The sequence below is a fragment of the Mucilaginibacter xinganensis genome (assembly GCF_002257585.1).
Classification (GTDB): Bacteria; Bacteroidota; Bacteroidia; order Sphingobacteriales; family Sphingobacteriaceae; genus Mucilaginibacter; species Mucilaginibacter xinganensis.
This window is the reverse complement of the sequence record NZ_CP022743.1, coordinates 346030-403700: the sequence shown is the minus strand read 5'-3', so window position 1 is coordinate 403700 and position 57671 is coordinate 346030. Positions and strand designations below refer to the sequence as shown.

Below are 57671 nucleotides of genomic sequence, written 5' to 3'. Positions count from 1 at the left end.
TAGTGGTAACCGTACCGGCAGGAAGCGCGGCGGTTGTGGTTATAAAGTAGCCGTTGGTAAGCGGGAGACAAAAGGCCAGGAAAAAAATGGGCGATTTATCACCGCGTATGCTCTCCTGGCCTGCACCTATCTCCTGTTTTTATTTATGTTTACTTCCCATCACGAATGTGATCTCGCCACCGTTCATAATGTCTGAATGGCTTAAAAACATCCCGGGATGCGGCTGTCCGTTAAGGGTTATTTTCTGGATATATACGTTTTTGTCGCTTTGGTTCTTCACGTTTATGGTAAAGGTTTTTCCATCGCCAACCTGTACCACAGCATGCTGAACAGCCGGGCTGCCTATAGCATATTGATCGGTAGCGGGAGCAACCGGGTAAAAGCCAAGCGAACTGAAAATGTACCAGGCACTCATTTGCCCGGTGTCATCGTTACCCCCTAATCCATCAGGCGTTGGCTTATACATACGGGGCAAGATCATCCTGATCTTCTCCTGAGCCTTCCATGGCTTATCGGTCCAGTCATACAAATAAGCAACATGGTGTGATGGCTCATTGCCATGAACATAGTTGCCGATGATGCCATCCTTTGTAATATCCTCAGTTTCGGCAAAATATTTATCGGGCAGGTTATAGCTGAAAAGGCTATCGACATAGGTTATAAAACGTTTGTTGCCGCCCATCATCTTAATTAGTCCTGCCGGGTCATGGGGTACGTACAGGGTATAGTTCCATGCATTACCTTCAATAAAGCCCTGGTTAATAGTTGTAAACGGATCAAAGTTTTTGCGGAAAGTACCGTCGGCCATTTTAGGGTGCATAAACCCGGTTTTAGGGTCATATACATTTTTCCAGTTTTGCGCGCGTTTGTTAAATTCCTCGTAAACATCCATGCGGTTCAGCTTTTTAGCCATCTGCGCAATGCAAAAATCGTCATAAGCATATTCCTGGGTTGATGATACCGAGTTGCCGTTCTTTTCATCCGGAATGTAGCCCAGGTCCATATAGTAACCTATGCCCTCGTAATCACGGTGCCGGGCGGTGGCCACACAGGCATCCAGCGCTTTGTTGGCATCAAAGGGCGCATTGCCTTTAACCACGGCATCAGCAATAACAGATACGCTGTGATAACCGCTCATACACCAGTTTTCGTTGGCCGAGTTGCTCCAGATTGGCAGCATGTGCTCCGGGCTCTGGTCAAAATGGGCCATCATGCTTTGTACCATATCCGAGTTTCTTTTCGGGTCAATGATATTAAACAGTGGGTGCAGGGCGCGGTGGGTATCCCACAAGCTAAATGTAGTATAGTTGGTAAATCCTTCTGCTTTATGAATGTTCTGGTCAAGCCCTTTATACTGGCCATCCACATCCATATAAATAGTAGGGTTGATCATAGCGTGGTACATCGAGGTATAAAAATCTTCCTTTTCATCTTTGCTGCCCTCTATTACAATTTTATGCAACTCAGCTTCCCACTGCGCCTGTCCATCGTTCTTCACTTTGTCAAAGTCCCAGCCCGGAATCTCGGCCTTCATATTGTTCAGCGCGCCGTCAATACTAACCGGCGACAGTGCAAATTTGATCTTGATCTTTTCGCCTTCCTCCGTTTTAAAATCGAAGAACGTTTTTAACTGGCGCCCGGCAAGTTCAGGAAAGTTCTTTACCCTGGCAAATTTGCCCCAAAAGCCCCCGTAAACTTCGCGTTTATCAAACTTCTTATAACCCATCTGGATAAAAGGCTTATTAAAAGTCATGGCGAAATACAGTGTGCGGGTGCGCGCCCAGCCATTGGTTGAGCGGTAGCCCACAACGGTACTGTCATCCACCATGCGCAGGTAGGTCCACACGTTTTTATCAGGATAGTTATAGATCCCGGCCATCAAGTCGAGGATAATATGTGCGTTATCCGATTTAGGGAAAGTATATTGATGGAAGCCAACACGGGTGCTGGTGGTCATTTCGGCAATAATGTTGCTGGCATCCAGCTTTACTTTATAGTAGTTGGCTGCGCTTACCTCATTGGCATGTGAAAAAGCCGAGCGGTAGCCACTGCCCGGTTTATCGGCGGTGCCGGGGTTAAGCTGAACCGGGCCAACTGTAGGCATAATTAAAAAGTCGCCCAAATCGCTGTGGCCGGTGCCGCTAAAGTGGGTATGGCTAAAGCCTACAATGGTTTTATCATCGTACTGGTAACCGGCACAATATTTATAAACATCGGGGTTATATTTGCCGTTAAGCTCATAACTCGGGGTATCGGTTTCGGGGCTCAGCTGCACCATGCCGAAAGGCACGGTGGCACCCGGAAATACGTGGCCCATACGCTGCGTGCCAATTATTGGCTTTACGTATTGCACCAAGTTGCCGGATGGTTTGGGTTGAGCCGCAGCAATGACGGCTGCACAGCTTAAAAAAGCGGTCAGTATTTTCTTCATTTGTTAAGATCAGTTGTTACGCCCAAATATAGTTTTAATGTTTTATTGTTGGATTGCTGTAACGCAGGTTTGACAGAATTTAACTTTTTTACACTAAGATTAACAAAAACAACTCGCCGGTTGTACGATACCGTCAATTGAAAATAAACAAACTAATACCTTTGCAGCTTCAAAGCATACCGCAGAGCAGATGAACGCGCACATACAAAAACTACAACTGGCCATTGAGCCGCTACGGCAGCAGATTATTAACCATAAAGTTTACGGCTTAATAACCAGCATTGACGACCTGGGGGTTTTTATGAACCACCACATTTATGCTGTTTGGGATTTTATGTCGCTGCTGAAAGCGTTGCAGCAAAACCTAACCTGCACCACGGTGCCCTGGTTCCCGGCTGGTTCGGCAAACACCCGGTACCTGATCAACGAGATTGTTACAGGCGAAGAATCAGACGTTGATGGTGAGGGCATCCGCAAAAGCCATTTTGAGATGTATCTTGATGCCATGCAGCAGTGCGGTGCTGAACCTGCCGGCTTTCTTAATTTTATGCAGGCCGTTAAAAATACAGGCAGCGTAACTGCAGCCTTTGATGTAATTGGTGCCCCGGCAACCGTGCACAGCTTTGTTGAGCATACTTTTGATGTAATAAACAGCGGCAAAGCATACCTGCAGGCTGCCGTTTTTACTTTCGGAAGAGAGGATCTGATCCCCAATATGTTCCTTTCTATTGTTAACGACCTGAACAGTAAATTCCCGGGACAAGTATCGCAGTTTAAATATTATTTGGACCGCCATATTGAAGTGGACGGCGACCACCACAGCAACCTCGCGCTGGAAATGACCGCCGAACTGTGCGGAGATGATACCGGTAAATGGGCTGAGATCACCTCGGCGGCTGTCATCGCACTGCAAAAACGGATCGGCCTTTGGGATGGCGTTTACGCGGAAATTATGAGCAGCCGGGTAATTGAGCAGGCCTGATGCCTGTAACCATTTAGTTATCAATCGGGCTTTCGGAAACATTTTGGCATTCCCGGCGTTTGTATCGCATAATATTTAGTTTAGTTTTGAATAAATATTTTGTGCAGATGCAGCTACCTGATCTTAAAAAAATACATATTAATCCAAAATATATCCGCATTGCCGCCATTGTGCTTGCTTCACTTTTTGTATTGCTGGGCATAGGTGGCTACGTTGCCTACTCCAAGCGCGAAGTACTGCTGCAAAAGGCTATAGCCAAAGCAAAAGATAAAGCCCGCAGTAAGTACAATTTAGACCTGCAGATAGGCTCGGCACACTTTACCGGACTTAGCACCGTGGCATTCAGCGATATTACCGTTGTGCCCGAGCATCGCGACAGCCTGTTAAGCATCAAACAGTTCCAGGTAAGTGTTAAACTGTTCCCGCTCATTTTCGGCAACGTTAAGCTGGCTGATGTGGAAATGGAACAGGCGCATTTAAACCTTACCGATATTAAGCATGTGCGCAATTTCGACTTCCTTTTTAAGAAGAAGCGCGATAGCACTATAAAGACCCGGGTTGACCTTGCAGAACTGTCAAGCAACCTGATTAACCAGGTGCTGTACAAGATCCCCGACAACCTTAAGGTGAACAACTTTTTGGTATCGTTTAAAAGCGACAGCAACAGCTTTACCGCGCTGGCACAAACCGCGCTTATAAAAGACGGGCACCTTACCTCAACCATCAATATCAACAACGGGTTGGCGTTATGGCACTTTGACGGCCGGATGCACCCCTCTGATAAAGACATTGATATAAAACTTTATGCCGATGGCAAAAAGGTGGAGATCCCCTTTGTTGAAAAACGATACCACCTTAAAGCGAGCTTTGATACCGCCAGCGTACGCCTTAGCAAAGTGGAGCACAGCAGCGGCGAAACCCGTATTTTTGGCTATTGGGGGGTGCGAAACCTGCTTATTAACCATCCCGGCCTGTCAAGCAATGACATTGTGATCCCCGACGGCGGCATTGATGCCAACCTGTTTGTGGGCCAAAACTATCTGTCGCTGGATAGCTCGTCAACCATCCACCTCAAAAAGATCACAGCGCATCCTTACCTTAAATACACCCTTAACCCGGTAAAAATTTATGAGCTGAAACTGAATACCGGCTGGCAAAATGCGCAGGACATTTTTGATTCGTTCCCTACCGGGATGTTTGAGTCGCTGGAGGGTATCCAGGTAACGGGCAAGCTGAATTACAACCTGAATATCTTTTTAAATACCGCCCATCCTGATGATGTGCAGTTTGATTCGCGGCTGGATAAGCAGGCCTTTAACATTGTAAAATACGGTAAGACCGACTTAAGCCGGCTAAACAAGGTGTTTGTTTACACCCCCTACGAAAAAGGCAAGCCGATGGGGCCGCACATTATCGGGCCCGAAAATTCGTACTATACCCCGCTCGACCAGATCTCGCCCAACCTGCGCAACGCGGTTATGACCGCCGAGGACCCGTCCTTTTATACTAACCATGGTTTTGTGGAAGAATCGATCCGTAAATCACTGGCGACAGACTTTAAGGATAAGAAGTTTAAACGCGGCGGCAGCACCATATCCATGCAGCTGGTGAAGAACACTTTTTTAAGCCGCGAAAAAACCCTTGCCCGCAAAATTGAAGAGATCCTGATTGTATGGATGATTGAGAACAACCGCATCATGAGCAAAAACCGCATGCTGGAGGTTTATTTTAATATTATTGAATGGGGCCGCAATGTTTATGGCATTGGCGAGGCATCCAGGTATTACTTTGGAAAATCACCATCGGAGTTAACCGTAGGAGAGAGCATTTATTTAGCCAGCATTGTTCCGCACCCTAAAACAGGCTTGTATTCCTTTATGCCCGATGGCTCGCTCAGGCCCGGCCTGGCAGGCTACTTTAACCTGATAGGCAACCTGATGGCAGGACATGGCAAACTGCAGCGCGACAGCAGCAATTACGGCTTTTACGACGTGAGGCTTAAAGAAAGCCTGCGCCGCGAAGTTGCACCCGTTAGCACCACAGTAGCCGACAGCCTGATGAAGCAAAACGACGATGACGAAGCAGCACCGGTTGTACTGGTGGAGCCCGAGGTAAAGAAACCCTCGTTTTTACAGCGCCTGTTTGGCAAAAAGGATACCACCACCAAAAAAGAAGAAGCAAAGCAGCAGGATGCAAAGGCAAAGCTGAAAGCGGACATTGAAAAGCTGAAAGAAGAAGAAAAACGGAAGGAAGACCTGATAGATACCGCCGGGAAAACCCGGAAAGAGATCCGCCAGGAAAAGAAACGGCTCCGGAACGAAGAAAAAGAGGCAGAGAAAGCCCTGAAGGCGCTGGTGAAAGACTAGCGCCCTTATTAGCTACACCCCCGAAGACGATTTCCGGATAAACAGCTTTGATTTAAGCACATGCACCTTTTTGGTAATAGGCTGACCCTTGCTTTCCAATTCATCAAACAGCAGGGTAGCGGCTTTAATGCCCATTTCGTAGGCCGGCTGGGTAATGGTTGAAAGTGGCGGACAAAGCAGCGGGGCAATCCCCAGGCTGGAGAAACTGATCACTTTCAGGTCGCGGGGGATGTTGAGGTTTATATCGTTACACACATAGTAGGTAGCAAAGGCCAAACGCTCCACCGAACTGAAGATCCCGTCGGGCTTGATGTCTTCCAGCACCTTCTTAATAATCACAAAGTTTTCCTTTTCATCGTTACTGCAATCAATCACCAGCTCATCCACAAATGAGATGTTGTGCTTTTGCAGCGCATCAACATACCCCTGCATCCGCACCTTACCAATAGAGATGCTTTTGTTTACCACCAGGTAGGCTATCTTTTTGCAGCCCGTTTCAATCAGGTGTTCGGTAGCGGCAAAGCTGCTGTCATAGTCATTGGTGGTAACTTTGGCGGCATCAATATCTTCATAAACACGGTCAAAAAACACTACGGGGATATTCTTTTGTTCCAGCTTGCGCAGGTAGTTGTGGTCGTTAGCCTCGCCGGAAACCGACATGATAATGCCATCCACCTTGCCGTTGTTCAGGTAGCTTACAAAAGACACCTCTTTTTCAAAAACATCGTCCGTGCGGTACAGCAGGATGTAGAAACCCTTTTTACGGGCCACTTCCTCAATGCCGTTAATGGCCTGCGAAAAAAATTCGTTGGTAATTTCGGGGATAATCACGGCCAGTGTGCGGCTCTTTTTATCGCGCAGGTTACTGGCGTAATGGTTGGGCAAAAAGTTATGCTCGCGGGCATACGCCAGGATCTTCTCCTTTGTGTCCTTATTAATATCAGAATTGCCGTTAAATGCCCTGGAAATAGTAGAGGTTGATATGTTAAGCTCCTTTGCCAGTATCTTGATATTAATATTATCCATTTTATTCCTGAGTTGTTTTCTTTTGCCTTTCAAATGTAATAAAAGCAATCAATTGCGCTATAAAAAGCAATTTAATATTTGACTGTAAAATACGTCATTGTTTTGTTAAATCCTTAAAAACAGGCACTTAAAAACACAAAGAGGCATATATGGCATACCCTTTGCATAATTGCTAATAACTGCATAGTAACGCAGCATGGTTATGGCAAAGAAGATCTTAATAGTTGATAATAATATGTTAATGATAGAGGTGATGACCTATATCCTTATCAATAGCGGCTACGAGGTGTTTGCAGCATGCAGCGGCAGCGAAATATTTGAGCAGATTAAAGCGGAACACCCCGATTTGATTATCCTGGATGCGCGGTTGCCCGACATAACCGGCCCCGAGATCTGCCAGCTTATTAAACTGAACAAAACCACCGCCATGCTGCCCGTTATTATGTGCTCAGGCGATGAAGCCGCTAACGCCGGTCTGCACAAACAGGGGGCTCCCGACGACTTACTGATCAAACCCTTTGACATTAAGAGCCTGCTGCAAAAGGTAGCATACCAGCTGGCCGCCTGACCTGATTCCTTCAGTAACAAATAGCTGGTTTGTGTGAAGAGATAATAATGTGTTTCTGCTTAAGCTTTATCCAACATTGCATGGTGGCTACCTAAACGCGGACCACAAGGGTGGACCCTTGCGGGAGCGGGGGTGTCACCCTGAGCCTGTCGAAGGGCGACGTGCACAGTGGCCTGTCCGTGTGCTAAGCATGGTGCAGCGGCCTTTGCCCGCGTAGTGGTTCGACAAGCTCACCATGACAGGGCCCCTCTTGTAATTTACCCTTCATAATTTCGCGAAATTTTATAACTCAGGATGACAAAGGGTTAATTTATCATATTTTGATTCTTCCGAACACCAACAATGGCGCATTACCGGATATTGGTGAAACATACTGATTAACAACTATTTACGCAATTTTAATCCTGCATAAATAGTTAATATGCTGATTATCATGATTTTTTACAGCATTCCGGGTGTTCCGCGTGTAAAATGGAACGCTTTACGGGCATGAGGAGCGCTTAATCCCGGTTTTCGCAAGATTTATTAAATAATAATTAGTGAAACACGCTGATTATCAGGCCATTCAATTATGCAAAATTGTTAAATAGTTAATAATCAACGTGTTTCACTTTGTTCCACCCGTTCCGTTGTGCAAAGTGGAACGCTTTGCCGGATGCCGAAGGAAGACAAAAGAGGCCCTTTACCTGCTCAGCCCGCGCGCCGAGCCGAGGCCAATCATATAGTTTACCGCTGCAATTAAATTACCTGATTTGGTTACCACGTTATCAAAGTTTTTGCCATAGGTAAATGATATGTTCTGGTTTTTGGCCAGCTTGTAGTTCAGTGAGAAATCGTACTTATCTGTGCGTGACGGGGTTGCTATCATATTGCTTTTCAGGGTAGCGTCACTGTAAAAAGGCAGCCGGGTAATGTATTCGGCAGACAGGGTTAGCTTGTCCGTAAAGTCTTTATACACGCGCAGACCCAGGTCAAGGTCGCCAATGTCAATGTCCTTTACCACCAGGTTCAGGTCGTTACGGTAAAAGCGGTTAAAGTTAGCGGCATAACGTACCAAAAACATGGCGTTGTTGCCGTTTTGCCATTCGTACCCAAAGGTAAGCCAGGTAGCAAATTTCGAGAGGTAGCTGCGGTTAAACGAGCTGTCGGGGAAATCTATAACCGTACCCGCCGCCCAGTCCATGGTAAACCCGTACCGCCTGAAAGCGGTTTGTGAAGAAAGCTGGGCCAGTTTAGCCAGCCATACCTTGTTTTTTGAAGTGGTAGTATCCTGTGCCAACACTCTTACCTTTACATCCAGCGCATCATTCATGGCCTGCACCGCTTTTAATATCGCCGCAGCCTTATCCGGGTCGGTAGTTTTATATTGCACGTATAGCTTTAATAAGGGGTCAATAGCCGCCTGGTTAGCCGCAGTGAGGCTATCCCTGATGTGTCCGTAAAACGTACCGTACTCCGCCAGGTATTTACTGGCCTCTTTATCCCATTTGGTAAACTCGTAACCAACTTTTCCCCGCAGGATGGAAAACTTAACAGAAATACCAATCTGCCTGAATTCAGCAGAATCCTTCACTGACCTTGCGGTGGTTGATCCCAGCGAAAAAACCAATGTTTGCTTAATGTTATTGCCGATGTTCTTGTTGTCAATAAACTGCTCAAACGTGCTTTTGCCGCCAAAAACCCAAAAGGGTGACATTTCCAGTGCATAGCTTTTAGGAACTGTTGAAAGGCCATTACTGGCGTTACCTACCGAAAAGGCAAAATCTGTAGGGTTTTTGGGGCGTTCAATGTCATTAGGCGAAATCCCAAGCAAATTAAACGCCGGTGATGATGGCGCCCGAAGCTGATCGAAATTTACCACGGTATCTTTTTGTTGAGCAAATAGCCGACTGCTCCCTGCAATCAGCAGGATGCAGAAAAATAAAGTTTTAATTTTCATTGCGGTAGGTTTAAACCATAAAATAGGTCATAAAATGCGGCACCGCGCTAATACCCGGTGGAAATTGCAACTTGTCGGCGTCAATTTGCTGTGGCCCTGCGCCATCTAATGTAAAATCTACTTCCGTATTATTTGAAGGTGTTACTTTTAACGAAGTGGTAGTAACTGTTACCGTATTGCCCTTAAGGCCGTTGTTGGTTCCAACAATGTGGCTGGCAAAATTATTGTCGATGGTAGCCACCACTAAGTGGTTTACCATAATTACCGTATTTATACGGTGGCCCTGTACTTCCTGTACAGAGAGCATAACCGGGTTGGTTGTGCCGTCGGTGGTAATAATTTGTGTAGGCATCAGGTACTAATTTTGTAAAAGGTTTGGTATCAATAACTAAAGTTACTAAAAACCAATCTATTTCAAAATATTCCTGAAAATATTAACCGGTTCGGTATTGCATAAAAAAGCCCCCGGGGTTACCGGGAGCTTTCAAAAAATTCTTAAACGCTATTGCTTACAGGTATTTTGTAATATCAGCAGATAATGGTGTAGTTGCCGAGCGGAAGCGGTGGATCAGTTTACCATTTTCGTCGATCAGGAATTTCTCGAAGTTCCATTTGATCTCGCCTGTAAAATCGGGGTTTGGCGCCTCTGTTAAGTATTTAAACAAAGGGTCGATGTCATCGCCTTTTACGCTAACTTTTTCGCTAAGCGGGAAGGTAACTCCGTAGTTTTTTTCGCAGAATGATTTGATCTCAGTATTTGCACCGGGCTCCTGCTGGCCAAAGTTATTGGCCGGAAAACCTACCACAACCAGCTTATCTTTGTACTGATCGGCCAGTTTCTGTAATTCTTTGTACTGTGGGGTAAAGCCGCATTTTGAAGCGGTATTAACTACCAGCACCTTTTTACCTTTGTATTTGGCCAGGGAAAAAGCCTCGCCATCAATAGTTTTCAGTTTAAAATCATAAACTGATTTTGCAGCCGGCAAAAATGTTAGGGCTAAAATTAGAGCAAGTATTTTCATGGTATTAAAAAATTGGTTTTAGTGTATTTTAATATACTGTTATTTCTATTGGTGAGTTGCCTTAAAGGCTCTTTTGTATTTCTGAATGGCGGGACACCTATTAACGGTAGCAAAACATCTTGCTTGCTTAAGCCTCCGCACCAAATCACAAAAAGTAAATTTAGCTAATAAAGCTGCGCTTATTCAAATAGAAATCCTCTTTTAATGTCATTTTTTTCTTTTCGGGGATGGATTTGTCGGTATAACCCAGCAGGTGCAGGGCGCCGTGTATAATAACGCGGTGCAGCTCGTCGGCTTCGGAATGGCTGTATTTTACTGCGTTTTCGCGGATGCGGTCAATAGAAATAAAAATATCGCCAACTATGGTGCCGGCGATCTCCGAGTTATCAAAAGTTATAATATCGGTGTAAGTGTCATGGTCAAGATACTGCTGGTTAATCTGCAGCAGGTAACTGTCTGAACAAAACACGTAGGTAAGTTCCTTTAATTTGTATCCTTCGGCGTGAATGGTTTCGGTAATCCAGCCGCGCACGGCTGTTTTGTTTTTTAATTTATAAGTGATGTCTTCTTCAAAAAACTGTATTGCCGGCATTATATCTTAAAGTGAAGTTCAACCTCGTTACCGCTGGTGTTAAATATGCATTGGTCTGCCAGGTGTTTAATAATAAACACGCCGCGCCCGGTAAGGCTCTCCAAGTTTTCGGGAGCAGTAGGGTCAGGCAGCTGGCTGTAATTAAAGCCCTGTCCCTGGTCAGTAACCGTCCAGATAATGCGTTTGCCTTCTACGTCGGCATTCACAATTACTTTTTTACTTTCATCAAGCTTATTGCCGTGCACAATCGCATTGTTGGCCGCCTCGCTAAGACATGTCATCATGTTAGCAAAGGTATCTTCACTTATTTTGTGTTTATCGGCAATTTCTTCTATCAAATTTTCCAGCAGCGTTATGCTTTCCATTTTTGAAGGAAGCTGTAAAGTGTACAGTTCGTTTGCTTGAACATTTGATTGGTCCATGTCATTTAGCGTTGAGTAGATCAAAGTATGATTTTATTTTTAATTTATAATAAAAATTAAGTTCAGGCGGAACGGTCCGTACCTGTTCTATTTGTTTTTCTTTGGTTTGCTGGTATTCCTGCAATGCTTTTATATATCCCGGAGGAACATCTTTACCCGCTTTGCTTTCGCGTTGCTGATCCTGTTCCCGCTCCTGTTCAGCCTTTTCAGCCTCCAGTAACCTGGTTTGAATTTGCTGCTGCCTTTTAATGGCATCCTCCGTAATTCTCCTGTTTACGAGATCGCGCTCCGTTTGTTCCATTTCTTTCGAAATTTTATCCAAATTTCCCAAACCGCCCGTGCCGCCCTTATTATCCTCGCGGTTTATCTGCTGTAACGCCTCTCTTATCTCCTGTTGCTGACGCGCTAATTTAGCTAATTGTTCGCTTATTTTCCCATTGCTGCCCCCTGAACTTTTTCCCTGGTTCCCCTGCTGCTGCATCTGCTCCCGGGCTTTTTGCATGTTTTGGTTCAGCTGCTGCTGCATCTTAGCCAGTTGCGATACCGATTGCTTTTTTCCCTTGCCTTTACCGCTGCCGCCTTTTTTCTTCATGTTCTGCAGCTGGTCAAGCGCCTCGCTTAATAAAAGCGCCAGGTTATTCATGCTGGTCATGGCATATTGCTGGTTGCGCAGGGCTTCGGGAGTGCGCCGGTCGCCCAGGTTTTCGAGCGCGCCATCAATATGGGTATTAATGCTCTCCACCTCTGTGTTCACTGTGCTCTGAATCTGCGGCACCTTCCTGCTCAGTGCATACAAGCTGTCTTCGGCCGTTTTCAGGTTATCCTTTATACTTTTCTGACTTTGCGCCAGTTGGATATAATTAGGATCAGATGGATTGGTGTTCTTTAACGTCTGCATCACTTTTTCCTGCGCGAATGAACTATTAACGAGATTTTTTAATAATTCGCGTAATTGTTGCGCATTAATTGCATTTTCACTTTCTTCTCCCTCCGATTCTTTCTGCTGCATCTTATCTGCCAGCTGCTTCATTTCTTTTGCCGCCTGTTTTTGTGATTGTGCTGCCTTTTTCGAATCGTTCTTTTTAAGCGCATCGCTGCTTTTCTCCATTTGCTGCTCAATGCTTTGCTCTTCCTTCTGCGGGTCGTCAAACGGTTGCTTGTGCTCCGCCTGCTCATTGGTTTTTTTCAGGTCGCCTAATGCTTTTTTAATGTCCTGAAAATTGTTATTCAATTTTTGTTGCTCTTTCTGTAATCCCTCCTGATCTGCATTAGGTTGTTTTGCCTGTTCCGACAGTTTGTCCTGTTCTCCCGATAATTTATTCAACTCATCAACCTGCTGATTCAGTTTTTGTTCAAATTCCAATTTTTTATATAGCTCCAGCATCCTGTCCAGTTCTCTCTTCAGCGATTTGTTGTCGCCCTGCATCTTTTGCAGCTCGTCGCGGGCACCTTCCTTTTGTTCCTGCTCCATCATTTCCTGCAGGCGCTGCAGCATCTCCTGCATTTTAGGGTCAAGCACGCTGTTCAGCAGCTGCTCCATCTGCTTTTGCTTGTCAGCAAGGTCTTTGTCCTGCTTCTGGTTTTCCTGCCGGTTATACAAGTTCTTTTTATTATCGGCCTGCACTTCCTTCACCAGGTCTTCCAGGTCCTTCCGTTTTTGCAGCAGGTCCTGGATCTGTTTTTTCTCATCAAACGAAAGCGTGTTTCTATTTAGCAGCAGCTGGTTGAGTTTCTGCGCATCCTTTTCAATTTGCCCGGCCAGCTTAATAGCCGATTCCATTTTTTGTTTAACCACCTGTGTCCCGGCATTCAGCTGCTCGTTCAGTTCCTTTGCATCAGGCACATTCAGCGTCCGCTCTGCCGACCGCACTTTCTTTGGCCCGGTTACTGCGTCGTTATCTGCAACTTCAAAGTAATAAGTCACCTGGTCGCCGGGTTTTATGCCGGGATCTTTTAGGTTCCAGTAATAAAAAAAGTCTGCCTGTGATGCGCCAAGATCTGCCTTAACCTGTTTGGTGTAACTTTTTAACCCCGCCTTATCCCCGGGTGCCCCCACCGAATAATGAAAAGTAAGTTCTGAAAAGCCATGATCATCCTGGATGCGCCCGTTAAAATAAAGCGTTTTCGTGCTCACCGAGTCCTGCTTCTCCTCCACCAGTATGGAAGGCATTTCATCAGCAATTATATTAACGCGGTAACTTGCAGAATCGATGCGGTTAACTTCTTTATTGACGGGTATTATTTTATAGCTGCTGTTTTTTACAATCCGCTCCCTATACTCAAAAACATCGGGATTGGCGGGTGTTAGCCTGCCGCCTGCTCCATTCATGTTAAATACCAGTGCCGAAGCATTTTGGGTATGCAGTGTCCAGGTAACTATGGTGCCTGCCGGTATGGTAAGGTCGCCCGCATTTTTTAACGTTTCATTTTTTTTATGCAGATAGGCCGGGTAATTCAATGCCACGTCAAAATGCAGCAGTGCCGGACGCAGGTTTACTTTTATTTCGTATGGTGCCGAGGTAAAGCCGTTTGCCGTGAGCCTGAAGCTGGTATTTTGCTGTAAATTGGTAAACAGGTAATGAAATTTGCTGATGTTTTCCTTATCCAGCTTAAAGGAAGTTCCGGCGGTTTCCACGTACACATCAGCGGGCAGCTTATCGCCATCCAGTTTAAGGTCAAGCTGTAAATCCTCACCCTGTACCACCGAAAGGCTTTTGTTTTGCAGCACAAAGTTAAACGGGGCCACGGGCACAAAATATTCGTTATGCCGGATGAGTCTTTTGGTGCTTTCCGTTAATACAGATGGTGCTGCAAAAGCGATGACGCAGATTAACCCTGCGGGAAAAAGCACCCATTTAAGGTATTTGCTGTTCTCCTTCAGGTTTATTGCCGACGGAAAGCTAACGGGTTTTAGGGTTTCTATCTTTTGATTGATGCTCGCTTCAATAAGCGCGCGGTGTTGCACATCTTCGCCGGCTTGCTTTTTTAACTGCAGGGTATTCAGCAACTTGTCGTGCACATCGTTAAAATGCTTGCCGATGATTGCGGCGGCTTCGTCATGCGTTAATGATTTACCTACCTTTAGCCAGGCCAGCAGCGACGGCACAATCAGCCAGGCGATAAGCCCAACATTAAGCACTATAAAAAGGTAAAAAAGCAGTGTGCGAAAAAGAATATTAAAGTTGCCAAAATATTCGCTAAGGGTAATCACTACGTAGGCCGAGAACAAACCCGCACCCAAAAAAATGATCCCCCGTAGTAAATTATTGAAATAGTACTTCCTGATAAAGATGTTGATCTTTTCAATTAAAAGCTCATAATTATCGGTAGTGTTCATATTTCTATGCTATCTGCAAGGCTATTTAACGCAAAAAACCTAAAATATCATACACGGGGAAATTAGGAAAAAAATCCGTGATTTAACCCTTCCATTTTTCACCGCGTTTTAGTAGCTCCCTGCATCATGTCGCTTTGCAAAGGGTTTCACAAATAAAAGATCAACTAAAATGCCAAGAGCAATCCCCGATGCGTAGCAAAGTAAATCGCTCCACAAAAAAGTTTCTCCCAAAACCAGCCGACCAAAAAGGGTGTGGCGCAAATTATCTATCCAGGGGGCCTTATACAACTGGCTAAACTCTATCGCGAAGCAAAACAGCAGGCTTACAACAATAGCGAAGTTTAATGTTTTATGGGTAAACAGCATCCGCAGGATAAAATAAACCATAGTGGCCCACAATATGTCTCCGATAAACACAGGAACTACTTTAAACTCCCGGGATAGCAGCCCGGAGATAATAGCTATGCTAATGAGTATAATATAAAGCAGTTTCCCTTTCATCATGCTAATTTTAGCAAAATATATCACAACAAAAAAGGCACCCATACCTGAGTGCCTTTTAAAATTTTATTTCAACCTCCCTTTAGGAGTAAGGTATTATACTGTTTCAGCTTCTAAAGCCATTTGCTCATCAACCAGGATCCGTCCGCAATGTTCGCAAACGATGATCTTTTTACGCTGGCGGATATCGCTTTGGCGCTGAGGCGGAATCTGGTTAAAGCATCCTGAGCATGAGTCGCGCTGAATGGTTACCACTGCAAGGCCATTCTTTGCATTCTGGCGCAGGCGGTTGTAAGCAATTAATAAACGCTCTTCAATGTTTACAGTAGCTTTATCAGCAAGAGCAGTAAGCTCATTTTCCTCTTTCTGCGTTTCTGCAGTAATGGTGCCTAACTCATCCTTTTTGGCTTCAAGATCGCTCTTGCGTGCCTCAAGGTCAGAAAGTGCTTTTTCGTAGATAGCGGTTTTTGAGGCTATTTCAAACCCATATTCCCTTATCTTTTTTTCACTTACCTGTATGTCTAAACCCTGGATCTCAATTTCTTTCGAAATTGCCTCATACTCGCGGTTGTTTTTAACCTCGTTAAGCTGGGTTTCGTATTTTTTGATATTAGCCTGTGCTTCCTTTATCAGGTTTTTGCGGGTAACTATATCATCTTCCAAATCATCCAGCTCAGCTTTTATCTTTTGTATACGGGTTTCAAGACCAGCAACATCATCTTCAAGGTCAGCAACCTCCATAGGTAATTCACCTCTTACCTGGCGAATTTTATCAATTTTGGTGTGGATGGTTTGTAGTTCGTATAAAGCTTTAAGCTTTTGTTCTACGGTTTGTTCCATTAAATAAAATATTTGACGGGGTTTGTATTTACTTCTGTTAAACGGACGGCAAAGTTAGTAAATTTTTTTGTAATAATTTCATACAATAATTGCTGCGTAAATTGCTCACTTTCAAAATGTCCGATGTCTGCAATCAGCAGCTTTCCTTCGGCATCAAAAAACTCGTGATATTTGTAATCCGCGGTTATAAAAACATCGGCCCCGGCGGCTATGGCATGCTTTAACAAAAAGCCGCCGGCACCCCCGCAAACCGCTACCTTTTTAACGTGCCTGCCGGTGTACGCAGTATGCCTTATTACATGGCAATGCATTTTTTCTTTTATGTGGTACAGGAACGCCTCTTCGTCCGCTGCAGTTTCCAGATCCCCAATCATTCCAGACCCAACCTGTTGGCTTTGGTTGGTTAAATTATACAGATCGTATGCTACTTCTTCATAAGGATGTGCCAGCACCAGCGCCATCAGGACCTTGCTTTCCAATATGGCCGGGTACACCATTTCCATGCGCACTTCACTTTCCAGGTGGCGTTTGCCCGCTTCGCCTACGTAAGGGTTTGCGTGTTCGTTGGCTTTAAAGGTACCATCGCCACCAGCATTAAAGCTTACTTCGCTATAGTTACCAATGTTACCTGCTCCGGCGTTGAACAGGGCATTGCGTACGTCATCTGCATGGCTGTGCGGAACGTAGGTAACCAGTTTTTTAATTATATTGTGTTTAGGGGCCAGGATGCGGCAATTTTTTAGTCCCAGAGTCTGGCAGATCTTGGCGTTAACCCCTTCCATCATGTTATCCAGGTTGGTATGAATAGCATAAATGGCAATATTGTTACGGATGGCTTTTTCAACCACACGCTCTACATAGGTTTTCCCGTTAAATTTTTTCAGTCCGCGGAAAACGATAGGGTGGTGCGACACGATCAGCTGGCAATTGGTAGCAATGGCTTCGTCAACTATTGCCTCCGTACAATCTAACGAGATCAGCGCCTGGTAGATGTCCGCATCCGGGTTGCCAACTATCAGGCCTGAATTATCATACTCCTCCTGGTAGGCCAGTGGGGCCAGGCTTTCGAGGTAAGTGCTAAGCTGGGATAATTTCATATTTGGTACTAATTTCATCAATTGATTCGAATTTCACGAATTGAACTGACGAACGCACAAAAAAAGATCAAAACGGCAGGTAATATTTTCTTTGGCTTTCCCGGGAAGCTAAACTCCCCGCCAATGCTTACGGCCGTTTTAATCTTTAATAAAACCGTCCTTTTTTATTGCTAACTCCTCATTTTCGCCATCTGGTAGCTTTCATAAGCCATTTTCCTGTTAAAATCATTTGCCAGCGTTTTGTTGTTAATCAGGTCAACTATGGTGCCTATCAAACAAAAGCCACCGGTAAACAGGTATAAAAGGCCCATGCCTATCTGCCCCACAACAAACCGCTGCACTCCGGCAACTACTACAAACCCCAAAAGTGTAAATAGCAGCAAATCCTGCGGATTTTTCCTTTTGCTGGTGTAAATCATATAAAAATACTTTTTCTGCTCTTCGTTAAGGTCTGCAGTGCCTTGTTGTAAGAAACCCATTTCTTCGGGAGTTATTCCCGGGAATGCCAAATGGGGGTTTTGATACATGTCCATCGTCGTAATTTTTAGGTGCTCGTTTTTAAATGTGATATAAAACTAAGGTAGAATTAAAATTTTGCCTACACAAAGTTGGCTAATTGAATAAACGCATCGGTGGACGTGGTAAATATGGCGGTGAATACAGTAGTATTTGGTAGCATATATTTTGTCGATTGCCGCGGGTTTTCACCAGCTTTAAAAGGTGATTATTTCTTTTTTTTTGGTTTTTATTCTCACCAGGAATTAAATATCAGCAATTTTTATTGTTTTAATATTAATATAATAATTAATAAACAATATTAATTGCTTAAATATTTATTTTTAGATAATTATTAACCAACAGATTAATTAAAATCTATGAAAATTTTTAACAAATTAAAGTATCCTGTACTGGCTGTGGCTTTTGCCGGATTGTTTTTAGCAAGCTGTAAAAAAGACAACGGTTATTCAGGAACCAGCCAGGCAGCTATTGAAAAGGGAAACATCAAATCCGCATTTAGTGCTGTTGTGGTTTCCGAAGATTTTGAGGTAGGTGCAACCAGCCCAAAAACAGCTTATGACGTTTCGCCCACAGGTTCCTCAAGTGGTGATAATGTTACCCTGCATGGCAATTCATGGAACATGTACGACGCGCTTATAGGCAATTTAAGCGGCGACCTTAAAAATGGTTCGTGGGCCGGCCGCATCCGCAATACCGGAAAAATAACCATGCTGTTTGATGTTGCTACCGGCATCAGTACCGTAACCATTAAGCACGGTACTTACGGCACCGACGGCAGCAGTACCTGGGGCCTGTGGTACTCCACCAATGGCGGCAGCAGCTGGACCCAAACCGGAGGCAGCATAACTTCCAGCACAACCCTGCAAACGCAAAGCTTTACCATCAATGTTTCAGGCAACGCCCGCCTGGAGATCCGCAAACTAACCGGCGGCACCAACAGGGTAGATATTGACGACATTACCATAAATGACAATACTACCGGCGGTGGTGGTGGCGGCGGAACTGTGCTCACCGGCAAAAAATTCCTTTTCGATGCAACTAAATATGAAAATGCAGGCAGTGCTGATTGGCAAATTGATGCCGATGGCACCGAAAATGTTCCCCTTTACACCGGTGGCACTACCGTTGAAACAAAAGCACAACGCATCCCAACCCCTTCATATACCGGCATTACTGCGTCAACTCCTGAAACTTACTGGAAAGGTGCAGCATCTGCATGGGCCGTTTCCCTGGTTAAAGATGGCGAACTTGTTGAAAGCCTGCCCGTTGGTACAGCTATTACTTACGGCAATACAAGCAATCCGCAGGATTTAAGTAATTACGATGTATATGTAGTTATCGAGCCCAATCGTTTATTTACCGCGGCCGAAAAAACTGCTATTATGAATTTTGTTGCTAACGGTGGCGGCTTAATGATGGTTGCCGACCATACCGCAGCTACCACAGCCGGTACCGATGCCAATGGTTATAACCCATCAGACCGTGACGGCGATGGTTATGATTCGCCAAGGGTTTGGAACGATCTGATGACCAACAACGGGATCAACAACAATAAGCCATTCGGTTTTAATGTTGATTATGTTGATATCAGCGACCAGCCTACCACCAATGTTTATACCGGAACTAATGCCAATGCACAAAAAGTACTAAATGGTGCTGCTGGGACAGCTTCAAAGCTGGCTTTCTATAATGGTACCACCGCTACTTTATACCCTGCTCAAAATTCAACTGTACAGGGCCTATTTTGGCGCACCACCAGTACCAATGGCGGTACAACCGGTGTTATGGCTTTACTGGCTACCTACGGCACAGGTCGTGTTGTGTTTATCGGTGATAGTTCTGATGCTGATGACGGTACTGGTGATACCGGAGACAGCTTGTTTAACGGCTGGTCTGGTGATGCGCCCTCAGGCTATACATCACACCCGGCTTTCCATTTAAATGCTTCCCTGTGGCTGGCTAAAGCCCAATAACTACAGTAATACCAGGTCCGTTACAGCAGCCAGGTTATCTAGAAAATAACCTGGCTGCTTTTTTTAATGCGTTAGTTAACGGTAATCTATGTTGATAAGTATCTTTACCTATAGTTGTTATTATTAAAACCCAGCGCAACCTGTCATCATAATATCCGCCGAAGGCGGGAAAATTTTTTTTATTTTTAGGGTTGATATTTACAATCCTAACCTTGCCGAAATTTCCAGCATTCTTTCAATAGGTTTTACAGCTTTTGCAATAATATCCTGTGGTACGGTAACTTCCGGATATCCGTTTTTAAGGCATAAATACAATTTTTCCAGGGTATTCCGTTTCATGTGCGGGCAGTCGTTACAGGCGCAGTTATTGTTTGGCGGCGCCGGGATAAATGTTTTATCCGGGTTTTCCTTCTGCATCTGGTGTAAAATACCGGCTTCAGTAGCTACTATAAATTCGCTTCCGGGGTTCTTTGAGGCATATTTTAAAATCCCTGTTGTTGAGCCAATATAATCAGCCATTTGCAATATAACATCCTCGCATTCAGGATGTGCAAGCAGCTTAGCTCCGGGGTACCTTTCTTTCAAACGGATTATTTTCTCTCTCGAAAAGATCTCATGTACCATACATGCGCCGTTCCATAAAACTAAATCCCTGCCTGTCTTTTTGGCTACATAAGCCCCCAGGTTTTTATCCGGACCGAAAATGATCTTTTGATCTTTCGGCAGGCTTTCCACAATTTGCACCGCGTTGCTCGAGGTACAAACAATATCGCTCATCGCTTTCAACTCGGCAGTGCAGTTTACGTAAGTAATCACCAGGTGATCAGGATACTTTTCCTTAAACTTTTTAAACAAATGCGGAGGGCAGCTGTCGGCAAGTGAGCAGCCGGCCTTTACGTCGGGCAGTAAAACTTTTTTTGTTGGTGAAAGGATCTTTGCTGTTTCGGCCATAAAATGAACCCCGGCAAAAACAATAACATCGGCATCCGTTTTTGCAGCTTGTTGCGATAATCCCAAACTATCGCCAATATAATCGGCAATATCCTGGATATCGGGTTCCTGGTAATAATGGGCAAGGATAACAGCATTTTTTTCCTTTTTTAACTTTTCAATTTCATCGAAAAGATCAAGGGACGGGTCTATCTCTTCGTCCACAAAACCTTTCACATTTATTTCTTCGAAGGTATCCATTTCAACAATTCAATTAATAACAATTACTTTTTATATATAAATAAAACTATTGTTATTGGTGTGTTAGTTATGTTTAAAACTACTTTAAAAAAGGGTAATAAAAGTTTTTTTTAATAATTTATTAACAATTAATGTACTCTTTTAAAGATCTATTTATTTGATTTTTAGATTTCTATGACAATCAAATTAAAATGTCAAAAGTTATATGTTAATACTTTATTGCTTTGTAAAATGTTAGCTTTGGCACTTACAAGGCTCATAAGTCAGTTAAAATTTGTTTTAATTTATGGCAAAAGTAAGGGTTATCCACTAATCAATTACTTATTAGGTTTTTGCTTACACAAAATTAACATCTTTTACCCCGCTTATTAACATCGTATATAATTTTACACCTAGCATATATAAAACATGACCAGAACTGTTGATTTCCTGGTAGTAGGATCAGGCATTGCAGGATTAAGTTTTGCCCTTAAGGCAGCCAAACACGGTAAGGTTCTGATAGTTACCAAATCAAACGAAGACGAATCAAACACGAAGTATGCCCAGGGCGGTGTTGCAGTGGTTGTTGATAAAAAGGAAGATTCGTTCGAAAAACATATAGAAGACACGCTAATAGCCGGAGATGGCCTTTGTGACCGGGAGGTAGTTGAAGCGGTAGTAACTGAAGGTCCTGACAGGATCAATGAAATTATTGGTTACGGAGCCAACTTTGATAAAACAAAGGAAGGAATGTATGACCTCGCTAAAGAAGGCGGGCATTCAGAGTTCCGGGTAATGCATTATAAGGATATAACCGGTTATGAAATTGAAAGGTCATTACTGGAGCAGATCCATAATGAACCTAATATTGAAATTTTAACCCATTATTTTGCGGTTGATCTGATCACTCAACACCATTTGGGTGTTTTTGTGGATAAGTCCACTACCGATATTAAGTGTTACGGGATTTATGCATTCAATAACCAAACAAAGAATGTTGAAAAGATCCTGTCAAAAATAACCGTTATGGCTTCTGGCGGTGCCGGTCATATTTATTCTATAACTACTAATCCTACTATTGCTACCGGTGATGGTGTTGCAATGGTTTATCGTGCTAAAGGAAAGGTAAGGAATATGGAGTTTATCCAGTTTCACCCTACAGCTTTATATAATCCGGGTGAATATCCGTCATTTCTTATTTCTGAGGCTGTACGTGGCATGGGTGGCGTTTTAAAACGCACCAACGGCGAGGAATTTATGCAGGAATATGATGAGCGTAAATCTTTAGCTCCGAGGGATATTGTTGCCAGGGCCATTGATGCGGAAATTAAAAAGTCTGGTGAGGATTTTGTTTATTTAGATATTCGCCACCGAAGTAAAAAAGATATTCTGGCACATTTTCCAAATATCTACGCCAAGTGTTTAGAGATTGGAATAGACATGACCAAGGATATGATCCCGGTGGCGCCTGCCTGTCATTATATGTGCGGTGGCGTAATGGTTGATCATGTGGGAAGATCTTCGCTGATGCGTCTTTATGCCTGCGGCGAATGCTCATCTACCGGTTTGCATGGTGCTAACCGGTTAGCATCTAATTCATTGCTGGAAGCACTGGTTTTTGCGCACCGGATTTATGAAGATGCGATCAGCCAGATAAATGATGTAACTATCCCTGAAAATATCCCGGATTGGGATGAGAAAGGTGTGCAGCTCTCTAACGAAGATATCCTGGTTACCCATAATGTTCGCGAAATGCAAAAGCTGATGAACGATTATGTTGGTATTGTACGTTCTGATTTCAGGCTTGACCGGGCCATGCGCCGGTTAGGTTTACTGCACGAAGAAACAGAAGATTTTTATAAAAAGACAAAACTGTCTGTAAAACTTTGTGAACTACGGAACCTGATCCAGGTTTCGTACCTGGTAGTAAAATCAGCTATGGTGCGTAAAGAGAGCAGGGGCTTACATTATACTACTGACTACCCTAAACATGCAGAGAAGTTGCATGATACGGTGTTTTAATTTTTAACTGGTATGGTATTTTTTGATTTATTTAGAAAAACTGAGAAAGAAGAAGAAAAATCATATTTAACTACTGATGAAGGTGTTGAAATGATAGAATCGACTGGAGATAACTTTGAATTTCTGATAAAGGGTGATATTGACATACCAAATGAAAAGTTTGATAAAATAATGGTTCCGATATCGTTAATATGTCGCAAGGTTGAAAAAGATAACTGGATTTACTACCAAATAGGTAATGATGAATTTAGCTATTCGTTTGAACCTCCTGGAATTCAGATGACCTTTAATAAAGAAATTACTTTTAATAAAGCTAAGCAAATAGCGGATGAAGTGTTGAATAATATTAGATCAACAGGACAAGAGGCAGAGTTGGTTATATTAAGCAGCGGTAATATTTATAAGTTCTAAATAATATAAGAGCGGAAAACGGGATTCGAACCCGCGGCCTTCAGTTTGGGAAACTGATGCTCTACCAGCTGAGCTATTTCCGCATGTTAACAAAAACATAACACATCAAACATAAATAAAATTTGTTATCAAATAAACAGCAATTACCAATTCACTAACTCAGTAATTTAAATAGTAAGATCCATGCCAGTAATACTGCCAGTAAATAATATAAGTCCGTCGTGGGGTAAAGATTGTTTTATAGCTCCAAATGCAACCATTGTCGGCGATGTAGAAATGGGGGATAATTGCTCGGTTTGGTTTAATGCCGTGATCAGGGGCGACGTGCACTACATAAAAATTGGGAACAATACCAATATCCAGGATGGTGCTGTTATTCATGCCACTTACCAATATGCCCCTACAAATATTGGTAATAATGTATCTATCGGCCATAACGCACTTGTACATGGCTGCTCGCTTAAAGACCATGTTTTAATTGGCATGGGCGCTATAGTGATGGATCATTGTATTGTTGAAGAATATGTAATTATAGCTGCGGGCTCCGTTGTGCTTGAGAAAACAATTTGCGAATCAGGATTTATATATGCGGGCACCCCGGCAAAAAAGATCAAACCCATTACACATGAGCAGCGCGAATTGCTGGACCGGCTGCCAAATAACTATATCATGTACTCCGGCTGGTTTAAAGTTTAGGATATCAGATAACCCTGTTAACTAATAAAATGTACTTTGCAGTATTTAGTTAACAGGGTTCAGTACCATTTTATTAAGGTGTTATTTGTTCCTTAGGCACATTTACCGGCGTAACCTGTTCCCAGTTGGCGCGCAATGTTATGGGCGTATCGTCCACCCAGATATTTTCAGGCTGAATTTTCTTTTTAACATTTCCGCTGTCCCATTTGCCATTATTGTTGGTATCGTAAATCACCCTTACATAATATTTGCCGGTAAGGTAATTTTTGTAGGCTAGCGACGTATTTTTACGGATAGGACGGCTGTCCAGTAAATCCTTCTGTTCATTCAATAATTCAACCACGTATGATTTTCCGGTGTCGGGAAACGTTACGGCCAGTGTTAAAAGGCTGTAATTTTCGGCTTTATCAATGGTGAACTTTTTGGGGACCTTTTTATTTTTATCGCCATAAATATCTGTTACAGCTCCGTTTTCCAGGGTAAGGGTATAATTATGCCCCTGTTTCCAGCGGTATTTTAAAACCAAGTATTTGGCGTTTGCACTATCCTTTTGAATGGTAAAGTTGCTCACTTCGGCTGAATCATCTTTTAAAGTGATGGATGATGGCTCAAAGTTTTCAATCGGGTATTGTCCCTTTATAATAAGGTCTGTCCCGGGCTTTAAACGGCCATCACCTGTAACGTTATAAGTAAATCCAAAAAACCTTGTAAACGGCTCTTTTCGGCCTTTATGCCTGGCAATGGTATCCATTGGTTTATTGTTATCAAATATGGCTACCCTGATAGAATCAAAATCCATGTTTTTGATATACAGTAAAGCCGTATCGCGTGTTTTACTGATATCTACAGTTTTATATTTATCAAAGTCTGGCGGATAGATAATTTTGAGGGAAGGGTTGTCCAGCTTTTTATTGAACAGAAAAGTCATTTTTCCATCGCCGTCAAAACTGTTGATCACCCGGAATTTGGTCGGCGTTTGTTTAAACAGGTTCAGTTGAATGTCTGAACTGTCTTTGGTAAGATGAATTACTTTTTTGCTGAAAGCAATAAGCTCATTATCGTTATCGTATATTTTGTTAGGGCTTGTTTCTTTCAAAGCGTAGATACGATAATCATCCGGGTGCAGGTTGTTCAAAGTAAATCTGCCGGCACTATCAGTAGTAGCATATATTGTTGGTTTCTTTTTTCCAAAAAGCAGGGAATCCTGTTTAAGGGTAAAAAGCATAACCGTTGCGTCTTTTTCTTTCAGCTGGGTTTGGGTATTAGTTACGCTACCCGAAAGGCTCAAAGAATCGATATGTTCACCGGTGGAAAAAACGTAAGTGAAATTTTTTAAAATGTTCGACTCATTTACGTCGGCAATAGCTTTACCGAAATTTATTACATAAGTGGTGTTTTTTTCAAGTGTGTCTTTGAGTGTTATTTCAATGCTCTTTTGTTTCACTTTGTATTCCGGCAATTTTGTCGGGGTAGGGCTTATGCTTATTTCACTATAAATATTATTTAGTTTAAAATACTCGTCAAAATCCAGCTTAATAGTTTTGGCATTAAAATGCCGGGTCATATTTGCTGGGGTAGCCTTCAACAATTTTGGCGGATCATGATCACGCGGGCCACCCTGGGGTAACTGGCGACTGGCGCAGCCTAAATTGAGTAAAATGACACCAAAAATGATTGAAAGCGATCCAAAAAAAGTGGCCTTTTTATTTAACATTGTTTTTAAACGCTATAAACGATTTTTATATTTTTATGATACAGGATATTAAAAATTAAAAATAGTGGCTCTAATGTAAAATTATTATAAATAATTGATTATTAGCTATTTATAAGTCTATCTTGATATGTGAACCATTAAAACTGATATATCTGATGGTGTTACGCCCGAAATTCGTGAAGCCTGGCCTAAAGTACGTGGTTTTATCTTCATTAATTTTTCGCGTGCTTCTTTTGAAAGTGAAACAAGTGTTTGATAATTAAATTCGGGATTGATTTCTTTGTCCTCCATTTTTTTCATCTTGTCAACTATTTCCAATTCCTTCTCAAAATAACTCTCATATTTAATTTTTATTTCAGCCTGCTCAATTGTTTCTTTATCATATTTATTCAGGAGGCCGTCTAAAGTTTCATCGGCTTTTCGCAAGTCGTTAAATCCAACCTGTGGGCGGCTCAGTAAATTAAATAATTTAGTATTCTGGTTTAGTGCGCTTGTGCCCAACTCATCCAGCAAATTATTTACCTCGCCCGGATTGATAGATTTTGTTCGGGTGTAAGCAACAATATCGTCCGAGTTTTTAACCTTGTTGTTTACTTTCTGCAGGCGCTCATCATTTACCAAACCGAGTTCATGTGCAATAGGGGTAAGCCTGATGTCGGCATTGTCCTGGCGAAGTAATAACCGGTGTTCAGCCCTGGAAGTAAACATCCGGTAAGGTTCTTCAGTGCCTTTGGTAACAAGATCATCAATCAAAACGCCAATATATGATTCTGATCTTTTCATGATCAGTTCATGTTTGTCGTTTATTTTTTGATGCGCGTTAATGCCGGCGATGAAACCCTGCGATGCCGCTTCTTCATACCCGGTTGTGCCATTAATCTGTCCTGCAAAATATAGGTTGCTGATCAATTTTGTTTCCAGGGTAAGCCCAAGCTGGGTAGGCGGGAAGTAGTCATATTCTATAGCATAACCCGGTCTGAACATTTTCGCTTTTTCAAATCCGGGGATCTGGATCAATGCCTTGTACTGAATATCTTCAGGCAACGAGGTTGAGAAACCGTTTACATAAATCTCTACAGTGTTCCATCCTTCCGGTTCAACAAATATTTGGTGGCGGTCGCGTTCGGCAAACCGGTTTATTTTATCTTCTATTGAAGGGCAATACCGTGGACCCAGTCCTTTGATCCGACCGGTAAACATGGGTGATTTTTCGAAACCTTCTTTCAGGGTTTCATGAACATTTTTATTGGTGTAAGTGATCCAGCAGCAGCGCTGTTCTGTCGCCATCTGCACGTCGGTAAATGAAAACCTGCCGCGCTCTTCGTCGCCCCATTGTTCTTCCATCAGGCTGTAATTTAAACTACGGCCGTCCACCCGGGGTGGGGTACCGGTCTTCATCCTGCCCGATTCAAAACCCAACTCTACCAATTGTTCTGTTAGTCCAGTCGCTGCTTTTTCTGCAGTTCGGCCGCCGCCAAATCGTTTCTCACCTATGTGGATCAAACCATTCAAAAAGGTACCGTTGGTTAATACAACTGCATCTGCTTCTATTTCTATACCAAGCGACGTTTTTACGCCTGCAATGGTGTTGTTTTTTACCAGTAAAGAGGTAACTGTATCCTGCCAGAAATCCACATTTGGAATTCGTTCCAGTGTTAAACGCCATTCTTCAGCAAAACGCATCCGGTCGCTTTGGGCTCTCGGGCTCCACATTGCAGGGCCTTTTGAGCGGTTAAGCATCCTGAATTGGATAGATGTTTTATCAGTAATTATCCCTGAGTAACCACCCATTGCATCTATCTCCCGTACTATTTGTCCTTTGGCTACACCACCCATAGCAGGGTTACAGCTCATCTGTGCTATTACTCCCATATTCATGGTGACTAACAAAACGGATGAACCGAGGTTGGCCGCTGCTGCCGCTGCTTCACAGCCTGCGTGCCCAGCACCAACTACTATTACATTATACTTTTTAAACATGATATTTTATGTTCCACGTGGAACTTTATCTTAATCTTATCCGGATGTTTCACGTGAAACATCCGGCACTATTGCTGAAATATTGTTTTATATACAGTACTTGCTTCTTTATCCGCGAACTTTATATTGTGCTTCTGGTTGTTTCGTTGTTAACCTTTACGCTATTTAAATTGTTCTTCCAGCTTCGGGTATTTAGTGTTTATATAATATAGTTCAATACAAAATTACTTCTTCCCGCCTGATGTTCCACGTGGAACATTGAATAATGATAATAAAGCTACAAATCCCCAAACGCCTTCCAATACAACAAAGGGATAAAAATGGATGAGGTAAGAAGAAAAGCAGCAGATGCCCGCGCCTATAAAATTTAATAGTCCATATACTTTGCTGTCAGCAGGTAGCTTTTTATATAAATTCAATAAAAAAGCTATCAACAGAATAATAACGCCGACAGAAGCCAGTATATCTGAGGTCTTCATATTAAGCTTCCTTTAACTCGGTTAATTCAATCCATCGCATACTTTTTTCATCCAGCTTATTGTTCAAAGCGGCTACCTGGTCAAGAATCTCGTTTAATTTAACGGGCGAGATACCAATTACATTAAGTTCGTTGTTTTTTTCTGCCAATTGTTTTTCAATAACAGCTATTTCCCCTTCAAGTGTGTCCAATTCCTTTTGCTCTTTAAAGCTTAACTTGTTCTTTTTTACTTCAACAGGCTTCGATGCTTCCACAGCAGGAGCTCGTTTGCTTTGTTGCTTAGCTTCTTCCAGTTCAACTCTGTAGGCGGAGTAGTTGCCGTTGTAAATTCTTACATCGCCGCCCGCTTCCATTATAAAAAGCTGATCGGTTAACTTATCCAGCAAATACCTGTCGTGCGATACCATCATCAATACGCCTGAATAGTTGGTTAAAAACTCTTCCAGCACATTTAGAGTATCAATATCAAGGTCGTTTGTTGGCTCATCCAGGATCAGGAAGTTTGGATTCTTCATCAGGATACTCATCAGTTGCAGGCGTTTCTTTTCGCCGCCGCTTAGTTTAGAGATAAACCCATATTGCTTGGCAGGAGGGAAGAGGAATAAAGTAAGTAACGCTGAGGCCGAAATTAGTTTACCATCAGCCATGGTGATAAATTCTGCCACATTCTTTACAATATCAATAACCCGCTCATCATCTTTAAATGTGATGCCCGCCTGGTGAAAGTAACCAATTACAGTAGTTTCCCCTTTATCTATCGTTCCTTTATCCGGCTGCAATGCGCCGGTTATTAAATTCAGCAGGGTTGATTTGCCACTACCGTTTTTGCCGGCTAGCCCAATCCTGTCGCCTTTTTTAAATACGTAGCTAAAGTCTTTGATAAAGGTTTGGTCCCTGAATGATTTATAAAGATGGTTCATCTCCATAATTTTATTTCCCTGCCGTGCTGTTTTAACACTCAGTTCAACCTTCTGCTTGGCGCCGCCGTTTTTGGTTTTTTCTTCCAGGTCATAAAAAGCATCTATGCGCGCCTTTGATTTGGTGCCCCGGGCCTGTGGCTGCCTGCGCATCCATTCCAACTCCTTACGCAATAAATTACTGTTTTTCTGAAACGATGCTTCATCGGCACTTTCGCGTTCCGCTTTCTTTTCAAGGTAATAGCCGTAGTTGCCTACGTATGGTATGATCTTACCTTTGTCTATCTCTAAAATCTCGTTACAAACGTTATCCAGGAAATACCTGTCGTGGGTAACCATCAAAATAGTTTTTGAACCATCGGTAAGCAGTTTCTCCAGCCACTCAATGGTATCAATATCTAGGTGGTTGGTTGGCTCGTCAAGGATATAAATATCCGGATCTTCAATCAAAAGCTTGGCAAGGGCCAAACGTTTCTTTTGCCCTCCGGAAAGCGTATTTATTTTTTGATTCAGGTGGTGGATGTCCAGGCGGCCCAAAATGGTTTTTATCTTATATTCATATTCCCAGGCATCAACATTGCTCATCTCCTCCATTACATTTTCAATGGCTTTGGCATTTTCAGGGTCGTTTTCCAGCAGTTCCTCGTACTTGCGGATCAGCTGTTGCTGGATATCGTCAGCATGGAAAATATAATCGCTTATGGTAACCGCCCCCTTAAAGCCCGGGTCCTGTTCCAGGTAGCCCATGTTTAAGTCGCGCATTTGTGCCACTTTACCTTCTGTAGGTTTTAGGCTTCCGGCCAGTAACTTCAGCAAGGTTGATTTGCCGGCTCCATTAATACCCACAAGCGCAACCCGGCGACCACGGTTAATGCCAATGGCTACGTTTCTGAAAAGCCAGTGGTCATGAAAAGAATGGCCGAGGTTTTCGGCAGAGATGTAATTGCTCACTATAGTTCTTTTATTTTATCAGAAGCATAAATAAATGTTCCTGCTTTGTTTTTTAATGATTGTTTGTACATGACAATTGCCACAGTTTTGGCCGCAATGCTCCTGTATTTTTTTAGGTTACCAATAAGGAACAGGTCTATCACCTTCATTATTGGTGTTAAAAACCGCTCTAATGGACGGTCCTCTGTTCTTTCACCGGTTAACATAGCTGGCCGGTAGATGTATAAACCCGGTAACCCGGTGTTTATTATATCCGCTTCTGTTTCCCCCTTTAACCGCATGTAAAAATTACCCGATTTAACCTCCGCACCCATAGCCGAAACCAGGTGATATTGCCCGATCCCGTTTGCCAATGCAATTTGTGCCAGCTGCAAAGGGTAATCATGATCAACCTTGCGGTAATCTGCCAGGTTAGGCGTTTTCTTTTTGGTTGAGCCCAGGCAGCAAAAAAAAGCCTCCCCGGTAATTTCTGCCTGATAATCACTTATCTTATCAAAATCAACAATAAGCTGTTTTAACTTACCATGTTTTAAAGGCAATTCACGCCTTACCAAAACCAAAACTTCATCGTAGCCCGGATTTGTCAATAAAATATGTAACAGCTCATTCCCAACTAATCCACTTGCACCTGCTATTATCGCTTTTTTAAGCATTTGGCTTCCAATTTTTTGCAAAAATACGAATAATAAAATAGCACACTATTTTCTGTGTTTAAACATGTAATATATAAAGGCGCTTTTTAGTACTACAAGCGCCATTTCTATTTTCCTATAGATTCAAAAACAAATACACTGCATATCTGTTATTGTAAAAGCTCAAATAGTAAACCGAAGCTCAATCCGTTGCCTGTTGCAGATATCTGCGCAATATTCCAGCCGGCCCCCGAATTACAACAAGGTAAATTTATTTGATGGATACAAAACAAATTTGTAACACCATTGCTTTATTATGAAAAAAATATAAATATCTATGGCAGAAGAAGTTATAATACCCGGCTGGAAAAAGTGGTTCGAAGACATTGGCGACCAGGTGGGGTTTTTCTTTAAATTTTTCAAAAACATTTTTGTAGGTGGTTTTGAATGGTCGGAGTTTGTGCGCCAATGCTATGAAATCGGCTACCGTTCCATGATGTTGGTTGGCATTACTTCGTTTATAATGGGGGTGGTGCTTATACTTCAACTGCGGCCAACATTAGTTGCGTTCGGTGCAGCCAGCATGTTGCCCAAAACACTGTCAGTTTCTTTTGTCAGGGAAATTGGCCCTGTTATTATCGCTATTATTTGTGCAGGCAAAATAGCGTCAAGCATCGGCGCCGAACTGGGTAGCATGAAGGTAACCGAGCAACTAGACGCAATGGAAGTGTCCGGGGCTAACCCAACCCAGTACCTTGTAGTTACCCGCATACTGGCAACCACTATAATGGTGCCTATCCTGTCAGTTATAGGAGATGCTATCGGTCTGTTCGGCGGCTTCCTGGCCCTCAACATTCGTGACAGTATCAGTTTCCAGCTGTATTTCACCAAAGTAATAGCTTCACTTGATTTTAGCGATTTTTTACCGGCATTTATCAAAACCATTTTCTTTGGCTTCGCCATCGGTTTTGTGGGCTGTTATAAAGGTTTTCACTCCAACAAAGGTACCGAAAGCGTAGGCATAGCAGCTAACTCGGCTGTGGTGACTGCCTCATTGTGGATCTTTGTTATTGATGCCATTGCGGTTCAAATTACCAGTTTATTGTTTTATAAGTAGGATGGCGATGGAAGCAGAAAAAACAAAAAAAGAACAGAAGCAGCCTTCAGAAAAAAAACAGGAAGTGGTGATTGCTATAAAAGGGCTTAAAAAGTCTTTTGGAGAAAAGCATGTGTTGAAGAATATAAACCTGGAGGTGCACCGTGGCGAAAACGTAGTGATCCTTGGTCGTTCAGGTACAGGGAAATCCGTAACTATTCAATGTATTGTAGGGATGTTGAAGCCCGATGGCGGTTCAGTAAAAGTATTTGGCGACGAGGTGGCTGATATGAGCGAAAAAGAGCTTAAGGCACTGCGGATAAAGATCGGTTTCCTGTTCCAGAGCGGCGCACTTTATGATTCAATGACCGTACGCGAGAACCTGGAGTTCCCGCTAACCCGGGTGTTAAAAATTAAGGACCGCGACGAAATTGACAGGCGCGTAGAAGAAGCGCTGGATAGCGTGGGCTTGCTGGAAGCTATTGATAAAATGCCTTCGGATCTTTCAGGCGGCATGCGTAAACGTGCAGGCCTTGCACGTACAATCATCGTGGAGCCCCAGATCATCCTTTACGATGAGCCAACAACCGGGCTTGACCCGATAACTTCGCGCGAGATCAGCGACCTGATCTTATCTATACAGAAGAAGCAAAAAACCTCATCAATCATCATTACCCATGATATGGAATGCGCACGTATCGCGTCCGACAGGGTTGTTATTATGGACGATGGCGAATATATAGCAGAAGGCACGTTTGACGAACTTCATAAATCAAAAGAAAAAATAGTGGGATCATACTTTAAAGACATATCATGAAAGCAACTTCATCACAGAAAATAAAAATTGGCGTTTTTACCTTTATCGGCATTGCGGTGTTAGTACTGGTTATATTTTTCATTGGCAATCAAAAAAACATGTTCAGCTCAACCTTCCGTATTCATGGAACATTTAAAAATGTGAACGGGCTGCAGGTGGGCAACAATGTTCGTTTTGCGGGTATAAATGTGGGCGTGGTTGAGGCCATAACCATAGTTACCGACAGCGCCGTACGCGTTGACCTTACTTTAAACAACGAGGTTAAAAAATTTATAAAAACCGACTCTAAATTAAGTATCGGCAGCGATGGCCTGATGGGCGACAAATTGGTAGTAATTGCACCGGGGGGTATCACGAGCACACAGTCCATACAGGATGGTGGGCAGCTGGCATCGGTGAATCCGTTTGATGTGGATAAGATGATAGGAAAGCTCACCAAAGTTGCAGATAATGCTGCATCGCTTACCGAAGGCTTATCGGCCATTGTAGCCAAGGTTAACAGTGGTAAGGGCAGCATTGGCAGGTTATTGAATAACGACAAGCTTTCGCGCGATTTGGAAGGAACCGTGCGCCAGGCAAAAACCACCATGCAAAATGTGCATAAAACCACCAGTACTTTAAATGAGGACCTTACAGCGGCTCAGCATAACTTTTTGTTGAAAGGGTTCTTTAAAAACAAAAAGAAAAAGGCACAGCAGGACTCTATTAAAAAAGCCCAGGCAGCACAGGATAAAAAGAATAATCAGTAAAAGCAGGTCATCTTATATGATAAACGGGCCGGCATCTGATGATAGGGTGCCGGCCCGTTTTGCGTTATAACAGGCGCGATAGCTTCAAGCATGGCTGGGACCTGAGCAAGCCTTACGCAGGCGTGAAACTTACGCTATGGCTTTAAAACGATTTTGCCAAACTGCGATGAATGCTCCATTTTTGATATAGCTTCAGCTGCATCAGCTAATGGAAAAACCGCATCAATAACTGGAACTATTTGATGTTCATTAACGAAAGCGACCATCGCTTTAAAATCATCGGGGCTGCCCATCATGGTGCCGATCACCTGCAATTGGCACCAAAAGATTTTTCGGCCATTTAAAGCCGGGATATTGCCCGCAGTTCCGCCAAAAATCACTATCCTGCCGCCGGGATTGCAAAGATCAGGCAATTTGGCGAAACCATCGCCAAGAGCACTGTCTATTATTACGTCAAACCCGCCGGCAAGGTGCAAGAGCTGTTCGGCCCAATCCTGCGATTTATAATTTACAGCGGCTGCCGCACCCAGCTTTTTGGCCCGCTCCATTTTTTCGCCCGAGCCGGTGGTTGCGAATACCTGGCAACCAGCCGCCAATGCAAATTGAAGGGCAAATAGCCCCGTACCACTGCCAACCCCTGTTATTAATACCTTGTCGCCTTTTTTTATTTTGCCTTTTGTAAATAATGCCCTAAAAACGGTTAACCCGGCCAGCGGAACGGCAGCGGCTTGTTCCCATGATAAATGCGCGGGCCTGGTATGAAGTTGCTGCACCTCCACTTTAACATATTCCGCAAAGGTACCATCAGCAGGCAAGCCTAATATTTTAAAATCGTCCGACTGGAAATTTTGATCATCGCCCCAGCCGGAACCTGGGTTAATGATCACTTCAGTACCTATTAAATGCCGGTCGGTGTCGCCGCCCACAGCCTCCACAATACCGGCACCGTCTGAACCTAATATAGTTGGGTATTTAATGCCGGCATATTTGCCAATGGTTATCCAGTAGTCGCGGCGGTTTAAGGCGGCTGCTTTTATTTTTACCAGGGCTTCCCCTGGCGCAAGGCCAGGGTTGTCAACCTCTTTTAAAACAAGCGGCTTATCTGCCGCTTCAAGAACTATCGCTTTCATGGTAATGACTGTTTATTTAATTAAGGTAAGATGAAAATCAGTGCTTCTCAACAACCAAGTACCAACGAAGGCAATGGCCTGTTAATCAGCTATAAGCGTAAAAAAAACGGCAGAAACCATCAGGTCCCTGCCGCTAAATTATTAATTTCGTGAGAGTTAGGGAACTATACCGCTCTTGCGTATAATTCAGCAACGTGGTTCCAATTGATCACGTTCCAGATAGCTGCCAAATAATCAGGGCGGCGATTTTGATATTTTAAATAATAAGCATGTTCCCAAACATCAATACCTAAAATAGGCGTGCCTTTTACTTCAGCAATATCCATTAAAGGGTTATCCTGGTTTGGTGTTGATGTAACGGCTAATTTTTTATCAGCGGTAACAATCAACCATGCCCAGCCAGAACCAAAACGGGTTGCACCGGCTTCCTGCACTTTTGTTTTGAAATCGGCAAATGAACCGAAAGTGCTGGTAATTGCTGCTGCTAAAGCTCCTGTTGGCTCACCGCCGCCGCTTGGCGAAAGCAATGTCCAGAACAAGCTGTGGTTATAGTGGCCACCGCCATTGTTGCGTACCGCAGGCGGGAACTTCGAAATGCTTTTAATAATATCATCAATGCTGCCATCGGCTTCAGGTTTGCCTTCCAACGCTTTGTTTAAGTTGGTAACATAAGCCTGGTGATGTTTCCCATGGTGAATTTCCATAGTTAATTTATCAATGTGCGGTTCAAGGGCATCGGTAGCGTAAGATAACGCCGGTAGTGTAAAAGCCATAATGATTAGTTTAATGTTTAATGATAGTATGTAACAAATATAAAGCGTTAATAGTGATAATTGTTCTTATAAATGTCATTTGTTTTATAGTCCATGGACCATGGTCCATAGTCCATAGTAGTAAAGTAGCGAATAAAGCCACCCCCAGATCACCATGGTCTATGGACCATAGACTATGGGCTTACTTCCCCCTCTTCGTCCTAAAAAAATCCTTCACCAGTTCAGCACACTCGTTTTCGCGAATACCGCCGGTGATGATAGTTTTTGGGTGTGTTACCTTTTGGTTTAAACGGCCAAAACCAAGTTTTACATCGTATGCACCAAATACTATCCGGCTAAGCTGAAACCAGTAGCAGGCTCCGGCGCACATTACACAGGGCTCCATGGTAACATACAGCGTACAGTCTCTTAAATATTTACCGCCCATGGAGTTGGCCGCTGCCGTAAGCGCCTGCATTTCAGCATGCGCCGATACATCGTTCAACCGTTCAGTAAGGTTATGCCCCCTGCCAATAATGCGCCCGTTCCAAACCACCACTGCACCAATAGGGATTTCGTCTTCAGCAAGTGCTTCTTTGGCTTCTTTCAGCGCCTCGTTCATAAAAAAATCGTCGGGCGATATGGTTGGCTCATCGCCAAAACTAATGTATCTCATTATATAAGTTTGCTGCCGTTGGGTACAGGTTTATCTACTGCTGCCAAAACAATGTCGCCATTTTCATCGGCAAAGCCGGTAACCAAAAACTCCGACATAAAATTTGCGATCTGTTTTTTAGGAAAGTTTATAACGCCAATAATTTGCCTTCCGGGCAATTCATCTTTGGTATAATGTTTTGTGATTTGTGCGCTCGACCATTTGATGCCATGCGGGCCAAAGTCGGCTTTTATTTTGTAAGCTGGTTTGCGGGCCTCCGGAAAATCAGCTACTTCCACAATCGTTCCGGCATGCAGTTCTACTTTTTCAAAATCTTGCCAGGTAATCGTTTCCATGCTACAAAGGTATAAACATGGCACAAATGCGCCATTCATACAGCAATTTTTATTTGTCTATCCGCTATATTTTGCACGGCAGTTTTGCGTTTTTAGACATCAAATCCTTTTTTTATATTCGGGGGTATAAATACCGGGTTGAATTAATGATATAAAATTGAGTCCTTTCCATTAAACAATGATAAAAAAATCAGCGCTTATTTTATTCCTTTGCCTGATTGTGGCAAGCAGCGTAGTTAAAGCAAAGGGCAGGCTTAACCCAATCAATAACGCCGCTCTGGTAAGGGCTACGGATACGGTTCCCAATGCCGACGTAATGGAGGTGGTTCGGCTAGCTATTTATGCAGCCAATGATTTCAACATCCAGGCAGTGGCAAATTTATATACCCCCAATGCGGTAGTAGCTGATGACGAGCCTCCGTATTCATGGAACGGGCCAACCGCCGGCATTCAGTGGATAAACGCGGTTGAAAAGGCTGTTAAAGATTATCACATCAGCAAATTCAAAGGAACGATCGAGTCGGTAAAAGTATATCAACAAACTTCAGAAAACGTATATGTGGTTGTGCCTGTAAATTATAGCGGTAACCTGCCAGACCACGCCCATTTTTCGGCACGCGGAGCATTTACGTTTGTGTTAAGGCAGATAAATGATAAATGGCTGATAAAAAGCCAGGTTTGGATGCCTGAAAAAGGGATAGAGTATTAAGAGTTGCCTGTAATTGAAGCGGCTTTGGCAGCAGAAAAACGGGCAACAAAAAAGGCGTATAAACAATGTTTATGCGCCTTTTCTATAGCTGGCATCCAAATGCCGTTGTATTAGTTTGAATCAGTTGAAGCTAAAAAACCAACAGCATGGTTGTGCGGGTTTCTGGTAGTGAAGGGAGATTTATCAGTAAAGATCCCCATCAGGAATAAAAGGCCACCTAATAACAATTCAGGCCAGAAAGCTTTTGACGAAAAGGTATATAACCATGGCGATACCATTAATACAAAGCCCATTAGCACATCAAGTACAAAATGGATGGTTAAAGGGAATTGCTTAATAAACCCAGTTTCGCTTCTGCTAAAAATAGCCATTATCAGCTGCAGCCATCCTATGTACATTGGTAAAAACAACGCGGCGCTCGAAATGTCAACCAGGTTAAATAGCCATGGAGCGGCAATAAGGGTAAGCGCAAGGATATAGTTTAAAACTCCGTATACTTTTGTTGAAATAAAGGGCTTCATATTTTTATATTAAACTTTTGTATGTTATTTACTAATAAATACCTGTGCTATGGTATTTGTTTTCAAAGGTATAAATTTTGAATTTATCTAAAACCTCTTTCTTTATAATTATTCAATCAGGGGGTGTTTTTTTACTTTAATTGCAGCGCGGTTAACCTTTTGAAACGATTTTTGAACCAACAAGCGCAAATATCCCCGCAATTATGGCCGACAAGATGCCAAGTGCCAAACCGGCCAGGGCCATTGCTATACGCGGATGGGTTGAAAAAGAGGCAGGCATATCATTCACCAGGGTATCCATTTGTGGATGGCCAGCTGTGTATTTTTGAAAAAACAGGAAATGCACCGCCGTAATCCATACGCAGTTTACAAGTCCGGTAACAAAGCCATGTAAAAAGTATTTATTTGGGCAGGCCCTTGCAATAACCCATGCGGAAAAAACAAATATCACCAGCCAAAATGCCGGTTCAACATTTTGCGGGATTAAGGACACGGTACCAAAGGCCATTATCAATCCAAAAATTGATAGTTGAAAGATGAGTTTCCAGTTCATGTGTGAAAGGATTTTTAGATAAATGTAAATATTAATCTAAATAAAACGCATAAAAAATGGCGAACACATCAACTGTGCCCGCCACCAGGGTTATAGTTGATTTACGTTAATGCTTTGCTTCAGGCTCTTTTTTAAGCGGAAGGCTGGGCTGCGGCTTTTTCATGGTCAGTAAAACAACACCGTTTTTGCCTCTACTCCCGTAGATGGATGTTGCGCTTACATCTTTAAACACAGCTATTGATTCTATAGCGTTTGGGTCGATAAGGGAAATATCCGAAGCTTCCTTCCCGTCAATTAAATACAAAGGCCTGCCGGCTGCACTTACATTAAATTTAAATGCTTTTTTGCCTGTATCCGTTTTTGATACGATCGAGGTTATTGATGAAAGCGGCACCTTTTGGTTCACGGCACCGTTAGCATCGGTAACAGTCAGTTCCTGGGTTGATTTTGGGCTGTCATCGTCAACTAAAGTAAATGAGATCGGTACCGAATAAGCCACCCTTACCGGTCGGCCATTTTGCACCCCGGGTGTCCATCTAGGCGAAGCGGCCATTACACGCAAAGCTTCTTTATCTAATTCGTCAGCAATGCCACGGGTAACATGGGCGTTGGAGATGGATCCGTCTCCTTCAACTATAAAGCTTATGATCACTCGCCCCTGTACGCCTTTTTCGCGCATATTTGCCGGATACTTTATGTTTTTAGCCAGGTATCGGCTAAAAGCCTCTACGCCGCCCGGAAATTGTGGTACCACTTCAACCGAAGTAAAAACCCTGTCCTCAACAACCGGCGGGTTGTCCTGTGCAGCAGCAGTATTGTTGGGTTCCGGCGCATTTAATTCAATGGTTTGTGGTGGATAAACTTCTGCCGGCTTTTTATTTTCAGCAATGCTGCTTCCCGGTTTCCCAGCGGTGTCGCCGGTTACCATTGTCGTACTGTCGAGTATAATAGATGGCTGCATAGCTGTTGCGGGGGTTAGTAATACCTGCTCTACCTTTTTATTTACAAAGCCAACCGTTTTGCTGTTATTTACCGTCGCCGACGAAAGTACCAGCATCAAAATAAACAACGGTGCCGATAACCCATATTTAATAAGTGCAATCCGGTTGGATTTGCTCTTTTGCAGCATTATTATCCGCAGTTTTAACAGGCTGTGATTATAAAAAGGGTTTACCAGCTGGTGTGGCGTGTTAAATGTTTGGCTCAGCAGTAGTAATGCATAATCGCTTTTATTGGTACCTGCATTCAGGGCTTGCCTGTCGGCTATATATTCATGAATGTGTTTTATAGAGAACCTGTAAAGATAAACCACCGGGTTAAACCAGTTAATAATCATCACGGCTTCAATAAGTAACACATCTGCCGAGTGCCATTGCCGGGCGTGTACACGTTCATGCGCCGCTATTATTCTATTGTCTGCCTGGTGGTCAGCAAGTTTAATTTTATTGAAAAAAGAATAAGCGACGGCAGAGTTCGGCTGGTTAATTAGTTTTTTAAGCACTATCATTTGCCAGATAAAACGGACAACTAAAAAAGAGATCCCGGCAATATAAATGGCCGCCAACACCTGTCCCATCGTTATCTCACTATGCTGGATAGGCTTAAACCGGTACACAATTAGCGGGCTGTTATAAATAGTCAGCTGTACTTCTTTTGTAATAAAGAGATTCTGGACCCAGTTAGACTGGATCATGGGGATAATGAATGACAATAAGGATGATGCTACCAGGTAAACCCGGTTAAGCTGGAAAAAGGTTTCTTTGCGCAGCAGCAAAGCATAGAAACCATAAAACAGCAGCAGGTAAATATTTACCAGCAATAAATAATGCCACCCGGTCATAATTATTTCTCTTTAAGTTTTTCAATCAGTTTCATTATCTCATCGGCTTCTTTAAGGTCGATCTTCTCTTTTTTTACAAAGTATGAGAACATGCGCTTTACCGAATTATCGAAATATCCGTTCATTAATTTGTCGGTAGCAAAATTCTGATATTGTTCTTTGCTTATTACCGGGTGGTATTCGTGGCTTTTGCCAAACGCCGTATGCCCAACAAAACCCTTTGCTTCCAGTATCCTGATTATGGTTGACACCGTGTTATACGCCGGTTTTGGTTCCGGAAGCACATCAATCACATCTTTAACAAATCCTTTTTTTAACTGCCACAGCACCTGCATAATCTGCTCCTCGGCACGTGTTAATTCTTTAATTTCCATACACTAATAACAATGTTTAATACTTAAAATAGGTAGCCTGTATAGGGCTGCCCGGGTTTCAGCAATTATTTTTAATTAATTTAGGTCGTGAGTTTAATGTGGCTTTACTGTGCTTTTTCAGCATTCAGCAGCGCAGGCTGAAAACAATAATGCTGTTAATAATATTACCTTCATAATTTAATGATTATTAAAGTTATAACTAAAATAATAGTTTTGCAATTTTTTTATTTTTTATTTTCAAATCAACAAAAACATACAACCATATAAATGAATATAACTTTTCATGGTGCCGCACGTAATGTAACAGGCAGCAAACATTTGATCCGGTTAAACAGCGGAACAGCAATTTTATTGGATTGTGGCATGTTCCAGGGAATGGGGGAGCAGACCGAAGACCTAAACGAGCATTTTGGCTTTAATCCGAAGGGGGTTGATTACCTCATATTATCGCATGCGCATATTGATCATTGCGGCTTAATCCCCCGGCTGGTTGCTGAAGGCTTTAACGGGCCTGTCTTTTGTACAGCAGCAACCATGGACCTGGCGAAAATCCTGTTGATGGATTCGGCAAAAATACAGGAACAGGATACCGAGTACAGTAATAAGCACCGCAAAAGAAACGGGCTGCCGCTGCTGCAGCCACTTTACAGCGAAGAACAGGCGATGGAATCATTGCGGTTGTTTAAAATTGTTGATTACAATGAAACGTATGAAATAACGCCGCAGGTTAAACTTAAATTTACGGATGCCGGCCACCTGATAGGCAGCGCGGCAGTAAATCTGTCCATTTTGGAGGAAGGTAAACTTACACAGCTAACGTTTAGCGGCGACGTGGGGCGGTATGGTGATATGCTGTTAAAAACGCCGCAACCTTTTCCGCAAGCCGACTATATTATCCTGGAATCAACCTATGGCGACTCATTACATAAAGATGTTGGAGCTATTGAAGACGCGCTGCTTGAAGTGGTTAAGCAAACCTGCCTTATTAAGAAAGGTAAGTTGATTATCCCTGCATTTAGCGTGGGGCGTACGCAGGAGTTGTTATATGCTTTAAATGCACTTGAGCTTAAGGGAATATTACCCGATCTGCGTTATTATGTTGACAGCCCGCTTTCGGAAAAGGCCACCCGTGTTTTAATGGATCATCCGGAGGTTTACAATAAAGAGGTTACCGCTGTTTTGAAAATTGACCCTAACCCTTTTGGATTTAAAGGGCTTCGCTTTATCCAGTCAACCGAAGAATCAAAGGCATTGAACGATGACCCCACACCATGCGTAATAATTTCATCATCTGGCATGGCTGAAGCCGGCCGGGTAAAACATCATATTAAAAACAATATTAACGGGCCCGAAAACACCATTTTAATGGTGGGATATTGTGAGCCTAACTCGCTCGGTGGCCACCTTTTGCGCGGCGATAGCGAAGTGTTTATTTTTGGTGAAAAATACCAGGTAAGGGCCGAAGTACAGGCCATTAAATCAATGAGCGCACATGGCGATTATGAAGACCTGCTGCATTTCATCAGTTGCCAGGACCCCAAAATAGTAAAGAAAATATTCCTGGTACACGGAGAATATGATGTACAGCAGCATTTCAGGCAACGGATTTTAGATAAAGGGTTTGGAGACGTAGAGATTCCATACCAGCATCAAAAAATAGAGATTTAAAACAAACCCTCGGAAAAAATAACGAATGATGAAGTAACAGCTCCTTTATCATTCGTTATTGTACTTTAATTAGTTTCTTGTGGGCTGAGGTTTTGGCAGCTCTTTGCGCGGAATCATATCATCTCGCTGCGAGGTGTTGTAAACAAATGAGGCAACAATTGTGGCCGCCTGTTTTAAATCGTCCTCGCTCAGCTTGTCATAGGTATCCTGGTTGCTGTGGTGTGTACGCGAACCATAGTCAAGCGGATCCTGGATAAACTGGAAGCCGGGTACTCCTACCGCATCAAATGATACATGATCAGTACTGCCTGTATTACTGATGGTAACAGTGGCCGCACCCAGGTCTTTGAATGGCTGCAGCCAGGCTTTAAATATCGGGCCGGCCAAAGAATCGCCCTGCAAATAAATGCCGCGCAATTTACCGCTGCCGTTGTCAAGGTTATAGTAAGCAGAAACTTTGGATTGTTCCGGTTTCAGCTCCATTGTTTTTGGGTCGCCAAAATGATTAAATACATAACCGCGCGAACCAAATAACCCCTGCTCTTCCGAACTCCACAAAGCTATTCTGATGGTACGGCGCGGGTGAAAGTTAACCGCTTTTAAAATGCGCATTACTTCAAGCATTACCGCACTGCCGGCGGCATTATCGGTAGCGCCGGTAGCTGCATGCCACGAATCAAGGTGTCCCCCTATCATTACCACCTGTTCTTTCAGCTTTTTATCAGTCCCTGTAATTTCACCCACCACGTTATACCCCTGCAGGTCATCAGTAAAGAACTGGGTTTTTATATCGGCTTCAATACTTACTTTTTCACCCGCTTTCACCAGGCGCAAAATGCGCTGGAAGTCTTCCCCGCTGGTTTCCAGCTCAGGCGAAACGGCTTTAGCGGTATCTGCATAGGATGCACCGTTAGTTGTGAATACCGTTCCGTCGCTGCCGCGCGCCTGGGTTAAAACAAGGCCAACACTTTCTCCCTGTAAAAATGTATTGATTGCAGCACGCAAGGCACGCGCTTTTTGCATGGCTGTAAATTGCGGTGAGTTAGGGCCACCCCTGCGCTGTGCGCCCGGCGCCTGCGGCTTTGCTTTGGCCATTTCATCCAGTTGCTCATCAGTATAACGGATGCCATCAGCCTTAAATGTTCTTTCAACACCGGGCTTGGTGTCAAATATTATTACTTTCCCTTTTAGCGTGCCTTTATATTTATCAAGATCAGTAAGCGTATCCGCTTTAACCAAAATCACATCGCCTTTTATTGGTCCGTTAGTGCCAGGGGTCCACGCTTTAGGGATGGCAATAAGCGCATGGTAATAAGGCGCGGTCATAGCCACATAGTTTTTCTGAACTTCCCAGCCTTTGCCGAATTTACCCCAGGCCTCGCGTTTGGCGTTAACCATGCCCCAGGTTTTAAGCTCATTTACCGCCCAGTCCTGTGCGCGTTTTAAACCCGGAGAACCAGATAATCGCGGACCTGAAGCATCTGTTAAATGATAGGCAATATCCATCACTTTTGAATGGTTAAGGCCCTCTTCGCGAATTTTTTGAACCATCGCCGGATCCGGCGTGTCCTGGGCAAATGCAGAGCCCGCTGCTGCCAAAAGCAGGCAGGAGTAAAGTAATTTTATTTTCATTCGATCAGTTTTTTGAAGTATTACAGTTTGGGGGCTGGCTGTAATAATTTCACAGTTAATAATGTTGTCAGTTGCTAACAAACTTATTTATTAAAAACTGCAAAACTTAAAAAGGGCTTTAACAAAGTTGTTACAAGGGGTAATTAATTTGGAGTATATTTGGGTTATGAGCGAGTATCGTTTAGACAGGACCGCGTTTAAAGCACAAACCGCAGAAGAAGCCGTTAGGAGACAGGCTGAATATTACCGGTCGTTAACATGGCAGGAAAGATTACGTATAGCTAATTATTTGAACAGTGTAGCCTACAATTATCCGGAAAATAACCCTCCCAGGCTTGACCGGACTGTTTTTAGGGCAAGGGGACGGGATTGATATGGGGAATATTTTTAACGACGATTTTAGAGACTTTATCCGCTCACTAAATAAATGTGAGGTAAAATATATTCTCGTCGGCGGTTATTCAGTTATTCTACACGGATATACAAGAACGACTGGTGATATGGATATCTGGGTGGAACGAACCGTCGAAAACTATGAAAAGTTAAAAGCGGCATTTTATGATTTTGGTATGCCAATGTTTGATATGACAGAAGATTCCTTTTTGAATCACCCGATATGGGATGTTTTCACATTTGGAAATCCTCCATCCTCTATTGATATCATGGTACGCGTAAAGGGTATGGCATTTGAAGCGTGTTATTCAAAGGCTATTTATTTCGAAGAAGACAGTCTGCCAATAAAAACAATTTTTTTACAGGATCTGATAAATGCAAAAAGGGCATCGGGCCGAGCTAAAGATATAAACGATCTTGAAAATTTAGGCGGGGCATAACATGTTCAAACCATCTCTACTGGTCATGACTTTGTTCAACACGGAGAAATTTCACAAGAGCATTGATATGACTTTCAACGATCTTAAAAGCAAAGATCCCTATTACGACCCTGCATTTCCGAAAAACCGGGCTAAGCCGGAAAAGACCAATTAGATGATATTATTTTAAATTATCATTGCAAATGTCCACCATCTTTCATAGATTTTCAGCTAATCAGGTGTCACGATACAGCAATGCTCGATTCTGCTTTTTGACGGCTTTGGCTGGGGAAATGATGAGGTTCGATAAAGCAATTAGCGGTGTCTGCATTAATTAATGAGCAGCTTATACCCACGCCCGTGCACGTTGATGATCTCTACAGAGGGGTCGTCACGCAGGTATTTTCTTATTTTGCTTAAAAAAACGTCCATACTACGGCCATTAAAGTAATTATCATCATGCCAAATGTTAAGCAATGCTTCTTCACGGGTAAGGACCTCGTTTTTGCGGATACAGAGCAAGCGCAGCAATTCAGCTTCTTTGGTAGATAGTTTTTGTTGGGTATCACCAATGGTAACCAGTTGTGCCGTGTAATCAAAGGTGTAGCGGCCCAGCTTAAAGGTGGTTTGCTTTTCCTCCTCGTGCTTTTCCGAATTGCTGGTGCGTTTTAGCAGGGCGTTTATGCGGAGCAGTAACTCCTCGATACGGAAGGGCTTGGTAATGTAGTCATCACCGCCAAGGTTAAAGGCCTGGGTCTTATCCTCTATCATACCTTTTGCTGTGGCAAAAATTATAGGTACATGGGCGTTGATCTTCCTGATGTCCTTTCCCAGGGTAAATCCATCTTTTTTGGGCATCATCACATCAAGGATCAGCAGATCAAAGGTGTGTTTGGTAAATGTCCGTAAACCTTCTTCTCCATCCTTACATAAAACAACATCAAACTTTCCCTTCAGCTGCAGGTAATCCTGTAACAGTAAGCCTAAATTCGGATCATCCTCAACCAATAGTATTTTTTTCATGATGCTTTTCTGGTTCGGAAGGCCGGAAGACCCGAAATTCCGAATGCGTGTATTTTAAGGTTATCAGTAGTATTTTATAAGTATTAGTGTATTCTATTTGAGCTTTTCTGATGCTGAAGTCTAAATTCCGGTTCATGGATCATGTTACGCCAGGTGAAATTTCAGTTCGAACTCCGATCCTTTTTCTTTTTCAGAGCGTACGCTTATTATCCCGTTAAGGCGTTTCACAACCGTATTTACATAGCTTAAGCCCAGCCCGAAGCCCTTAACATCGTGCAGGTTGCCGGTAGGAATCCGGTAAAACTGTTCAAATATTTTTGTTTGCTGATCGCGGCTCATCCCAACGCCTTTATCTGCCACCTTAATAATTACCTGCCCGTTTTTGTTTAAGGTAGTTATAGTTATATCAGGCTTTTCAACGCTGTATTTAATGGCGTTATCAATAAGGTTATAAATAACGTTCGAAAAATGTAGCTCATCAGCGCTGATTATCGCATTTTCGGCATCCAGCTGCATCGCGATAACAGCGTTGTTTTTTTGGAGTTTAAGCGCCATGCTATCAACAACTACAGCTATCATTTCGTTTACATCAATAGGCTTTTTATCCAGCTTAAAGTCGTTTTTTTCAATTCGTGCGATATTTAGTACCCGTTCAATATGACTGCCCAGGCGCTCGTTCTCCTCGTAAATAATATTTGCAAGCCGGGCAACCCGACTTCTATCCTGCGCAATTTCATTGTCTTTCAGTGCTTCGCTGGCAATCATTATGGTTGATACCGGTGTTTTAAACTCATGGGTCATGTTGTTAATGAAATCGGTTTTCATTTCGGCCACCTTTTTTTGTTTAAGGATGGAGAATATGGTGTATCCGAAACAAAATATCAGCACCAGCAGCAACCCGCCTGTAGTAGCTAATGAAGCCATCATCTTGTTTAATAGCAACATACTTCTTTGCGGGAAAGCAAGCCTGATAATACCAGGATCGTTGATCACGTCCTTACTGAATATGGGCGTCTGATAAATGTTCATACCCGTAAATTCAGGTTTAGCGCCGGAAACATCATTGGCTTTTGAAAAAATTACCGAGTCCTTATTTGCCAGGGAAACCTCATAGCTGATTGGTAAATTAATTCCTTTATTTCTTAATTCAAACCTAAGCAGGGTATCAATCCAATATGGGTCAAGGCGTAGTTTTAAAGGTTCGCCATATTTTCCATATTCTTCTGCCAGGTTAGCAATTACTGCTGTTTTGCCATTGCTCTGGGGAGTGTTTTGCAAAGAATCATTTTCAAGTAGTTTTCTTACTTCGTTCAGTTGTCTTTCTTTAAACTTCCTGTCCTGCACCCGGGCCCATTCGGCATTAATATGTGGCACCGAAATTACCTGCTTACCAAACTGGGGGTCGCTGTATAAATATTTTACCGTATCATATTTATGCAGCTTTCGTTTTAATGACGTGTGCGGAATCTTTACCAACTCCGGGGTAATTCGCTGATGAGTGATACCAAGTTCATCAGTAAATTCTTCGAAACGGAATTGCAAATCAAATTTGCCACCCTGTGTTAGCCGGTCAAATTCATCATCCATTTTTTTATTAAGGATAAGCCTGCGCAGGCTGTCGCGCAATATGGCCAGCTTTTTTTGACGGTATGAAAGCTTCTTTTTTGAAAGACTTTTTGTTATGTTATTATCAAGATTGCCGTTATTATCAAGGGTGTTGCTTTTCCATACAGTATTTACTTTATTCCGCATCCGGGTCTTTGCGTTTAAAAAGTTTAAGGCATCGTGCCGAGTTACTTTGGCTACAACATTGTTAAGTGCCTCATTAACAGAACGGTCAAAAAGTTCGCTCTGTAATTGGTACGACTGGCTCAAAAAGTACAATTGCATAGTTATTACGCCCAAAAGCGCAAACCCCATTAACCCGATAATAAGTGCAATACTTCTTTTTCTCATCGTAAAAAACAAAAATATTTTAAATAAGGGCAGCTATTTTGTTTTTAACAATATTTAACAATTTATAACCTGTGTTTAACAACTTGAAATATAGTTGTTTGTTAAATTTGATGGGTAAAATTAGCCAGCCCAAGGTAACTTTTATGTGCGCAAACAATAACAAAAACCCCATTAAAGTTACTTAACTTTAAACAAACATACCCCATTATGAAAAAGCATTTAGTTAAACCCGGATTTGAATTTATTTTTTCGTTTGCACTGGTCATGATACTGGGCGTACCGCCGGTATTACTTGCGCAAATTAAAATAAAAAAGGATATCGACATCAGGATCCAAAATGGAGATACTACGGTGAACGGTAAAAACATTAAGGAGCTTTCAGCCGAAGAAAAGCAGGATGCCTTAGCCGATATTAATAACCTGCGCAGCGGTAAAGCAGGCAGCGCAGATTTGAGGCGGGTTGAGATAGTAAAAAGGAAAAGGGCCGGAAACGGAAATGAAGACCAGGTGATAACTGAAAAATTTATTGTTAACGATAGCGTGGGAAACGTTATGAATACCCGCCCCGGTAAAATGAAACGGATGAACCGTGAAATGACGTTTAATTATCATGGTAATGATGGTGAAGGCGACAGGATGGAAATGAGGGAGAGAAGATTTAACGGGCCAATGGCACCGCGCTTCAACCGCAAAAACAGCCAGAGCTTTGAATATGTAAATATTGATAACGATGGCGTTAGCACTCGTGTTAGTTTTCATGTTTCTGAAGCATCAGACGATGACCTGAAAAGAATGCCCTATGTAGAAGGGCCGAAATTTGAAATTAAGGATCTTAACCTGGTTCCTCAATTTACGAGTGGAAAAGTTTTGCTAATGTTCAGCCTGTTGTCAAAAGCCCCGGCAGAAGTTAAATTGAGTGACAGTGAAGGTAAGTTCCTGTGGAGCGAAAAGGCAGTTAATGGCACATTCAGTAAAAGCTTTGCCTTGGGGCTTAACGGGATTTACTACCTGCAGATCAAGCAGGGTAAAAGCATCTCTTTAAAAAGAATAATGAAAGAGGAATAGTTGAGCGTTGATAAGAATAGTTTGCGGCGAAGGATTTATTTAGAAAGAGCCATTTCGATAAGGGGATGGCTCTTTCTAAATATACGCCGATAGGGTTTTTATAAAAAGCAATTAAACTTTTGCGTAACCTAAATATCTATGTTTTCAAAACGACGGTAAATTGTTTTACTGTTTTGCCTATTACCTAATGTGTTATTAAATGAAAAAACTAAGCCTTTTTATTTTAGGAATTTACCTGTCATTGTCAGCCTTGGGGCAGTCGGCCCGGGAGGTAAAGTTACCCAGGGTTGACCAAAGGGTAGAATTGTTGAGCATTGTATTCAGGTTAGCCGGAAACCCTGAGTATAATACAACAGACAACGTTAATTACGTAAAGCAGATCCATCAGCATTTTGATCAATTTACGGACCATCCGCTCATCAAATTCGCTAAATCATTACGGGATAGCAGCGGGATAGGTTACGACGCTGTGATGAGTATGGCCGTTCATCTTAAACAGCCACCTTCGCTGGATGCAATAGGAGCCTTTTCCGTCGGATTACCGGATAAGCGATGGAATGTTGCTACATCCGAAAAGTTTGTTTCCCTTTTAAAACAGTTTTATAAAGATGCCGGGTGTAAAGCTTTTTTCAAGGCACAAGCCTCAGCGTATGCCACCGCCGAAGATCGGTTCCTGGAGCTGTTTAAAAATTTGGACGTGAACTGGTATTACAAATTTTTCGGGAAATCGCCTGATGAATCTTTCAACATAATCATTGGGCTTGGGAACGGCGGAAGCAATTACGGACCACATTTGAATTTACCCGGACAACAAAAAAAGGTTTACGCTATCATCGGTTCAGGCACATTTGACAGCACTGGGGCACCAGTTTATGGGATTGCATCGTATCTGCCGACGCTTATCCACGAGTTCAACCACTCGTTTATTAACTACCTGGGCGATGATTATGAGCAGCAACTGCGCGGGCCCGGTGAAATTATTTATAAAAAAGAGGCAGCTAAAATGGGGCGGCAGGCTTATGGCGAATGGAAAACCATGATGAACGAAGCATTGGTAAGGGCTGCTGTGATCAGGTACCTTTATGCCCATGAAACCGATACATTGATAGCTGACAAGGAGTTAAAGCAGCAGTTGGCCAGGGGGTTTGTTTGGATGCGGCCATTAGTAAACTTATTGGGGCAATATGAAAAGCAAAGAGCCTCCTACCCAAGCCTTGAAAGTTTTATGCCTCAAATAGTTAAATTTTATGCGGGGGTAGCACAAAATATAAATACTTATGACGACGATTACCTGCGGCATTGTGCACAGCTGCTATCGGTTGAGCCATTTAAAAAAGGAGATTCCTCTGTAAACGCAGGGATTACCGAAATAACCTTCAATTTTGATAAAAGACTGGATGGCGTGCGATATTTTTTTGGCCCGGGTAAAAAGGGGGCGGGGCATTACCCCAAGCCTTTAGGGTTCCGCTTTGCTAATGATAACAAAAGCATAGTTATGAAAGTGGCGCTACAACCCAATACTGAATACCAGGTGAGCATTGCCGGGAGTATGATGCGTACAGACGATGGCTATGCAGTTCAAAATACTATGGTGGAGTTTAAAACAGGCGAGGCTCATTAACCTAAAAAGAGAAAGCCATTTGCTACATGTGCAAATGGCTTTCTCTTTAATTCGTTTTACTGACGTTTTTCTTAAAAAGGAAGGTCATCCTCATCAGGAGTTGAGCTGATGTCGGCCGGTGGCGCGTATTCTGGTGTTGATGCAGCACCTGCTCCGGCTAAAAGATTTATTTTCCAAAGCTGCATCGAGTTGAAATAGCTTTTTTTACCTGTTTTATCTGTCCACGGGCGACCTTTTAAATTGAAGAATACTTCAACATCATCACCCGCCTTAACATTATCCAATAAATTGCAGCGATCCTGTATCGCTTCAAACTTTAAATATTCCGGATACTGAGGATTCTCAATATATTCAAGTATCAATTCTCTCTTTTTAAGCGAATCAGTAACCTGTACGGTTGGAGCAACTTCGTGCACTTTACCCTTAATTTCCATAGTTTCAAAAATTAAAAATGTAAAGTTAATAGATAAGAAGTAAAATCGGGCGTATTTAATTCATAAATTCGCAAAATATCATGCAAGTTTTCCACACTGAAAATAAAATAATAATAACCTGTAATAAAAGGCTCTCCGCTTACCTGCAGCAGGAGGTTGAGGACCTGGGGTTTAAACCAACGCGCGTTTTTCAAACCGGCGTTGAGCTTTTGGGTACCGTTACCGACTGTATTGCGCTTAATTTAAATTTGCGTTGTGCCAGCCAGGTGCTCTATTTAATTAAGAGCTTTAATGCCGAAGACCCCAAACAGCTTTATGATGAGCTGGTACAAATTGAATGGGAAAAACTAATAGATTTTTCAGGCTACTTTTCAGTAACCTCCAACGTAAATAACGAGCACATACTTACCCCGCTTTTTGCTAACGTAAAGGTTAAGGATGCCATTGCCGACCGGATAAAATCAATAAAAGGCTTAAGGCCAAACTCGGGTGCCGAGTCGAATAAAACAGTGGTGCACCTGTACTGGCAGGATAATGAGGCTGACATATTTTTAGATACTTCCGGCGAAACGCTGGCCAAACATAGCTACCGCAAAATTCCCGGAAAAGCGCCTATGCTGGAAGCCCTGGCTACCTCAACTATTATGGCGACGCATTGGGACAGGAAAAGTACATTTATTAACCCCATGTGCGGATCAGGAACACTTGCCATTGAGGCCGCACTGCTGGCCACTGATAAATGCCCCGGCCTGTTCCGCATGAACTATGGCTTTATGCACATAATGGGTTACGACGAAACGGTGTTTTTTACCGAGCGCAGGAAACTGAAGGATAAAGCAAAAAAGGAAACCGGCTTCAGGATCATCGCTACTGACATCTCTGAAGATGCGGTTGACATCGCACAAAAAAATGCAAAAACAGCAGGGGTAGATCATTTAATTGATTTTAGTGTTTGTGACTTTGCGGATACGCCTATCCCGGAAGATCCGGGCATTATAATGTTTAACCCTGAATATGGAGAACGCCTTGGTGTGCATACCAAGCTGGAGGCTACCTATAAGCGCATGGGTGATTTTATGAAAAAGGACTGCCTTGGTTACCGCGGGTACGTTTTTACCGGTAACCCTGATTTGGCTAAGGTTATCGGCCTGCGGGCATCGCGCAAAATTGAGTTTTATAATGGTAAGCTTGACTGCCGCCTACTAGAGTATGAGCTTTATACCGGCAGCAAAAGAGAACCCAAGGAAGTATAATTAAAATACTAAAGCGGGATATGGTAAAACAAGAATTGCTGTTCTGCGTATTAGTTACTACGATGAAAAAATTTACATTAGCAATAATAGCATTATTTATATCTGTTGGTTGTTTTGCACAGGATATTCCATTCCCTTTCCAGGGCGGCAAAGACGCCATGACGGGTTTTTTTAAAGACAGCCTGGTGGTTTCGCAAGACATCATTCAAAAAAAGGCCACAGGAGCGGTTATCTTTAAATTCAGCGCTGACGCGAAGGGTAACATCCAGAAGACGATAGTTTATTATGCCGACGATGCTGTGTTGGTTACGCCGGTAATTGAGGCCCTTAAAAAATCAAACCACAAATGGGTGATCCCGAATCATGAAAAACTGCATGATTTTATTATCCCGTTTTATATCCGTTATAACTTACCCGAAACCCCGGATGCAGCACTGAAAAAGGCCGCATTTGATAACTATCGTAACAAACGGCCTATTTTACCAGGCAACCAGATCCCTTTGGACCTGGCTACGCTGCTGCCGGCAATCACCATCAATTATGATGTTGCGCCGTAAGAAATAATATCGAATCTTAATTAACCACCGGCGGCGTGACCAGGGTCGGCAGGTTATAGCTGCGCTGGTTGCGTAAAAAGCGGCGCAGGTTGGCGCGGATCATGGCCACAAACTCATACTCATTTGCTGTTTTTGTGGTGTAGTATCCCGGCCGGTATCTAAACATAAATGCGGTAAGCTTCTCGTCTTTTAACCCGGTTATTTTACCCACGTAAGTGCGGTTAAAGCGGTAGTCTATGCTATTTTGTTCATAGTCGCGTTCTATTGTGCCCCTTAGTTTTTCTGCGTTCCTTCCGCTTCGGCTGAGCGCATTCCAAAGCGCGTCAATACTTAACCCGGCTCCCCCACTGGACGGGCTGGTAAGGAAATCGTTGTAGGCCAGCGAGCCATAAATTTGCGGATAATCGCGTTTCATCAGTTCAAGGCGCTGTTCAGGGCTAATAGCCGAGTCACGAACGGTAACTTCTTTTAACTGGATGGCCGACCTTTTCATATAAACCGCGAGTTCTGCCCCGCTCCTGATTTTTACCGTATCCGGAAAATACTCAAGCCTGGAAAAAACCAGTGTGTCGCCGGGTTTGGCTACTATCTTAAATTCGCCCTTTAAGTTATCGTATGCCGACGCACCGGTAGTAATGTTATGGATACTTACGGTTGCAATCCGGTCTTTGCTTTCCTTGTCAAATACAATTCCGGCAACCGTTTTATCCTGCGAAAAGCACCTGACGGTTAAAAATAAAAAACAAAAAAATAAACCCCACTTCATTTGCAAGTATAAAACTACAGCTTTCCATTAATGTAACGGATATTATTAACAAAAATTAACACCGCACCAAATTAACCAGGTAAAGCTAAATGAATAATTACACGAACACTAAACAACAACCCGGCCATATTAGTATAATAACAGCGGATAAAAACCGTGAATAGCGAAAAGGCGTGCGACTATTAAACTTAATGGGGTTTTTAACGTCAAAAAAAAGCACTTAAAATAAATGCTTCAATTTAGTTACATATTTGTTTAGTGTTCATAATACACTATATTTACAACCACCAATTTTAAAACCAATGAGTACCAGGAGATCATTTCTTAAAACTTCGGCTGTGCTTTCTGCCGGGTTGTTAGTGGCCCCAAAGTTATTTGCTTACGACAAAAAATACATCGGCCTGCAATTATACACCGTTAGGGATGCTATGGGAGCTGATCCGGTAGCTGCTTTGGCTAAAGTCGCGCAAATTGGCTTTACCTCTGTTGAGGGCGCCACCTATACCGGAAGCGAACAGTTTTACGGCATGGATTCGAAAAAATTTGCAACCCTGCTAAAGAATAACGGCCTGATTATGCCCAGCAGCCACTATCGTTTGGGCGAAGATGGCAAGGATATGAAGGGGACCATATTAAACGACTGGCAAAAAGCGGTTGACGATGCTGCTGCTGTGGGCGTAAAATATATGGTATGTGCATGGCTTTCACCTGCCGAGCGCGGAAACCTTGATCATTACAAAAAAATTGGCGGCGATTTAGATACGGCGGGCGAGATCTGTAAAAAAGCAGGCATCCAGCTTTGCTACCACAACCACGATTTTGAGTTTATACAGGAAGACGGAAAATATCCGTACGAAACCTTGCTGGGCACCACTGATAAAGATCTCGTAAAAATGGAATTGGACCTTTATTGGGTAACAAAGGCTAAACAGGATCCGATTGCTTTATTCAATGAGCACCCGGGCCGTTTCCCGCTATGGCACGTTAAGGATATGGATAACACGCCTAAACAAATGTTTACCGAAGTTGGTAACGGAACCATCAACTTTAAGAACATATTTAAACATGCAAAAAAAGCAGGAATGAAATATTTCTTTGTTGAACAGGATATTTGCCCGGGCAACCCATTTGACAGTATTACCAAGAGCATTACCTACATTAAAGGTAACTTGGTTTAAAAGAACTTAATAATCGATCAACTCAGGCCGGGTCTTCGTTTGAAGGCTCGGTTTTTTTGTGGGTAATGATTGCGGTCTTGTTAAATACGCATAATTATTTGTAAATTGTAAATCGCTAACCAGCCTGTTTATCGTAATTAGATTATGAAAAAGAAATTAATACCCGGTTTTATCCTGGCCATTATATTTACGGTTGCTTCACTGAACAACGCAAAAGCCCAGGCCCAACAAAAAGAACTGATCGTAGGCGATGCCATGCCGGCGTTTTCATTGACAGACCAAAACGGAAAAGCGTTTAACAGTGCCGACTACGTTGGAAAAAACTTCCTGGTAATATATTTTTATCCGAAAGATGAAAGCATGGTTTGTACCAAAGAGGCCTGCCAGTTTAGGGATAGCTTCAACGATTTTACAAAGGCAGGTGCCAAAGTTATTGGAATAAACGGTGGAACGGTTGCCAGCCACAAAAGCTTTGCCGACCATTACAAGCTGCCCTTTACTTTATTGAGCGATCCGGATAATAAGGTTTATCATAAATTTGGTGTGAAAGACAAAATGTTTATGACGGGCCGCGAAACGTTTGTAATTGACCTGCATGGAAAAGTGGTGTTTGCTTACACTGCTATGATGCAGGGAAAGAAACATGCGGACGATGCCCTTGCATTTATAAAAGCACATAATAAATAGGAAAGGAAAAGCCTGGAAGAGGAGTAAAGCAAACACTTCAAAAATCATCAGGTTGATCAACTAAAATCCATGATTACATTTCTAAAAATATTTTTCGGTGCATTATTCTTGTGGATGTGTTTCCAGGTAATTAACACCAGCATTCATAGCAATTTATTTAAGGAGTGGGACTTTTTAGGGTCTATTCCCTGGATGCGCGCAACGCTTTGGGATTTTTATGCCAACGTAACCGTTATATTTTTATGGGTGTGTTATAAAGAAAATAGCGTTGTGTTCAGCATCATCTGGCTTATTTTATTGGTAGCTTTAGGAAGCATAGCCAGCTGTGCTTATGTGCTGATCCAGCTTTTCAGGCTTAAGCCGAACGAGGGGTTAAAGGAATTTTTCAGTAAACAAAATGGATAGTAATTCGATATATAGCTTAATTGTTTATTCCCTTATTGCCTGTTGCGCTATTATGGCGTGTGTATGGTATTGGTCATACAAAATAAAAAATGCGGGGGTGGTTGATATTTTCTGGTCTTACAATTTCCCTGTTATCGCAATTATCCTGCTGTTGCTTGCACCGGGCTTTGAACCGCGAAAATTATTGATTTGTGGTATGGTTATTATTGCAGGCGCGCGCTTGGGGACACATTTGGCAGTGCGAATTGTAAAACACCTGCACGAGGAAGAGCCGCGCTATGCCCAAATCCGTAAAGAATGGGGAGCCGTTGCCGAAAAGAAAATGTTTGGATTTTTCCAGATGCAGGCTGCCTCAAATGTATTGCTGGCTATCCCGTTTTTTATAAGTGCGGTAAACACTGCTCCACAGCTATCGCCATTGGAATATGCAGGCGCCGTTCTATGGGCAATAAGCGTTATTGGAGAAGCTACAGCCGACAGGCAGCTGGCCGCCTTTAAAAAAGACCCGAAAAACAAGGGAAAGGTTTGTGACACCGGCCTTTGGGGGTACTCCAGGCATCCTAACTATTTTTTTGAATGGCTGATGTGGGTGTCCTACTTCGTGTTTGCATTGGCATCGCCGTATGGCTACATCGCAATTATCAGCCCGGCAATAATTTTATACCTGCTGTTAAAAGTAACCGGTATCCCTATGACGGAGCAACAATCGTTACGAACTAAAGGCGAAGCATTTAAAAAATATCAGCAACGTGTTAGCGTTTTTGTGCCCTGGTTCAGAAAGTAAGAACCCGCGAGAAATCACCCACCGGGAAATAAATGTTACCGTGTTTCTGGCGGGCCGCGATTTACGGCCATTCCCCAGGGCTCTAAAAATTTCACATTTAACAATCCAACCGCATTCAAAAAACGTAAACACTCTTAAACGGAATAATCATATTAAAACAACACCGGCAACGGCCAACCCTATCGCATGTGGTATAACAAACTAATAGAACAAAATAACATCCCTGATTTTTTATTGAGGCAGGGAATCCGTAAATTACTAAAACAGCGGCTGGACGACGAGAACAAAGGAGATGTAGAGGCACAGCAGGCACATTTAATGGCTTTGATAGATAAATTGAAAGCTTCGCCAATTGCGGTTAATACCGCCGATGCCAACCAGCAGCACTATGAGGTGCCGACCCAATTTTATCAATATTGCCTGGGGAAGAACTTGAAATATTCAAGCTGTTATTATAAGCCCGGCGTTACGGAACTTGACCAGGCTGAAGATGATATGCTGGCGCTTACCTGCCAGCGCGCGGATCTGCAAAACGGTCAAGCCGTTTTGGAACTTGGCTGCGGCTGGGGTTCATTATCGCTGTTTATGGCGGCTAAATTTCCTAAAAGTACCTTTAAGGTGGTTTCAAACTCATCCACCCAAAAATTACATATTGATGGGCAGGCCCGGCAGCGGGGTATTGCCAACTTAACGGTAATAACAGCCGACATGAATAACTTTAACATTGATGAAAAATTTGACCGCGTTGTATCCGTTGAGATGTTTGAACACATGCGCAACTATACCTTGCTACTGAAAAAGGTAGCTGGTTTCCTAAGTCCGGCCGGTAAGTTGTTCATCCATATTTTTACCCATAAGGAATACGCTTATCTTTTTGAAGTGGTGGATGAAACGGATTGGATGAGCAAATACTTTTTTACCGGCGGCATTATGCCAAGCGATGACCTGATGTTTTATTTTAATGACGACCTGGTTGTTGAAAAACACTGGCACGTAAACGGGACTCATTACGGCCGGACAGCCGAGGCCTGGTTAAAAAATATGGACAGCCATAAAGCGGAGATAATCCCGCTTTTTAAAAATACCTACGGGAAAGGCCAGGCGGTGAAATGGTGGGTTTACTGGCGCATATTTTATATGGCCTGTGCCGAACTTTGGAACTACAACAACGGCAACGAGTGGTTGGTTAGTCATTATTTATTTCATAAAACAAACATATAGTAGCGGCGCATTGCTTTGCTACCTTCAGCACACAAACAAAACAGATGATCCGTTTTTATCTTATCCTGGTTTTATTACTTATCTCCACGCTTTGTTTTTTAAAGGCGCCCGAGTATCACCTTTGGCTGCTGGCCATTGGCGTAACAGAATTTTGGTGGCTGTTTGCCGGCATAGCAATACTGCTAACAGCAAGCGGCTTTTGGGTGCAGAAATATCAGCTTCCGGGCACTATTTTAGGGTTGATAACGCTGGTTATCTTCCTTTCGCCGGTGGTTAGGGCATGTTGGGTTTCCAGGGATGTTGGGCCAGCTTTAGCCGGCTCTTTTAATACTACGGCCCAAAGCCAGGCGAAACCGTTTAATTTTTTAAACCTTTTTAAAAGCGAAAAAAATCTGCCGCCCCGTGCATTCACTTATGTAAAATATGAGGACACCTCACTCACGCTGGATTATTACCAGTCTTCAAAAGGTG

57 protein-coding genes and 1 tRNA gene (2 of these 58 only partly in view) are annotated in these 57671 nt (G+C 42.9%); 26 read left to right on the top strand and 32 right to left on the bottom strand.

Annotated features, from left to right (window positions below):
* A protein-coding gene (locus tag MuYL_RS01890) for a glycosyl hydrolase family protein (protein WP_094568914.1) crosses the window boundary here: on the top strand, positions 1–50 show its end. It extends 1384 nt beyond the left edge of the window; only the last 50 of its 1434 coding nucleotides appear in the window; the start codon falls outside the window, past its left edge; it ends in the stop codon at positions 48–50.
* Positions 51–139: 89 nt separating this feature from the next.
* On the opposite strand, the gene MuYL_RS01885 is transcribed toward MuYL_RS01890, so the two are convergent.
* Positions 140–2431 carry a GH92 family glycosyl hydrolase gene (locus MuYL_RS01885; protein ID WP_094568913.1) on the bottom strand — a complete coding sequence of 764 codons (2292 nt, stop codon included), beginning with the start codon at positions 2429–2431 and terminating at the stop codon, positions 140–142.
* Between the two features lie 190 nt (positions 2432–2621).
* Here MuYL_RS01885 and MuYL_RS01880 point away from each other — a divergent pair, with 190 nt between their 5' ends.
* Positions 2622–3413: a DUF3050 domain-containing protein gene (locus MuYL_RS01880; RefSeq protein WP_094568912.1), complete on the top strand. Its 792-nt coding sequence runs from the start codon at positions 2622–2624 to the stop codon at positions 3411–3413.
* An 86-nt stretch (positions 3414–3499) separates the two neighbouring features.
* Positions 3500–5779, top strand: a complete 2280-nt coding sequence (locus MuYL_RS01875) for a biosynthetic peptidoglycan transglycosylase (RefSeq protein WP_245845737.1) — start codon at positions 3500–3502, stop codon at positions 5777–5779.
* Between the two features lie 12 nt (positions 5780–5791).
* Here MuYL_RS01875 and MuYL_RS01870 read toward each other — a convergent pair whose 3' ends face one another.
* Entirely contained in the window at positions 5792–6805 is a 1014-nt protein-coding gene (locus MuYL_RS01870) for a LacI family DNA-binding transcriptional regulator (RefSeq protein ID WP_094568910.1), read from the bottom strand.
* A 202-nt stretch (positions 6806–7007) separates the two neighbouring features.
* Here MuYL_RS01870 and MuYL_RS01865 point away from each other — a divergent pair, with 202 nt between their 5' ends.
* The gene (locus MuYL_RS01865) at positions 7008–7373 is read left to right on the top strand and encodes a response regulator (protein WP_157740536.1); all 366 of its coding nucleotides are present in this window, start codon (positions 7008–7010) and stop codon (positions 7371–7373) included.
* A gap of 682 nt (positions 7374–8055) precedes the next feature.
* Here MuYL_RS01865 and MuYL_RS01860 read toward each other — a convergent pair.
* The 10 genes from MuYL_RS01860 to MuYL_RS01815 all read right to left on the bottom strand — a co-directional run bounded on the left by MuYL_RS01860 (position 8056) and on the right by MuYL_RS01815 (position 17656).
* Complete coding sequence (locus MuYL_RS01860) at positions 8056–9312, bottom strand: hypothetical protein (RefSeq protein ID WP_094568908.1); 1257 nt, start codon at positions 9310–9312, stop codon at positions 8056–8058.
* A gap of 10 nt (positions 9313–9322) precedes the next feature.
* Positions 9323–9664, bottom strand: a complete 342-nt coding sequence (locus MuYL_RS01855) for a hypothetical protein (RefSeq protein ID WP_094568907.1) — start codon at positions 9662–9664, stop codon at positions 9323–9325.
* Positions 9665–9821: 157 nt separating this feature from the next.
* Positions 9822–10334: a glutathione peroxidase gene (locus MuYL_RS01850; RefSeq protein ID WP_094568906.1), complete on the bottom strand. Its 513-nt coding sequence runs from the start codon at positions 10332–10334 to the stop codon at positions 9822–9824.
* A 160-nt stretch (positions 10335–10494) separates the two neighbouring features.
* The gene (gene ybeY, locus MuYL_RS01845; RefSeq protein ID WP_094568905.1) at positions 10495–10926 is read right to left on the bottom strand and encodes an rRNA maturation RNase YbeY; all 432 of its coding nucleotides are present in this window, start codon (positions 10924–10926) and stop codon (positions 10495–10497) included.
* Positions 10926–11348 (bottom strand): ATP-binding protein, encoded by a 423-nt coding sequence (locus tag MuYL_RS01840; protein ID WP_094568904.1) that lies wholly within the window; start codon positions 11346–11348, stop codon positions 10926–10928. Before MuYL_RS01840 ends, ybeY begins: the two co-directional genes overlap by 1 nt.
* Before the next feature lies 1 nt (position 11349).
* Positions 11350–14685 (bottom strand): DUF4175 family protein, encoded by a 3336-nt coding sequence (locus MuYL_RS01835; RefSeq protein ID WP_094568903.1) that lies wholly within the window; start codon positions 14683–14685, stop codon positions 11350–11352.
* Between the two features lie 108 nt (positions 14686–14793).
* On the bottom strand, positions 14794–15189 hold the full coding sequence (locus MuYL_RS01830) for a ribosomal maturation YjgA family protein (RefSeq protein WP_211710224.1): 396 nt from the start codon (positions 15187–15189) through the stop codon (positions 14794–14796).
* A 93-nt stretch (positions 15190–15282) separates the two neighbouring features.
* Positions 15283–16026 carry a zinc ribbon domain-containing protein gene (locus MuYL_RS01825; RefSeq protein ID WP_094568902.1) on the bottom strand — a complete coding sequence of 248 codons (744 nt, stop codon included), beginning with the start codon at positions 16024–16026 and terminating at the stop codon, positions 15283–15285.
* Positions 16026–17123 carry a Nif3-like dinuclear metal center hexameric protein gene (locus tag MuYL_RS01820; protein WP_094568901.1) on the bottom strand — a complete coding sequence of 366 codons (1098 nt, stop codon included), beginning with the start codon at positions 17121–17123 and terminating at the stop codon, positions 16026–16028. Before MuYL_RS01820 ends, MuYL_RS01825 begins: the two co-directional genes overlap by 1 nt.
* A 170-nt stretch (positions 17124–17293) precedes the next feature.
* Positions 17294–17656: a TM2 domain-containing protein gene (locus tag MuYL_RS01815; RefSeq protein WP_094568900.1), complete on the bottom strand. Its 363-nt coding sequence runs from the start codon at positions 17654–17656 to the stop codon at positions 17294–17296.
* A gap of 342 nt (positions 17657–17998) precedes the next feature.
* On the opposite strand from MuYL_RS01815, the gene MuYL_RS01805 reads away from it, so the two are divergent.
* Positions 17999–19615, top strand: coding sequence for a hydrolase (locus MuYL_RS01805; protein ID WP_094568898.1), 1617 nt, complete (start codon positions 17999–18001; stop codon positions 19613–19615).
* A 198-nt stretch (positions 19616–19813) separates the two neighbouring features.
* Here MuYL_RS01805 and nadA read toward each other — a convergent pair whose 3' ends face one another.
* Positions 19814–20806, bottom strand: a complete 993-nt coding sequence (gene nadA / locus MuYL_RS01800; protein WP_094568897.1) for a quinolinate synthase NadA — start codon at positions 20804–20806, stop codon at positions 19814–19816.
* Between the two features lie 408 nt (positions 20807–21214).
* Here nadA and nadB point away from each other — a divergent pair, with 408 nt between their 5' ends.
* Both nadB and MuYL_RS01785 read left to right on the top strand, forming a co-directional pair.
* Positions 21215–22807: an L-aspartate oxidase gene (nadB, locus tag MuYL_RS01790; protein ID WP_094568895.1), complete on the top strand. Its 1593-nt coding sequence runs from the start codon at positions 21215–21217 to the stop codon at positions 22805–22807.
* A gap of 12 nt (positions 22808–22819) precedes the next feature.
* Positions 22820–23218: a hypothetical protein gene (locus tag MuYL_RS01785; protein WP_094568894.1), complete on the top strand. Its 399-nt coding sequence runs from the start codon at positions 22820–22822 to the stop codon at positions 23216–23218.
* A gap of 10 nt (positions 23219–23228) precedes the next feature.
* On the opposite strand, the gene MuYL_RS01780 is transcribed toward MuYL_RS01785, so the two are convergent.
* Positions 23229–23301, bottom strand: a tRNA-Gly gene (locus MuYL_RS01780).
* A gap of 100 nt (positions 23302–23401) precedes the next feature.
* Here MuYL_RS01780 and MuYL_RS01775 point away from each other — a divergent pair.
* Positions 23402–23914 (top strand): gamma carbonic anhydrase family protein, encoded by a 513-nt coding sequence (locus MuYL_RS01775; RefSeq protein ID WP_094568893.1) that lies wholly within the window; start codon positions 23402–23404, stop codon positions 23912–23914.
* Positions 23915–23987: 73 nt separating this feature from the next.
* Here the strand turns inward: MuYL_RS01775 and MuYL_RS01770 are convergent, their stop codons facing one another.
* From MuYL_RS01770 to MuYL_RS01750, 5 genes are all read right to left on the bottom strand, one after another.
* Positions 23988–25628, bottom strand: coding sequence for an Ig-like domain-containing protein (locus MuYL_RS01770; RefSeq protein ID WP_094568892.1), 1641 nt, complete (start codon positions 25626–25628; stop codon positions 23988–23990).
* Between the two features lie 117 nt (positions 25629–25745).
* Positions 25746–27608 (bottom strand): tRNA uridine-5-carboxymethylaminomethyl(34) synthesis enzyme MnmG, encoded by a 1863-nt coding sequence (gene mnmG / locus MuYL_RS01765; RefSeq protein ID WP_094568891.1) that lies wholly within the window; start codon positions 27606–27608, stop codon positions 25746–25748.
* 224 nt (positions 27609–27832) lie between these two features.
* The gene (locus MuYL_RS01760; protein ID WP_211710223.1) at positions 27833–28087 is read right to left on the bottom strand and encodes a CBU_0592 family membrane protein; all 255 of its coding nucleotides are present in this window, start codon (positions 28085–28087) and stop codon (positions 27833–27835) included.
* Between the two features lies 1 nt (position 28088).
* Positions 28089–29954 (bottom strand): ABC-F family ATP-binding cassette domain-containing protein, encoded by a 1866-nt coding sequence (locus MuYL_RS01755; RefSeq protein ID WP_094568890.1) that lies wholly within the window; start codon positions 29952–29954, stop codon positions 28089–28091.
* The gene (locus tag MuYL_RS01750; RefSeq protein WP_094568889.1) at positions 29954–30607 is read right to left on the bottom strand and encodes a Rossmann-fold NAD(P)-binding domain-containing protein; all 654 of its coding nucleotides are present in this window, start codon (positions 30605–30607) and stop codon (positions 29954–29956) included. Before MuYL_RS01750 ends, MuYL_RS01755 begins: the two co-directional genes overlap by 1 nt.
* A 316-nt stretch (positions 30608–30923) precedes the next feature.
* Here MuYL_RS01750 and MuYL_RS01745 point away from each other — a divergent pair, with 316 nt between their 5' ends.
* The 3 genes from MuYL_RS01745 to MuYL_RS01735 are packed head-to-tail and all read left to right on the top strand — an operon-like array spanning position 30924 to position 33248.
* Entirely contained in the window at positions 30924–31703 is a 780-nt protein-coding gene (locus MuYL_RS01745) for an MlaE family ABC transporter permease (protein WP_094568888.1), read from the top strand.
* Between the two features lie 7 nt (positions 31704–31710).
* Positions 31711–32499 carry an ABC transporter ATP-binding protein gene (locus MuYL_RS01740; RefSeq protein ID WP_211710222.1) on the top strand — a complete coding sequence of 263 codons (789 nt, stop codon included), beginning with the start codon at positions 31711–31713 and terminating at the stop codon, positions 32497–32499.
* A complete protein-coding gene (locus MuYL_RS01735) occupies positions 32496–33248 on the top strand; it encodes an MlaD family protein (RefSeq protein ID WP_094568886.1) in 753 nt (250 codons plus the stop codon). The genes MuYL_RS01740 and MuYL_RS01735 overlap by 4 nt, the downstream gene beginning before the upstream one ends.
* A 134-nt stretch (positions 33249–33382) precedes the next feature.
* Here MuYL_RS01735 and MuYL_RS01730 read toward each other — a convergent pair whose 3' ends face one another.
* From MuYL_RS01730 to MuYL_RS01715, 4 genes are all read right to left on the bottom strand, one after another.
* Complete coding sequence (locus tag MuYL_RS01730) at positions 33383–34378, bottom strand: zinc-binding dehydrogenase (RefSeq protein WP_094568885.1); 996 nt, start codon at positions 34376–34378, stop codon at positions 33383–33385.
* A 164-nt stretch (positions 34379–34542) separates the two neighbouring features.
* Positions 34543–35151, bottom strand: coding sequence for a superoxide dismutase (locus tag MuYL_RS01725; protein WP_094568884.1), 609 nt, complete (start codon positions 35149–35151; stop codon positions 34543–34545).
* A gap of 181 nt (positions 35152–35332) precedes the next feature.
* Positions 35333–35806: a nucleoside deaminase gene (locus MuYL_RS01720; protein WP_094568883.1), complete on the bottom strand. Its 474-nt coding sequence runs from the start codon at positions 35804–35806 to the stop codon at positions 35333–35335.
* Positions 35806–36141 (bottom strand): tRNA-binding protein, encoded by a 336-nt coding sequence (locus tag MuYL_RS01715; RefSeq protein WP_094568882.1) that lies wholly within the window; start codon positions 36139–36141, stop codon positions 35806–35808. The genes MuYL_RS01720 and MuYL_RS01715 overlap by 1 nt, the downstream gene beginning before the upstream one ends.
* A 178-nt stretch (positions 36142–36319) precedes the next feature.
* Between MuYL_RS01715 and MuYL_RS01710 the strand changes: the two genes are divergently transcribed.
* A complete protein-coding gene (locus tag MuYL_RS01710) occupies positions 36320–36850 on the top strand; it encodes a DUF4440 domain-containing protein (protein WP_094568881.1) in 531 nt (176 codons plus the stop codon).
* A gap of 110 nt (positions 36851–36960) precedes the next feature.
* On the opposite strand, the gene MuYL_RS01705 is transcribed toward MuYL_RS01710, so the two are convergent.
* The 4 genes from MuYL_RS01705 to MuYL_RS01690 all read right to left on the bottom strand — a co-directional run bounded on the left by MuYL_RS01705 (position 36961) and on the right by MuYL_RS01690 (position 40138).
* On the bottom strand, positions 36961–37371 hold the full coding sequence (locus MuYL_RS01705; protein ID WP_094568880.1) for an SPW repeat domain-containing protein: 411 nt from the start codon (positions 37369–37371) through the stop codon (positions 36961–36963).
* Positions 37372–37522: 151 nt separating this feature from the next.
* Positions 37523–37924: a hypothetical protein gene (locus MuYL_RS01700; protein WP_094568879.1), complete on the bottom strand. Its 402-nt coding sequence runs from the start codon at positions 37922–37924 to the stop codon at positions 37523–37525.
* 106 nt (positions 37925–38030) lie between these two features.
* Positions 38031–39764 (bottom strand): TonB family protein, encoded by a 1734-nt coding sequence (locus MuYL_RS01695; protein ID WP_094568878.1) that lies wholly within the window; start codon positions 39762–39764, stop codon positions 38031–38033.
* A gap of 2 nt (positions 39765–39766) precedes the next feature.
* Positions 39767–40138, bottom strand: coding sequence for a BlaI/MecI/CopY family transcriptional regulator (locus MuYL_RS01690; RefSeq protein WP_094568877.1), 372 nt, complete (start codon positions 40136–40138; stop codon positions 39767–39769).
* Between the two features lie 267 nt (positions 40139–40405).
* Here MuYL_RS01690 and MuYL_RS01685 point away from each other — a divergent pair, with 267 nt between their 5' ends.
* Positions 40406–41806: an MBL fold metallo-hydrolase RNA specificity domain-containing protein gene (locus tag MuYL_RS01685; protein WP_094568876.1), complete on the top strand. Its 1401-nt coding sequence runs from the start codon at positions 40406–40408 to the stop codon at positions 41804–41806.
* A 69-nt stretch (positions 41807–41875) separates the two neighbouring features.
* Here the strand turns inward: MuYL_RS01685 and MuYL_RS01680 are convergent, their stop codons facing one another.
* A complete protein-coding gene (locus MuYL_RS01680; protein ID WP_094572816.1) occupies positions 41876–43438 on the bottom strand; it encodes a M28 family metallopeptidase in 1563 nt (520 codons plus the stop codon).
* 166 nt (positions 43439–43604) lie between these two features.
* Between MuYL_RS01680 and MuYL_RS01675 the strand changes: the two genes are divergently transcribed.
* Genes MuYL_RS01675 through MuYL_RS23680 form a run of 3 tightly spaced genes read left to right on the top strand, consistent with a single transcriptional unit; the run spans position 43605 to position 44425 of the window.
* Entirely contained in the window at positions 43605–43811 is a 207-nt protein-coding gene (locus MuYL_RS01675) for a hypothetical protein (RefSeq protein WP_094568875.1), read from the top strand.
* Between the two features lies 1 nt (position 43812).
* A complete protein-coding gene (locus MuYL_RS01670) occupies positions 43813–44271 on the top strand; it encodes a DUF6036 family nucleotidyltransferase (protein WP_094568874.1) in 459 nt (152 codons plus the stop codon).
* A 25-nt stretch (positions 44272–44296) separates the two neighbouring features.
* A complete protein-coding gene (locus MuYL_RS23680) occupies positions 44297–44425 on the top strand; it encodes a hypothetical protein (RefSeq protein ID WP_262493653.1) in 129 nt (42 codons plus the stop codon).
* A 155-nt stretch (positions 44426–44580) separates the two neighbouring features.
* Here the strand turns inward: MuYL_RS23680 and MuYL_RS01665 are convergent, their stop codons facing one another.
* Positions 44581–45273 (bottom strand): response regulator transcription factor, encoded by a 693-nt coding sequence (locus MuYL_RS01665; protein WP_094568873.1) that lies wholly within the window; start codon positions 45271–45273, stop codon positions 44581–44583.
* 144 nt (positions 45274–45417) lie between these two features.
* Complete coding sequence (locus MuYL_RS01660; RefSeq protein WP_094568872.1) at positions 45418–47229, bottom strand: sensor histidine kinase; 1812 nt, start codon at positions 47227–47229, stop codon at positions 45418–45420.
* 207 nt (positions 47230–47436) lie between these two features.
* Between MuYL_RS01660 and MuYL_RS01655 the strand changes: the two genes are divergently transcribed.
* Both MuYL_RS01655 and MuYL_RS01650 read left to right on the top strand, forming a co-directional pair.
* The gene (locus MuYL_RS01655; protein ID WP_094568871.1) at positions 47437–48294 is read left to right on the top strand and encodes a T9SS type A sorting domain-containing protein; all 858 of its coding nucleotides are present in this window, start codon (positions 47437–47439) and stop codon (positions 48292–48294) included.
* Between the two features lie 199 nt (positions 48295–48493).
* Complete coding sequence (locus MuYL_RS01650) at positions 48494–49915, top strand: DUF4932 domain-containing protein (protein ID WP_094568870.1); 1422 nt, start codon at positions 48494–48496, stop codon at positions 49913–49915.
* A gap of 71 nt (positions 49916–49986) precedes the next feature.
* Here the strand turns inward: MuYL_RS01650 and MuYL_RS01645 are convergent, their stop codons facing one another.
* Positions 49987–50349 (bottom strand): DUF3127 domain-containing protein, encoded by a 363-nt coding sequence (locus MuYL_RS01645; RefSeq protein WP_094568869.1) that lies wholly within the window; start codon positions 50347–50349, stop codon positions 49987–49989.
* Positions 50350–50429: 80 nt separating this feature from the next.
* Here MuYL_RS01645 and MuYL_RS01640 point away from each other — a divergent pair, with 80 nt between their 5' ends.
* Positions 50430–51602: a THUMP domain-containing class I SAM-dependent RNA methyltransferase gene (locus MuYL_RS01640; RefSeq protein WP_094568868.1), complete on the top strand. Its 1173-nt coding sequence runs from the start codon at positions 50430–50432 to the stop codon at positions 51600–51602.
* 62 nt (positions 51603–51664) lie between these two features.
* Positions 51665–52159 (top strand): hypothetical protein, encoded by a 495-nt coding sequence (locus MuYL_RS01635; protein ID WP_094568867.1) that lies wholly within the window; start codon positions 51665–51667, stop codon positions 52157–52159.
* A gap of 16 nt (positions 52160–52175) precedes the next feature.
* Here MuYL_RS01635 and MuYL_RS01630 read toward each other — a convergent pair whose 3' ends face one another.
* A complete protein-coding gene (locus tag MuYL_RS01630) occupies positions 52176–52925 on the bottom strand; it encodes a carboxypeptidase-like regulatory domain-containing protein (protein WP_094568866.1) in 750 nt (249 codons plus the stop codon).
* A gap of 302 nt (positions 52926–53227) precedes the next feature.
* On the opposite strand from MuYL_RS01630, the gene MuYL_RS01625 reads away from it, so the two are divergent.
* From MuYL_RS01625 to MuYL_RS01600, 6 genes are all read left to right on the top strand, one after another.
* Complete coding sequence (locus tag MuYL_RS01625) at positions 53228–54103, top strand: TIM barrel protein (protein WP_094568865.1); 876 nt, start codon at positions 53228–53230, stop codon at positions 54101–54103.
* Between the two features lie 144 nt (positions 54104–54247).
* Entirely contained in the window at positions 54248–54790 is a 543-nt protein-coding gene (locus tag MuYL_RS01620) for a peroxiredoxin (protein WP_094568864.1), read from the top strand.
* Positions 54791–54859: 69 nt separating this feature from the next.
* A complete protein-coding gene (locus MuYL_RS01615; RefSeq protein WP_094568863.1) occupies positions 54860–55195 on the top strand; it encodes a DUF1475 family protein in 336 nt (111 codons plus the stop codon).
* Positions 55188–55979, top strand: coding sequence for a DUF1295 domain-containing protein (locus MuYL_RS01610; protein ID WP_094568862.1), 792 nt, complete (start codon positions 55188–55190; stop codon positions 55977–55979). Before MuYL_RS01615 ends, MuYL_RS01610 begins: the two co-directional genes overlap by 8 nt.
* Before the next feature lie 186 nt (positions 55980–56165).
* A complete protein-coding gene (locus tag MuYL_RS01605) occupies positions 56166–57200 on the top strand; it encodes an SAM-dependent methyltransferase (RefSeq protein ID WP_094568861.1) in 1035 nt (344 codons plus the stop codon).
* 44 nt (positions 57201–57244) lie between these two features.
* A protein-coding gene (locus MuYL_RS01600; RefSeq protein WP_094568860.1) for an alpha/beta hydrolase crosses the window boundary here: on the top strand, positions 57245–57671 show its 5' portion. The gene runs 740 nt beyond the window's last position; only the first 427 of its 1167 coding nucleotides appear in the window; it begins with the start codon at positions 57245–57247; its stop codon lies off the right edge, out of view.

Bases quoted from the DNA above. Each gene is read 5' to 3' on its own strand.
- MuYL_RS01885 (WP_094568913.1), bottom strand. From the start codon at position 2,431: ATGAAGAAAATACTGACCGCTTTTTTAAGCTGTGCAGCCGTCATTGCT.
- MuYL_RS01880 (WP_094568912.1), top strand. From the start codon at position 2,622: ATGAACGCGCACATACAAAAACTACAACTGGCCATTGAGCCGCTACGG.
- MuYL_RS01870 (WP_094568910.1), bottom strand. From the start codon at position 6,805: ATGGATAATATTAATATCAAGATACTGGCAAAGGAGCTTAACATATCA.
- MuYL_RS01865 (WP_157740536.1), top strand. From the start codon at position 7,008: ATGGCAAAGAAGATCTTAATAGTTGATAATAATATGTTAATGATAGAG.
- MuYL_RS01860 (WP_094568908.1), bottom strand. From the start codon at position 9,312: ATGAAAATTAAAACTTTATTTTTCTGCATCCTGCTGATTGCAGGGAGC.
- MuYL_RS01855 (WP_094568907.1), bottom strand. From the start codon at position 9,664: ATGCCTACACAAATTATTACCACCGACGGCACAACCAACCCGGTTATG.
- MuYL_RS01850 (WP_094568906.1), bottom strand. From the start codon at position 10,334: ATGAAAATACTTGCTCTAATTTTAGCCCTAACATTTTTGCCGGCTGCA.
- ybeY (WP_094568905.1), bottom strand. From the start codon at position 10,926: ATGCCGGCAATACAGTTTTTTGAAGAAGACATCACTTATAAATTAAAA.
- MuYL_RS01840 (WP_094568904.1), bottom strand. From the start codon at position 11,348: ATGGACCAATCAAATGTTCAAGCAAACGAACTGTACACTTTACAGCTT.
- MuYL_RS01835 (WP_094568903.1), bottom strand. From the start codon at position 14,685: ATGAACACTACCGATAATTATGAGCTTTTAATTGAAAAGATCAACATC.
- MuYL_RS01830 (WP_211710224.1), bottom strand. From the start codon at position 15,189: ATGATGAAAGGGAAACTGCTTTATATTATACTCATTAGCATAGCTATT.
- MuYL_RS01825 (WP_094568902.1), bottom strand. From the start codon at position 16,026: ATGGAACAAACCGTAGAACAAAAGCTTAAAGCTTTATACGAACTACAA.
- MuYL_RS01820 (WP_094568901.1), bottom strand. From the start codon at position 17,123: ATGAAATTATCCCAGCTTAGCACTTACCTCGAAAGCCTGGCCCCACTG.
- MuYL_RS01815 (WP_094568900.1), bottom strand. From the start codon at position 17,656: ATGGACATGTATCAAAACCCCCATTTGGCATTCCCGGGAATAACTCCC.
- MuYL_RS01805 (WP_094568898.1), top strand. From the start codon at position 17,999: ATGAAAATTTTTAACAAATTAAAGTATCCTGTACTGGCTGTGGCTTTT.
- nadA (WP_094568897.1), bottom strand. From the start codon at position 20,806: ATGGATACCTTCGAAGAAATAAATGTGAAAGGTTTTGTGGACGAAGAG.
- nadB (WP_094568895.1), top strand. From the start codon at position 21,215: ATGACCAGAACTGTTGATTTCCTGGTAGTAGGATCAGGCATTGCAGGA.
- MuYL_RS01785 (WP_094568894.1), top strand. From the start codon at position 22,820: ATGGTATTTTTTGATTTATTTAGAAAAACTGAGAAAGAAGAAGAAAAA.
- MuYL_RS01775 (WP_094568893.1), top strand. From the start codon at position 23,402: ATGCCAGTAATACTGCCAGTAAATAATATAAGTCCGTCGTGGGGTAAA.
- MuYL_RS01770 (WP_094568892.1), bottom strand. From the start codon at position 25,628: ATGTTAAATAAAAAGGCCACTTTTTTTGGATCGCTTTCAATCATTTTT.
- mnmG (WP_094568891.1), bottom strand. From the start codon at position 27,608: ATGTTTAAAAAGTATAATGTAATAGTAGTTGGTGCTGGGCACGCAGGC.
- MuYL_RS01760 (WP_211710223.1), bottom strand. From the start codon at position 28,087: ATGAAGACCTCAGATATACTGGCTTCTGTCGGCGTTATTATTCTGTTG.
- MuYL_RS01750 (WP_094568889.1), bottom strand. From the start codon at position 30,607: ATGCTTAAAAAAGCGATAATAGCAGGTGCAAGTGGATTAGTTGGGAAT.
- MuYL_RS01745 (WP_094568888.1), top strand. From the start codon at position 30,924: ATGGCAGAAGAAGTTATAATACCCGGCTGGAAAAAGTGGTTCGAAGAC.
- MuYL_RS01740 (WP_211710222.1), top strand. From the start codon at position 31,711: ATGGAAGCAGAAAAAACAAAAAAAGAACAGAAGCAGCCTTCAGAAAAA.
- MuYL_RS01735 (WP_094568886.1), top strand. From the start codon at position 32,496: ATGAAAGCAACTTCATCACAGAAAATAAAAATTGGCGTTTTTACCTTT.
- MuYL_RS01730 (WP_094568885.1), bottom strand. From the start codon at position 34,378: ATGAAAGCGATAGTTCTTGAAGCGGCAGATAAGCCGCTTGTTTTAAAA.
- MuYL_RS01725 (WP_094568884.1), bottom strand. From the start codon at position 35,151: ATGGCTTTTACACTACCGGCGTTATCTTACGCTACCGATGCCCTTGAA.
- MuYL_RS01720 (WP_094568883.1), bottom strand. From the start codon at position 35,806: ATGAGATACATTAGTTTTGGCGATGAGCCAACCATATCGCCCGACGAT.
- MuYL_RS01715 (WP_094568882.1), bottom strand. From the start codon at position 36,141: ATGGAAACGATTACCTGGCAAGATTTTGAAAAAGTAGAACTGCATGCC.
- MuYL_RS01710 (WP_094568881.1), top strand. From the start codon at position 36,320: ATGATAAAAAAATCAGCGCTTATTTTATTCCTTTGCCTGATTGTGGCA.
- MuYL_RS01705 (WP_094568880.1), bottom strand. From the start codon at position 37,371: ATGAAGCCCTTTATTTCAACAAAAGTATACGGAGTTTTAAACTATATC.
- MuYL_RS01700 (WP_094568879.1), bottom strand. From the start codon at position 37,924: ATGAACTGGAAACTCATCTTTCAACTATCAATTTTTGGATTGATAATG.
- MuYL_RS01695 (WP_094568878.1), bottom strand. From the start codon at position 39,764: ATGACCGGGTGGCATTATTTATTGCTGGTAAATATTTACCTGCTGCTG.
- MuYL_RS01690 (WP_094568877.1), bottom strand. From the start codon at position 40,138: ATGGAAATTAAAGAATTAACACGTGCCGAGGAGCAGATTATGCAGGTG.
- MuYL_RS01685 (WP_094568876.1), top strand. From the start codon at position 40,406: ATGAATATAACTTTTCATGGTGCCGCACGTAATGTAACAGGCAGCAAA.
- MuYL_RS01680 (WP_094572816.1), bottom strand. From the start codon at position 43,438: ATGAAAATAAAATTACTTTACTCCTGCCTGCTTTTGGCAGCAGCGGGC.
- MuYL_RS01675 (WP_094568875.1), top strand. From the start codon at position 43,605: ATGAGCGAGTATCGTTTAGACAGGACCGCGTTTAAAGCACAAACCGCA.
- MuYL_RS01670 (WP_094568874.1), top strand. From the start codon at position 43,813: ATGGGGAATATTTTTAACGACGATTTTAGAGACTTTATCCGCTCACTA.
- MuYL_RS23680 (WP_262493653.1), top strand. From the start codon at position 44,297: ATGACTTTGTTCAACACGGAGAAATTTCACAAGAGCATTGATATGACT.
- MuYL_RS01665 (WP_094568873.1), bottom strand. From the start codon at position 45,273: ATGAAAAAAATACTATTGGTTGAGGATGATCCGAATTTAGGCTTACTG.
- MuYL_RS01660 (WP_094568872.1), bottom strand. From the start codon at position 47,229: ATGAGAAAAAGAAGTATTGCACTTATTATCGGGTTAATGGGGTTTGCG.
- MuYL_RS01655 (WP_094568871.1), top strand. From the start codon at position 47,437: ATGAAAAAGCATTTAGTTAAACCCGGATTTGAATTTATTTTTTCGTTT.
- MuYL_RS01650 (WP_094568870.1), top strand. From the start codon at position 48,494: ATGAAAAAACTAAGCCTTTTTATTTTAGGAATTTACCTGTCATTGTCA.
- MuYL_RS01645 (WP_094568869.1), bottom strand. From the start codon at position 50,349: ATGGAAATTAAGGGTAAAGTGCACGAAGTTGCTCCAACCGTACAGGTT.
- MuYL_RS01640 (WP_094568868.1), top strand. From the start codon at position 50,430: ATGCAAGTTTTCCACACTGAAAATAAAATAATAATAACCTGTAATAAA.
- MuYL_RS01635 (WP_094568867.1), top strand. From the start codon at position 51,665: ATGAAAAAATTTACATTAGCAATAATAGCATTATTTATATCTGTTGGT.
- MuYL_RS01630 (WP_094568866.1), bottom strand. From the start codon at position 52,925: ATGAAGTGGGGTTTATTTTTTTGTTTTTTATTTTTAACCGTCAGGTGC.
- MuYL_RS01625 (WP_094568865.1), top strand. From the start codon at position 53,228: ATGAGTACCAGGAGATCATTTCTTAAAACTTCGGCTGTGCTTTCTGCC.
- MuYL_RS01620 (WP_094568864.1), top strand. From the start codon at position 54,248: ATGAAAAAGAAATTAATACCCGGTTTTATCCTGGCCATTATATTTACG.
- MuYL_RS01615 (WP_094568863.1), top strand. From the start codon at position 54,860: ATGATTACATTTCTAAAAATATTTTTCGGTGCATTATTCTTGTGGATG.
- MuYL_RS01610 (WP_094568862.1), top strand. From the start codon at position 55,188: ATGGATAGTAATTCGATATATAGCTTAATTGTTTATTCCCTTATTGCC.
- MuYL_RS01605 (WP_094568861.1), top strand. From the start codon at position 56,166: ATGTGGTATAACAAACTAATAGAACAAAATAACATCCCTGATTTTTTA.